The sequence below is a fragment of the Eremococcus coleocola ACS-139-V-Col8 genome (assembly GCF_000183205.1).
GTDB classification, from domain to species: Bacteria; Bacillota; Bacilli; order Lactobacillales; family Aerococcaceae; genus Eremococcus; species Eremococcus coleocola.
Window position 1 is genome coordinate 56,447 of the sequence record NZ_AENN01000016.1, and the last position, 48,060, is coordinate 104,506.

General features: G+C 39.6%; 45 protein-coding genes (1 of these 45 running past the window's edge). 4 read left to right on the forward strand and 41 right to left on the reverse strand.

Annotation, left to right across the window (positions count from 1 at the left end; all coding sequences use genetic code 11):
* The 21 genes from dnaJ to rpsB all read right to left on the reverse strand — a co-directional run.
* Positions 1-179, reverse strand: the start of a protein-coding gene (dnaJ, locus tag HMPREF9257_RS06425) for a molecular chaperone DnaJ (RefSeq protein WP_006418697.1). Its footprint begins 970 nt before the window's first position; only the first 179 of its 1,149 coding nucleotides appear in the window; it begins with the start codon at positions 177-179; its stop codon lies off the left edge, out of view.
* A 118-nt stretch (positions 180-297) separates the two neighbouring features.
* On the reverse strand, positions 298-2,139 hold the full coding sequence (gene dnaK, locus HMPREF9257_RS06430; RefSeq protein WP_006418707.1) for a molecular chaperone DnaK: 1,842 nt from the start codon (positions 2,137-2,139) through the stop codon (positions 298-300).
* A 20-nt stretch (positions 2,140-2,159) separates the two neighbouring features.
* The gene (gene grpE / locus HMPREF9257_RS06435) at positions 2,160-2,783 is read right to left on the reverse strand and encodes a nucleotide exchange factor GrpE (protein ID WP_006418694.1); all 624 of its coding nucleotides are present in this window, start codon (positions 2,781-2,783) and stop codon (positions 2,160-2,162) included.
* Positions 2,784-2,799: 16 nt separating this feature from the next.
* Positions 2,800-3,816, reverse strand: coding sequence for a heat-inducible transcriptional repressor HrcA (hrcA, locus tag HMPREF9257_RS06440; protein ID WP_006418665.1), 1,017 nt, complete (start codon positions 3,814-3,816; stop codon positions 2,800-2,802).
* A gap of 148 nt (positions 3,817-3,964) precedes the next feature.
* Positions 3,965-4,813, reverse strand: coding sequence for a YitT family protein (locus HMPREF9257_RS06445; protein WP_006418686.1), 849 nt, complete (start codon positions 4,811-4,813; stop codon positions 3,965-3,967).
* Positions 4,794-5,783, reverse strand: a complete 990-nt coding sequence (gene ribF, locus HMPREF9257_RS06450; protein ID WP_006418623.1) for a riboflavin biosynthesis protein RibF — start codon at positions 5,781-5,783, stop codon at positions 4,794-4,796. The genes HMPREF9257_RS06445 and ribF overlap by 20 nt, the downstream gene beginning before the upstream one ends.
* Positions 5,784-5,807: 24 nt before the next feature.
* Positions 5,808-6,725 carry a tRNA pseudouridine(55) synthase TruB gene (gene truB, locus HMPREF9257_RS06455; RefSeq protein WP_006418609.1) on the reverse strand — a complete coding sequence of 306 codons (918 nt, stop codon included), beginning with the start codon at positions 6,723-6,725 and terminating at the stop codon, positions 5,808-5,810.
* Positions 6,726-7,426: 701 nt separating this feature from the next.
* Positions 7,427-7,777 carry a 30S ribosome-binding factor RbfA gene (rbfA, locus tag HMPREF9257_RS06460; protein ID WP_006418638.1) on the reverse strand — a complete coding sequence of 117 codons (351 nt, stop codon included), beginning with the start codon at positions 7,775-7,777 and terminating at the stop codon, positions 7,427-7,429.
* A 19-nt stretch (positions 7,778-7,796) separates the two neighbouring features.
* Positions 7,797-10,142, reverse strand: a complete 2,346-nt coding sequence (infB, locus tag HMPREF9257_RS06465; RefSeq protein ID WP_006418676.1) for a translation initiation factor IF-2 — start codon at positions 10,140-10,142, stop codon at positions 7,797-7,799.
* Between the two features lie 26 nt (positions 10,143-10,168).
* Positions 10,169-10,489: a L7Ae/L30e/S12e/Gadd45 family ribosomal protein gene (locus tag HMPREF9257_RS06470; RefSeq protein WP_006418627.1), complete on the reverse strand. Its 321-nt coding sequence runs from the start codon at positions 10,487-10,489 to the stop codon at positions 10,169-10,171.
* Complete coding sequence (gene rnpM / locus HMPREF9257_RS06475; protein WP_006418713.1) at positions 10,486-10,785, reverse strand: RNase P modulator RnpM; 300 nt, start codon at positions 10,783-10,785, stop codon at positions 10,486-10,488. Before rnpM ends, HMPREF9257_RS06470 begins: the two co-directional genes overlap by 4 nt.
* A gap of 22 nt (positions 10,786-10,807) precedes the next feature.
* Positions 10,808-12,055 (reverse strand): transcription termination factor NusA, encoded by a 1,248-nt coding sequence (gene nusA, locus HMPREF9257_RS06480; protein ID WP_006418621.1) that lies wholly within the window; start codon positions 12,053-12,055, stop codon positions 10,808-10,810.
* Between the two features lie 18 nt (positions 12,056-12,073).
* Positions 12,074-12,547 carry a ribosome maturation factor RimP gene (gene rimP / locus HMPREF9257_RS06485; protein WP_006418632.1) on the reverse strand — a complete coding sequence of 158 codons (474 nt, stop codon included), beginning with the start codon at positions 12,545-12,547 and terminating at the stop codon, positions 12,074-12,076.
* 143 nt (positions 12,548-12,690) lie between these two features.
* Positions 12,691-16,998, reverse strand: a complete 4,308-nt coding sequence (locus HMPREF9257_RS06490; RefSeq protein WP_006418640.1) for a PolC-type DNA polymerase III — start codon at positions 16,996-16,998, stop codon at positions 12,691-12,693.
* A gap of 82 nt (positions 16,999-17,080) precedes the next feature.
* The gene (rseP, locus tag HMPREF9257_RS06495) at positions 17,081-18,379 is read right to left on the reverse strand and encodes an RIP metalloprotease RseP (protein ID WP_006418646.1); all 1,299 of its coding nucleotides are present in this window, start codon (positions 18,377-18,379) and stop codon (positions 17,081-17,083) included.
* A 100-nt stretch (positions 18,380-18,479) separates the two neighbouring features.
* Positions 18,480-19,277, reverse strand: coding sequence for a phosphatidate cytidylyltransferase (locus tag HMPREF9257_RS06500; RefSeq protein ID WP_006418620.1), 798 nt, complete (start codon positions 19,275-19,277; stop codon positions 18,480-18,482).
* An 18-nt stretch (positions 19,278-19,295) separates the two neighbouring features.
* Entirely contained in the window at positions 19,296-20,021 is a 726-nt protein-coding gene (locus HMPREF9257_RS06505) for an undecaprenyl pyrophosphate synthase (RefSeq protein WP_006418613.1), read from the reverse strand.
* A gap of 219 nt (positions 20,022-20,240) precedes the next feature.
* A complete protein-coding gene (gene frr / locus HMPREF9257_RS06510) occupies positions 20,241-20,798 on the reverse strand; it encodes a ribosome recycling factor (protein WP_006418631.1) in 558 nt (185 codons plus the stop codon).
* Positions 20,799-21,012: 214 nt separating this feature from the next.
* Positions 21,013-21,741, reverse strand: a complete 729-nt coding sequence (gene pyrH, locus HMPREF9257_RS06515) for a UMP kinase (RefSeq protein ID WP_006418645.1) — start codon at positions 21,739-21,741, stop codon at positions 21,013-21,015.
* A 239-nt stretch (positions 21,742-21,980) separates the two neighbouring features.
* Positions 21,981-22,865 carry a translation elongation factor Ts gene (tsf, locus tag HMPREF9257_RS06520; RefSeq protein ID WP_006418648.1) on the reverse strand — a complete coding sequence of 295 codons (885 nt, stop codon included), beginning with the start codon at positions 22,863-22,865 and terminating at the stop codon, positions 21,981-21,983.
* A 148-nt stretch (positions 22,866-23,013) separates the two neighbouring features.
* Entirely contained in the window at positions 23,014-23,784 is a 771-nt protein-coding gene (gene rpsB, locus HMPREF9257_RS06525) for a 30S ribosomal protein S2 (protein ID WP_006418637.1), read from the reverse strand.
* Positions 23,785-23,974: 190 nt separating this feature from the next.
* On the opposite strand from rpsB, the gene HMPREF9257_RS06530 reads away from it, so the two are divergent.
* Positions 23,975-25,171, forward strand: coding sequence for an Mbeg1-like protein (locus HMPREF9257_RS06530; protein WP_006418708.1), 1,197 nt, complete (start codon positions 23,975-23,977; stop codon positions 25,169-25,171).
* 74 nt (positions 25,172-25,245) lie between these two features.
* On the opposite strand, the gene HMPREF9257_RS06535 is transcribed toward HMPREF9257_RS06530, so the two are convergent.
* The 7 genes from HMPREF9257_RS06535 to HMPREF9257_RS06565 form a co-directional block, all read right to left on the reverse strand.
* The gene (locus HMPREF9257_RS06535; RefSeq protein WP_006418709.1) at positions 25,246-25,740 is read right to left on the reverse strand and encodes a hypothetical protein; all 495 of its coding nucleotides are present in this window, start codon (positions 25,738-25,740) and stop codon (positions 25,246-25,248) included.
* Between the two features lie 9 nt (positions 25,741-25,749).
* A complete protein-coding gene (gene floA, locus HMPREF9257_RS06540; protein ID WP_006418684.1) occupies positions 25,750-26,751 on the reverse strand; it encodes a flotillin-like protein FloA in 1,002 nt (333 codons plus the stop codon).
* On the reverse strand, positions 26,741-27,346 hold the full coding sequence (locus tag HMPREF9257_RS06545; RefSeq protein ID WP_006418655.1) for an NfeD family protein: 606 nt from the start codon (positions 27,344-27,346) through the stop codon (positions 26,741-26,743). Before HMPREF9257_RS06545 ends, floA begins: the two co-directional genes overlap by 11 nt.
* A 31-nt stretch (positions 27,347-27,377) precedes the next feature.
* Entirely contained in the window at positions 27,378-28,511 is a 1,134-nt protein-coding gene (locus HMPREF9257_RS06550; RefSeq protein WP_006418624.1) for an AI-2E family transporter, read from the reverse strand.
* A gap of 163 nt (positions 28,512-28,674) precedes the next feature.
* Positions 28,675-31,284 (reverse strand): ATP-dependent chaperone ClpB, encoded by a 2,610-nt coding sequence (gene clpB, locus HMPREF9257_RS06555; RefSeq protein WP_006418630.1) that lies wholly within the window; start codon positions 31,282-31,284, stop codon positions 28,675-28,677.
* A 125-nt stretch (positions 31,285-31,409) separates the two neighbouring features.
* Entirely contained in the window at positions 31,410-31,811 is a 402-nt protein-coding gene (locus HMPREF9257_RS06560; protein WP_006418670.1) for a hypothetical protein, read from the reverse strand.
* Between the two features lies 1 nt (position 31,812).
* On the reverse strand, positions 31,813-32,688 hold the full coding sequence (locus tag HMPREF9257_RS06565) for an alpha/beta fold hydrolase (RefSeq protein ID WP_006418679.1): 876 nt from the start codon (positions 32,686-32,688) through the stop codon (positions 31,813-31,815).
* Between the two features lie 102 nt (positions 32,689-32,790).
* Here HMPREF9257_RS06565 and HMPREF9257_RS06570 point away from each other — a divergent pair, with 102 nt between their 5' ends.
* The gene (locus HMPREF9257_RS06570; protein WP_006418681.1) at positions 32,791-33,603 is read left to right on the forward strand and encodes a Cof-type HAD-IIB family hydrolase; all 813 of its coding nucleotides are present in this window, start codon (positions 32,791-32,793) and stop codon (positions 33,601-33,603) included.
* A 300-nt stretch (positions 33,604-33,903) separates the two neighbouring features.
* Here the strand turns inward: HMPREF9257_RS06570 and HMPREF9257_RS06575 are convergent, their stop codons facing one another.
* Together HMPREF9257_RS06575 and HMPREF9257_RS06580 are read right to left on the reverse strand one after the other, a co-directional pair.
* On the reverse strand, positions 33,904-34,842 hold the full coding sequence (locus HMPREF9257_RS06575) for a YitT family protein (RefSeq protein WP_006418692.1): 939 nt from the start codon (positions 34,840-34,842) through the stop codon (positions 33,904-33,906).
* Between the two features lie 12 nt (positions 34,843-34,854).
* Positions 34,855-35,292 (reverse strand): hypothetical protein, encoded by a 438-nt coding sequence (locus HMPREF9257_RS06580; RefSeq protein ID WP_006418688.1) that lies wholly within the window; start codon positions 35,290-35,292, stop codon positions 34,855-34,857.
* Between the two features lie 130 nt (positions 35,293-35,422).
* Here HMPREF9257_RS06580 and HMPREF9257_RS06585 point away from each other — a divergent pair, with 130 nt between their 5' ends.
* A complete protein-coding gene (locus tag HMPREF9257_RS06585) occupies positions 35,423-37,279 on the forward strand; it encodes a fructose-bisphosphatase class III (protein WP_006418674.1) in 1,857 nt (618 codons plus the stop codon).
* Positions 37,280-37,385: 106 nt separating this feature from the next.
* Here HMPREF9257_RS06585 and HMPREF9257_RS06590 read toward each other — a convergent pair whose 3' ends face one another.
* The 4 genes from HMPREF9257_RS06590 to HMPREF9257_RS06605 all read right to left on the reverse strand — a co-directional run bounded on the left by HMPREF9257_RS06590 (position 37,386) and on the right by HMPREF9257_RS06605 (position 41,948).
* A complete protein-coding gene (locus tag HMPREF9257_RS06590) occupies positions 37,386-39,224 on the reverse strand; it encodes a heavy metal translocating P-type ATPase (protein ID WP_006418664.1) in 1,839 nt (612 codons plus the stop codon).
* A gap of 293 nt (positions 39,225-39,517) precedes the next feature.
* Positions 39,518-40,219: an MgtC/SapB family protein gene (locus HMPREF9257_RS08805; protein WP_006418669.1), complete on the reverse strand. Its 702-nt coding sequence runs from the start codon at positions 40,217-40,219 to the stop codon at positions 39,518-39,520.
* A 230-nt stretch (positions 40,220-40,449) separates the two neighbouring features.
* Complete coding sequence (locus HMPREF9257_RS06600; protein ID WP_006418643.1) at positions 40,450-41,199, reverse strand: class I SAM-dependent methyltransferase; 750 nt, start codon at positions 41,197-41,199, stop codon at positions 40,450-40,452.
* A gap of 263 nt (positions 41,200-41,462) precedes the next feature.
* Positions 41,463-41,948: an acyl-CoA thioesterase gene (locus tag HMPREF9257_RS06605; protein WP_006418635.1), complete on the reverse strand. Its 486-nt coding sequence runs from the start codon at positions 41,946-41,948 to the stop codon at positions 41,463-41,465.
* 159 nt (positions 41,949-42,107) lie between these two features.
* On the opposite strand from HMPREF9257_RS06605, the gene yaaA reads away from it, so the two are divergent.
* Entirely contained in the window at positions 42,108-42,833 is a 726-nt protein-coding gene (gene yaaA / locus HMPREF9257_RS06610) for a peroxide stress protein YaaA (protein ID WP_006418615.1), read from the forward strand.
* Positions 42,834-42,961: 128 nt separating this feature from the next.
* Here yaaA and ndk read toward each other — a convergent pair whose 3' ends face one another.
* The 7 genes from ndk to HMPREF9257_RS06645 form a co-directional block, all read right to left on the reverse strand.
* Positions 42,962-43,381, reverse strand: coding sequence for a nucleoside-diphosphate kinase (gene ndk / locus HMPREF9257_RS06615; RefSeq protein WP_006418695.1), 420 nt, complete (start codon positions 43,379-43,381; stop codon positions 42,962-42,964).
* An 80-nt stretch (positions 43,382-43,461) separates the two neighbouring features.
* Positions 43,462-43,647 (reverse strand): hypothetical protein, encoded by a 186-nt coding sequence (locus tag HMPREF9257_RS06620; protein ID WP_006418657.1) that lies wholly within the window; start codon positions 43,645-43,647, stop codon positions 43,462-43,464.
* Between the two features lie 247 nt (positions 43,648-43,894).
* Positions 43,895-44,740, reverse strand: coding sequence for an alpha/beta hydrolase (locus tag HMPREF9257_RS06625; RefSeq protein WP_176686287.1), 846 nt, complete (start codon positions 44,738-44,740; stop codon positions 43,895-43,897).
* A gap of 484 nt (positions 44,741-45,224) precedes the next feature.
* Entirely contained in the window at positions 45,225-45,935 is a 711-nt protein-coding gene (locus HMPREF9257_RS06635) for a DUF4097 family beta strand repeat-containing protein (protein WP_176686288.1), read from the reverse strand.
* A gap of 221 nt (positions 45,936-46,156) precedes the next feature.
* Positions 46,157-46,993, reverse strand: coding sequence for a hypothetical protein (locus HMPREF9257_RS06640; RefSeq protein ID WP_006418663.1), 837 nt, complete (start codon positions 46,991-46,993; stop codon positions 46,157-46,159).
* A 297-nt stretch (positions 46,994-47,290) separates the two neighbouring features.
* Entirely contained in the window at positions 47,291-47,392 is a 102-nt protein-coding gene (locus HMPREF9257_RS09585; RefSeq protein ID WP_342610064.1) for a TipAS antibiotic-recognition domain-containing protein, read from the reverse strand.
* 208 nt (positions 47,393-47,600) lie between these two features.
* Positions 47,601-48,060, reverse strand: a 460-nt coding sequence (locus HMPREF9257_RS06645) for a Rib/alpha-like domain-containing protein (RefSeq protein WP_006418696.1), incomplete at its 5' end; no start/stop codon positions are given.

Below are 48,060 nucleotides of genomic sequence, written 5' to 3' on the forward strand. Positions count from 1 at the left end.
CTATCTGATAAGATTTCATAAGCTTCAGAAATTTCTTTAAATTTTTCTTCGGCGCCTGCTTCTTTATTAATATCAGGATGATATTTTTTGGATAGTTTACGGTAGGCCTTTTTTATTTCTGCGTCCGACGCATCGCGGGACACGCCTAAGACTTCATAATAATCACGTTTATCAGCCATATTGACCTCCTTCTTTCTAACAATTCTAGTCTATTTTACCAAAGAGAGTGGGACAAGCAAGCTTTTGCCAGGCAAAAACCTTTGTCGTCCCACCCTTGGTAAGAGCTAAACTAAATTATTAGTTATTATCGTCCATTTCTTCAAACTCAGCATCAACGACTGTGTCATCAGAATCAGAGGCACTTGCATCTGCGTTACCACCATCTGCTTGGGCGGCTTGTTGCGCAGCAGCTGCTTGTTCATATAACTTAACAGAAAGATTTTGGACAACTTCAGATAATTTATCGCGTTTTTCTTTCATTTGTTCTAGGTCATTGGCTTCAACCGCAGCCTTCAATTCATCACGGGCTTCTTCTGCTTTCTTGACTTCATCTTCAGAAACTTTACCTTCTAACTCAGAGAGGGTCTTAGTTGTAGTGAAGATTAATTGGTCAACTTCATTTCTTAAGTCAGCTTCTTCACGACGAGCCTTGTCAGATTCAGCATTGGCTTCAGCATCTTTAACCATACGATCAATTTCTTCATCACTTAAACCGGTAGAAGATTTAATGGTGATGGATTGTTCTTTTTGGGTACCTAAGTCTTTAGCAGATACATTCACAATACCGTTCTTATCGATATCGAAGGTTACTTCGATTTGAGGAATACCACGTGGTGCGGCAGGAATATCAGTTAATTGGAAACGACCTAAGGTCTTATTATCAGCTGCCATTTCACGTTCACCTTGTAAAACGTGAACATCAACAGCTGGTTGATTATCCGCAGCAGTTGAGAAGATTTGGGACTTGCTGGTTGGGATAGTCGTGTTACGATCGATTAATTTGGTGAAGATACCACCCATCGTTTCAATACCTAAAGATAATGGAGTCACGTCAAGTAAGACGATATCTTTCACATCACCAGAGATAACCCCACCTTGGATGGCAGCACCCATGGCAACTACTTCATCTGGGTTAACTGATTTGTTAGGTTCTTTACCAGTTTCTTTACGAACGGCTTCAACCACAGCTGGGATACGGGTTGAACCTCCGACTAAGATAACTTGGTCAATTTCATTTTGGCCTAAACCTGCATCTTTAAGAGCTTGGCGAACAGGAGCCTTGGTCCGATCAACTAAATCAGCGGTTAATTCATCGAATTTAGCGCGGCTCAAGCTAGTTTCCATATGTAATGGGCCAGCATTTGAAGCTGTGATAAATGGTAAGGAAATTTGAGTTTGAGTGACACCAGATAAGTCTTTTTTAGCTTTTTCAGCGGCATCTTTCAAACGTTGCATAGCCATTTTATCAGTTGATAAGTCAATGCCGTTTTCTTTCTTAAACTCAGCCACTAAGTAATCAATAATCTTGTTATCAAAGTCGTCCCCACCTAGATGGTTATCACCAGCGGTAGAAAGGACATCGAAGACTCCATCGCCTAATTCAAGGATAGATACGTCGAAGGTACCGCCACCCAAGTCAAAGACTAAGATTTTTTCTTCTTGTTCAGTTTTATCAAGACCATAAGCCAAAGCTGCGGCAGTTGGTTCGTTGACAATCCGTTCAACTTCTAAACCAGCAATCTTACCAGCATCTTTAGTGGCTTGACGTTGTGCGTCATTGAAGTAAGCAGGTACGGTAATAACCGCTTGAGTGACTTTGTCACCTAGATAATCTTCAGCATAAGATTTTAAATATTGTAAAATCATGGCTGAGATTTCTTGAGGAGTATAAGATTTACCATTGGCTTCAACCTTGTGGTCTTCACCCATGTAACGTTTAATGGAAGAAACAGTATCCATGTTGGTTACTGCTTGACGTTTTGCTACTTCACCAACTTGGATTTCACCATTTTTGAATGCAACGACAGAAGGAGTCGTACGGTTACCTTCTGGGTTTGGAATAATTTTAGCTTCGCCACCTTCAAGGACAGCGACTGCAGAGTTTGTTGTACCTAAGTCAATACCAATAATTTTTGCCATAATATAATCTCTCCTTTTTATTATTGTGCTACGATAACCATGGCTGGACGTAATACACGTTCGTTTAATTCATAACCTTTTTGTAAAACTTGAATGACCGTTTGACTCTCCTGTCCTTCTTGTCCAGGCATCATTGAAACTGCTTGGTGGAAGTTAGGGTCAAAGGGTTGATTCAAGGGGTCAATCACATGAATATTTTCTTTATCAAAAGCTTCCAACAACTGTTTGTGGGCGATTTCCACACCCTTAATAATTTGTTGGCCTTCTTCTGACTCAGTTTCTAAAGCCAAGGCACGTTCTAGGTTATCAATACCTTCTAAGAGTGCTTGGGCTAAGTTCTGTGATCTGAACTTAGCGGCATCTTGCCGTTCTCGGACATTAATCCGTTTCATATTGGCAATTTCTGCTTGAAGTCGAAGAATCTTATCTTCTAACCCAGCTTTTTCATTTTCTAAGTCTTGGACTTGAGCTTGTAAATCAGCGACAGGATCTGAATCACTTGCTTGGTCTGCATCAGTTTCCTCTGGAGTTTCTACCCCAGGAGCCTCCGCGTCAAGTTTTGCTTCAGTTTCTTCTGCCTGTGTTATTACTTCTATTTCTTCAGTATTTTTTACAGTTTCTTTATTTTCTTCTGCTTGTGTCATGGAATCCCTCCTTTAATTAATAATTAAACAGTGCGGCCGTCATTTGTTGGAATAATTGAATAATCTTATTGTATCCCATCGTATTAGGTCCAATCAGGCCAATCGATATCTTCTGTTGATTGGTCAAGTATGTGGTTGAAATCATTGACACACTCGATAAGGTTGATGGCGAATATTCAAAGCCAAACAGAACATTTATCCCAGGGGGATAATTTTCAATTTCTTGATAGACTGGATTCGAACCATCTACTAGGGTCATTAAATCCTTGATGGATTCTTTTCCCATCAAAGGATTCAAAAAATCATAAATTAAATTGCGTCCTGAAACATTAAAGTGATGACGTTTTAGACTGGTGCGAATTTTCTCAATCAGACTAGAGAAATCCAATTGATAACCAGTGGCCCGCTGCAAAGCAAAGGGAATGGTTAATTTCATCCGTTGATAGACATCTTCTAAGTTAAATCCTTTTAGTTCTTGATTCATGATATCGACCACCCGGTCCATTTGATCACTTGACAAGTTATAGGGAGTATGAAAGACGATATTGTCTAACCGTCCCTGGTCTGTCATCAAAACAGCCATCATTCGTTCATCATCCAGTGCAAATAATTTAAATTCCTCGAAATGATAGGTCGTTAAGTCCTGGCCTAAAACAAAGACTGGATAGTTTGCTAAAGAAACCAACATATCGGCGGCTAACTTAGCCATTTCAAAGTCATTATACTTACTACCCCGTCTTAATTGGGAGAAAGGATTGGGACTCTTGCCGTCTTCCTTATGACCCTCTTTCATTGCCATCAATTGATTGACATAGAAACGATAACCATCATTGGAAGGAATCCGACCACTAGAAGAATGGGCTTTTAATAAATAGCCTTCATTTTCTAGGGCTAACATATCATTTCTGACGGTTGCCGGACTAACATTTAATTTTGAGCGATTTAGTAATGTTTTGGAACCAATTGGCTCCTCTTCTAACCCATAGTATTTAATTATGAGTGACAAAATTTGCTTTTGCCTGGGCGTTAACATAAAATCACCTCTTTTATCATTAGCACTCTAATTACCTAAGTGCTAACTGTCATTATAATACACCCTAGCCTAGCCCCTGTCAAGGACTTACCTTCAAAAAGACTAAAAAAATTAGCACTCTTTTGTATAGAGTGCTAATTTTACTTTTTTAATCTTGTTTAGGTTCAATACTTAAGGAAAAACCTTCACCATATACTTGTTGAATGGAGGACACAGTAACGAAGGCCCTGGGATCAATTCGGTTAATTATCCGTTGGGTCGGAACTAATTGCATCCGATTAATCACTACATAAAGAATCTCTTTGTCTTGTCGTGTGTAGAAACCATGGCCATGAAAAACAGTAATCCCCCGTCCAATTTTATCTTGGATGGCTTTTGCAATCTCACTATTATGGTTGGAGATGATGATTAATTGTTTCTTAGGATTCAAACCTTCTAAAATATAATTGAGGATATAGGACGTGATAAAAATTGCTGTTAAAGTGATCAACCCATTTTCCAATCCGATAATAAAAAAGAGGATGCCCACTACGATCACGTCGAAAATTAGAATCGTTGACGACACCGCAATGCCAAAGTATTTTTTAAAGATCATGGCCACAATATCCGAACCGGCTGTGGTACCATGACCAAGAATCACAAGTCCTAGGCCCACACCAATTAATATTCCGGTTAACATGGCCGACACAAAACTATTGCCTGGCATAAATTGTCCTAGATTCACATAGCGTAAGAAGAAGGACAAGAGGACCACGGATAAAATCGTATAATAAATGGTCAAACGATCTAAAAGCTTCCAGCCTAAAATCAAAATTCCTGCATTAATCAATAAGTTAGTAAGAGAAGGTGGGATAGAAAATAAATAATAGAGAATGACTGTAATCCCAGTAACGCCACCTTCCCCTAAATTATTAGGAATAATGACGGAAGAAATGGCGACTGAATAAATAAAAGATCCTAGGGTTACTAAGAAAATATTAATCAATTGTTTCTTCATGGGCTAGACTATCCTCCCTTTGATAATCTGGATGGGCTTGGAAATAAAGAATCGTATCTTCTCTATCCTGGTTCAACTGATCAATCAAACCTTGAGCTGAATCAAATTTGATTTCACCGCGTAAATAATGGTACCAACGAATATCCACTTCTTGCCCATAGATATCTTGAGCAAAATCTAGAATATAAACTTCTATTGAAAGACCCCTGTCACCCGGAAAAGTCACATTATAACCAATGGAAGCCATTGCTCGGTGCCAAATATTTTCAACCTTAATCGCCACCACATAGACACCAATCTTGGGGATAACCTGTTGGCCAAAATGTTGAATATTTGCCGTGGGAAAACCAATGGTCCGCCCTCTTTTTTCCCCATGGATCACTTTACCATGAGTCTGATAAATATAGCCTAATTCTAAATTAGCCTGGTCGAGCTGGCCTTCTTTTAAATAATCGAGAATAAAGCGACTGCCTACCTTATGGGTTTGCACTTGTAATTCAGGAACTTCTACTACTTTAAAACGGCCTTTAGCATGCATAGGCAGGGTCTGCATATTAGCCAGATGACTGGGACCATAAGTGTAATCAAAGCCAGCTACCACGATTTTTGCATGGAGTCCCACCATATAATCATCCACAAAGGCTTGCGGACTTTGACTACCAAATTCATGAGAATAGTGGACCATATAGAGATAGTCTACGCCTAATTCAGCAAACAATTCAGTCCGGCGTTGGTTGCTAGAAACATATTCCACCTCACTGGCCTTTAACTCAGAGTAGAAAATCTTAGGCTGTTGGTCAAAGGTCATCACGGCTAAAGGTAGGTCTTGAGCTTGGGCATAGGCCTGAGCCACTTTAATCACATGTTGGTGGCCTAAATGAACCCCATCAAAAAATCCTAGGGCTAAGACGATGTCTTGGTCAACAATATCGGTTGGATGATAAGGATGAGTAATTTCAATAACTTGCATAGTATTCCTTTCTTCTAGGCAAATCTACAGGTCGGGAAACATGGCAAAGGGTTTCAAGCGGCCAGCCTTGTCGGGATGAGGGCCATAGATCGCTAATAACTGATTTTGGTAATAGAGGGCGGTAGCCTGACTCAGGTCTTGGTCAAAAAAGTCTTGGTCGACTACTTGACCATGCTGGATGGAGAAAACCTGGTCTGGCTTTAATGCTAGCCATGGTAGAATCTTCTTCACATGGTCCAAAGAATAAATAGCGGCTTCAATTTGGCTAGGGCTGGCTTGATCCAACCAAGCTAGACTATAGGTCTGGTCTAAGCTGAATCCGGCTGCCATGGTTCTTTGCAACCAAGTCATGTGAGCAGGATAGCCCAGAGACTTGCCTAAGTCTACTGCCAAGGTTCGGACATAAGTTCCTTTTGAGCAGGTTACTTGGAAATTCCAACTTTGACTTTGGTCCTGCGGGTCATAAAGGGTAGCGCCCTGACGCTGGAAGTCATAGATTTGAGCCTGGCGAACCGGGCGTTCTACTCTTTGACCCGCGCGGGCATATTCATAAAGTCGTTTTCCCTTAACTTTCACCGCAGAATAATAAGGCGGAATCTGTTGGATTTCTCCGGTCATAGCAGCCATAGCCTGGTCCACTTGGGCGTCGGTCAGCGGATTTAAGACCGGTTGCGAGGCAATCACTGCTCCAGAAGCATCTTCCGTTTCGGTCGCCTGTCCTAAGAAGATGCCACCTTGATAAGCCTTGGGTGACTCCATTAGATAGTTGACCAATTTAGTTGCCTTGCCAAGACAGAGGACCAAGACCCCCTCAACATCGGGATCCAGTGTGCCAGTATGGCCAATTTTTTTCATTTTTAGTAGTTTCCGGGCTTTAAAGACCACATCATGACTGGTCATACCCTTAGGTTTATTTATGGGAAGAATTCCATGGTAAGTCATACGCACCCTCCTCTGCAAATACTCACTTATTATATCAAATGTCTAATAATAAGGCTATTGGCACTTGCCCTGAATCTGAGACTTGTTGATTTTTCCAAGTGTCGGTCGCAATGGGGTCACTTTTTATATAAGCTTCAGGATAAGTTAATCGAGCCAGCGCAAAAATTCTTCACTTAATCTCAAAGTAAGGAATCTACGGCTTATTTTTCTTTACTTTGGGATAAGTCTGGAATCCACATCTTATTTTTCTTTACTTTAAAAGAACTCAGGAATCCACCGCTTATTTTTCTTTACTTTGGGATAAGTCTGGAATCCATGGCTTATTTTTCTTTACTTTGAAAGAAGTCAGGAATCCACAGCTTATTTTTCTTTACTTTGGGATAAGTCTGGAATCCATGGCTTATTTTTCTTTACTTTAAAAAAACTCAGGAATCTACAGCTTATTTTTCTTTACTTTAAAAGAACTCAGGAATCCACCGCTTATTTTTCTTTACTTTAAAAGAACTCAGGAATCCACCGCTTATTTTTCTTTACTTTAAAAGAACTCAAGAATCCACGGCTTATTTTTCTTTACTTTAGAGCCAAGTCAAGAATTTATGCTTGTTCCCCCCAGTCTCAACTCCCTTAACTAGCAAAAGCCAGCAAAAAAGGCAAGCCGAAAATCAAAGATTTTCCTGGCCTGCCCCTATTATAAGCATATACTATTCATCTTTTTTAAGTTGATTTAGTAAGGAATCAATCTTATTACCATAATCAACTGATGCATCTCGTTCAAAACGAATTTCAGGTGTCTTATAAATCTTCAAACGTTTCCCCAATTCTGATCGGACTTTACCGGTCACAGCCTCAAGACCAGCTTGTTGTTTTTGGCGCTGACCTGCTAAGTCAGATAAGGTTGAATAATAGATAGTAGCGTGTTGTAGGTCCCCGGTCAAATCGACATCAGTAATCGTCACACCTTCAACCCGTGGATCCTTGATTTCACGTAAGAGAATTTCATTGACTTCCCGTAATATTTCTTGACGGACACGTCCGACCCGATATTTAGCCATAGCTGAGGGTCCTCCTTTATTATCGTTTTACTTCGACCATATGGAAGGCTTCAATCACATCATCCACTTTAATATCATTGTAATTTTCAATCATCAAACCACAATCAAAGCCTTTTTTCACTTCACGGACATCATCTTGATACCGTTTCAAGCTAGCAATATCGCCTTCAAAAATTACAATATTATCGCGAATTAAGCGGACTTGACCAGAACGTTCGATGTAGCCATCGGTCACAAATGCCCCAGCAATCGTACCAAGTTTAGAAACCACAAAGGTTTCACGTACCACAGCTTGTCCCGTTACTTCTTCCACGAATTCAGGGTCTAACATACCCTTCATGGCGGTTTCAATTTCTTCAATCACATTGTAAATAACTCGATATGAACGAATATCCACTTCTTCTTGATCTGCTAATTGACGCGCTTGAACTGTTGGACGAACATTGAAGCCAATCACAATGGCACCAGAAGCATTAGCTAAAGTGACATCACTTTCGTTAATCGCACCGACAGCCTTGTGGACAATATTAACTTTAACTCCTTCAACTTCAATCTTTTGTAAAGAAGCAGCAAGAGCTTCAACAGAACCTTGAACGTCCGCCTTAATAATTACATTAACAGACTTCAATTCGCCTTCTTGTAGGCTTTCAAATAAGTTATCAAGAGTGACCTTCTTAGTTGAATTCCGTTGGGCTTCTTGGGCCCGCATGGCTCTTTCTTCACCGGCTGCCCGGGCAGATTTTTCGTCTTCAAAGACAACGAATAAGTCACCCGCTTGAGGGGCATCATTTAGACCTGTGATTTCGACCGGAGTCGCCGGACCAGCTGTCTTAATGCGACGGTTTTTGTCATTGGTCATGGTACGAACGCGGCCGTATGTGTTACCCACTACAATAGGGTCCCCGACTTTAAGGGTACCTTCTTTAACTAGTAAGGTAGCTGTCGCGCCTTGTGACTTATCAAGACGAGCTTCAATTACAGATCCAATAGCCATCCGGTTAGGGTCTGCCTTTAATTCTTGGACTTCTGCCACTAAGAGAATCATTTCTAATAATTCATCTAAGTTCAAGTTCATCTTAGCGGAAATCTCAACAAAGATATTTTCGCCGCCCCAATCTTCTGGAATAATACCGTATTCGGTTAATTCTTGTTTAACTCGGTCTGGATTGGCTGTTGGTTTATCAATCTTATTAACTGCAATAATGATTGGTACATCGGCTGCTTTGGCATGGTTAATGGCTTCGACAGTTTGAGGCATAACCCCATCATCAGCCGCCACAACAATAATAGCAATATCGGTCACATCAGCACCACGCGCCCGCATGGTGGTGAAAGCCTCATGTCCTGGTGTATCTAGGAAGGTTACCGTATTACCATCGACCTCAACTTGGTAGGCTCCGATATGTTGGGTAATTCCGCCGGCTTCGTCAGCCGTTACAGAGGTATGACGTAACTGGTCAAGTAAGGTCGTTTTACCATGGTCAACGTGTCCCATGATCGTAACAACAGGTGGGCGTATTTTTTTAGCTTCTTCTGGAATTTCTTCTTCAAAGTAGAGTTCCAAATCAGACTTATCTACTTCCACTTTTTCAATCGGTTCTACCCCATATTCCATCGCGATTAATTCAATCACATCTTTGGATAAGGCTTGGTTTTGGTTAGCCATAACACCTAACATCATGAGTTTCTTAATAATCTCAGTGGCATCCCGGTGAAATACCTTAGCGATATCTTGAATATTGATCCCTTCTGAGTATTCAAAAGTTTCAGGTAAATCTTTATGTTTCCGTTGAGTAAGACCTTTAGATGGAGTTTGATTATTTTGTTGGTTACCACGACGGCGATTTCCCCGACGACGACGATTAGACCGACCAGAGCCGTTATCCTGGTTATTGTTTCGTTGATTATTATTTCGTTGGTTATTATTTCTTTGATTTGAATTATTTTTTTGAAAATCACCTTGATTGGACTTAGATTGGTCAGCTGTCGGCTTATGATCTTTAACTTGATGCGTCTTATTATCCTTAGCCGCTTCTTTGTTTGCACTGGCTTTAACTGATCCTTGACCCGCCTTAGCTTTAGCTTGTTCTGGTTTAGAAGAAGCTTTTGGCTGAGCTTGAGAGCCCTGTTTTTCTGATTTTGCCTTGTCTACTGGAGTAGCTTTAGCTTTGGAACTAGCTTTTTCTGGTGCTGGTTTGCTTGGTGCTGTTCCTTGAACTAGGTCCTGTAATTTCTTTTGGTTCTCCTCAGAAACTGAAGACATATGGCTAGCAAATTCAATCCCGTTCTTCTTTGCTAAATCTAAGACAGCCTTACTTGTTAGTTTATGTTGTTTCGCGAATTCATAGACACGCATTGACGTCATATAATCACCTTCCTATTAGTCGATTATCATATAGTTTCCTCACTTCCAGTAGTATATGATAAAAATTTCTTAGCCATTCCTCTATCTTGAATACCACAAAGACTGCGGCTTTTACCGATAGCATGACTCAATTGGATTTTATTAAAATGGGTATTTAGTGGTACTTGGTAGGCCTGGCTATACTTTTGATAGCGGTCTAGTGTTTTAACACTGACATCTGAGGCACAAATTAGGACATGAACTTTGCCTTGTTTCAGCGCTTTCTCTACTAATTCGTCTCCTGACACTAATTTGCCTGCTCTTTGGCAGAGGCCTAACATATTTAATTCTTTTTCACTTGCTTTCATAGTAATTCCTGTCTGGCCTTTTGATGGTCTACATATTCATAGAGTTGGTCATAGAAATCGTCTGCAATATTAATGCCGAACACTTTATTAAAAGACTTCTCTTTTCGGGCTTTTTCTGCATACTCAGGCACTAAAGCAATATAAGCGCCGCGACCATTTTTACGACCACTTGGATCAATAAAGACTTCATTGTCTTGTGTTTTTACAATCCGAACCAATTCTTTTTTGGGAAACATTTGACCAGAAACCACACATTTTCGCATGGGAATTTTTTTAGTTTTCTTAGTCTGGGTCATTTCATTTCGCTCCTCAATTAGCTTAGTCTAAAATTTCATCTGACTCAGTAGCTTCTTCATCTTCAATAATATCTTCGAAGTCTGGATTTTCCTCCATATTTTCGACGACTTCGAGTGATTCAGTCACTGGATCTTCTACCATACTAGCATCTGCGGCTAGGACTTCTTGACCTTCCATCATATCGACTTCCTGACTCGTTAGGTCTTGGTTGGCCATTTCTTCTTGGTAAACTTGGAAATCACTTTCTGACTTAATATCAATCTTGTAACCAGTTAAACGGGCAGCTAAACGGGCATTTTGGCCTTTTTTACCGATAGCGAGGGATAATTGATAATCAGGCACTACCACGATACAGTGGTTAGGATTTTCAGGATCATTGAAGACGACATCAATGACTTGTGAAGGGCTCATTGCATTTTTGATAAATTGAGCGGGATCATCATCATACTCAACAATATCAATATTTTCCCCATTAAGTTCGGCCACAATTGTATTAACCCGTTCTCCCCCTGCTCCGACACAGGTACCGATTGGATCGATTTGACTATCTTGAGACCGTACAGCCACCTTAGACCGGTCACCTGCTTCACGAGCAATGGACATGATTTCTACAATCCCGTTGAAAATTTCAGGCACTTCGTTTTCAAAGAGCCGACGTAAGAAGTTAGCATGTGCCCGCGATACAATAATTTGTGGCCCACGATTGGTTTTGTCGACTTTAGAAACATACACTTTCACCCGTTGATCCATGGTTAATTCTTCTGTTGGAATTTGTTCCCGCACTGGCATGACCGCTTCAATCTTGCCTAAGTTTATATAGATAAAGCGATTGTCTTGGCGTTCTACCGTGCCATTCAAAATTTCATCTTCATATTGAATATACTCATCATAAACAATATTGCGTTCTGCTTCCCGTAAGCGTTGCAAAATAACATGCTTGGCTGTTTGGGTTGCAATCCGTCCGAAATCTTTAGGGGTAATTTCAAATTTGATGGTGTCATCTAATTCATAGGCTTTATGAATATCAAGCGCATCACTGAGGGCGATTTCTTCATTAGGATCATTAACTTCTTCCACAACTTTTTTCACTTGGAAGACCTTTATCGTTCCCTTATCCGCATTAAAGACCACTTCCACATTTTGGGATTGGTCATAATTCCGTTTATAAGCTAAAACCAAGGCAGATTCTAAAGCATCTTTGATGACATCTGCAGAGATACCTTTTTCTTCTTCTAATACCTGCATGGCTTGAACTAATTCTTTACTCATTTCTATCTCCTAACCTTATTAAAATTCAATCGCTAGACGCGCTTTAGCAACCGCCTTCTTATCAATTTCAAGTTCTTTGCGACGGGTCTTGTCTTTGACTTCAATACGATAAAGTGTATCTTCCACAGCTAGCAAGTTGCCTTCATGGAATTTCTCACCATATTGGGGTACATAATAGTCAAAATGAACATATTCGCCCACTGCCGCCTCAATATCAGCCGCTGTCTTCAAAGGACGTTCAGCTCCTGGTGAAGAAACTTCTAAATAATAAGACTTAGGAAAAGGATCTGGTTTGATTAAATCGAGCGCCTCACTTAACTTCTCACTGATAAAAGCACAGTCATCTAAGTCAATCCCGCCGTCTTTATCGGCGTATACTCTAAGATACCAATTAGGACCTTCTTTAAGATATTCTAAATCAACTAACCGACAATCATTGGCTGCAACCGTCTCTTCAATAATGGGTCTTACTTTTTCTAAAACAGTACTCATTCTTCACCTCTCACCTTATAAACATAAAACAGCGAGCGGTAACCCGCTCACTGCCTCTCAGTCACTATTTACTATCATAAATATACCATACTTTATTAGAAAAGACAAGCAAAGCCGCTTGCGCAGCAGGTTAAATAAGCTAGCTAGAAAAGACTCAATTGATCTTCGTCTGGCAAGTGATTAATAATCCCTTGTTCGGTCATATAATCGATTAAGGATTTAGACACCTTACCCCGTTTACTTAAATCTTCTTTAGATAAAAAGCTAGCTTCGCTCCGGGCCTGCACAATCTGGTCGGCCACTGACGCTCCCAAACCAGGAATCGTTTTAAAAGGTGGAATCAGACTATCGCTTTCAATGACATAATTACGGGCTTGTGATTTTTCTAAATCGACCATTTTAAAATGATAACCCCGTTCTAGCATTTCGTTGGCAATATATAATTCTACAATTAATTCCTTTTCTTTATTTGAAGCGTCATTGCCTTTTTCGTTAATTTCTTTAATCCGTCGTTTGACCATTTCCTTACCTTGGTACATGGCAACAATATCCACATCTTTAGCCCGGACAGAGAAATAGGCACAATAATAATACAGAGGATGGTGTACCTTAAAATAAGCAACCCGTAAAGCCATTAGTACATAAGCCGCTGCATGGGCTTTAGGGAACATATACTTAATTTTAAGACAGGAATCAATATACCACTCAGGTACCTTGGCCTCCCGCATTTTATCTTGCCAATCATCCGGAATGCCCTTGCCCTTTCGGACATGTTCCATAATCTTAAAGGCCAAGGCTTCCTCCATGCCCCATTGAATTAAGGTCACCATAATATCATCCCGACAACCAATTACTTTAGCTAGAGGCACGACATTATTCTTAATCAATTCTTGGGCATTGCCTAACCAAACATCGGTACCATGAGACAAACCAGAAATTTGTAGTAACTCGGCAAACGTCTTAGGTTTAGTTTCTGAAACCATCCCTCGGACAAAGTTAGTCCCAAATTCAGGAATCCCTAAAGTCCCCGTATCTGAATAGATTTGTTCTGGAGTGACCCCTAAAATTTCAGTCCCAGAGAAAAGCTTCATCACATCGGCGTCATCCGTTGGAATGGTGGTTGGATCGATACCCGATAAGTCTTGGAGCATCCGAATAACGGTCGGATCATCGTGTCCGAGGATATCGAGTTTCAAGACATTGGCATCAATCGAGTGGAAATCAAAATGGGTGGTCCGCCAGTCAGCCGAAGAATCATCGGCCGGATACTGGATTGGGGTAAAGTCATAGACATCCATATAATCTGGAATTACGATAATCCCGCCCGGGTGTTGTCCGGTCGTCCGCCGCACCCCTTCAATTCCATAAGCTAGGCGTTCTTTTTCTGCTTGGGGTAATTGGTGGCCCACTGATTCTATATAACCCCGGACATAACCTAAAGCCGTTTTGGCCGCAACTGTACCAATCGTACCCGCCTTATACACATAATCTTCACCAAAGAGGACCTTGGTATAAGCATGAGCTTGTGCCTGGTAATCACCCGAGAAGTTCAAATCGATATCGGGCACCTTATCGCCATTGAAACCGAGGAAAGTCTCGAAGGGAATATCATGACCGTCTTTGGCCAATTGGGCACCACACTTAGGACATGCCTTATTCGGCAAGTCAAAGCCAGACCCATATTCTCCTTGGGTATAAAATTCTGAATACTGACAATTAGGACAATGATAATGGGGGGCTAAGGGGTTGACCTCAGTAATCCCTGTAAATGTCGCGACCAAACTTGACCCGACTGACCCACGCGAGCCAACCAGATAACCGTCTTGATTGGATTTATGTACCAATTTTTGAGCAATCAAGTACATAATCGCAAAGCCATTATTAATGATAGAATTTAATTCTTTTTCAATACGTTTTTCAACAATTTCAGGTAAGTCTTGGCCGTACAATTCATGGGCCCGTTGATAGGTTAGCTGGGTAATTTCATCCTCAGCTCCTTCAATCCGGGGAGCATACAGTTCGTCTTTGACTACTTTGATTGTTTCAATTGAATCAGCAATTGCTTGTGAGTTAGTCACTACCACTTCATAGGCAATCTCTTCGCCTAAAAAAGCAAATTCATCCAGCATTTCATCCGTGGTCCGGAAGTGAACTTGGGGTAATACCAAGTCACGTGACTGGTTAATTTTTAAAGAACGTTGGACAACCTCCCGGTAGATGGCATCTTTTTCATCTAAATAATGAACATTACCGGTTGCAACCACCGGTTTATTTAATTCCTTGCCCATCCGGTAAAGATTAGCAATGATTTCTTCTAATTCTTTTTCCGAGTGAATATTTTCATCATGTAAAAGAGGTAAATAGGCACCCTTCGGCATGATTTCAATGAAGTCATAGTATTTGGCTAATTCCTTGGCTTCATCGTATCCCTTCTGCATCATGGCAGTAAAGACTTCCCCTTCGGAACATGCCGTTCCTACTAATAAGTGCTGACGGTATTTATTCAAAATTGACCGCGGCACCCGAGGGACCCGATGATAATAGTGGATATTTGATTCTGAAACCAAACGGAATAAATCCTTAAGCCCATCTTGTTCCTTAACTAAGAGGGTGGCATGCATCGGGCGGGCTTGCTTAAAGGCATCCCCTTGCCCCAATTGATTATTTAACTGGTGATGATATTCCATCCCAAAATCAGCCAGCGCTTGATCAAGCAGTTTATACATCAAATAACCGGTAGTCTCTGAATCATAAACAGCCCGGTGGTGTTGTTCAAGATTAACCCCATAGCGTTTAGCCAGGGTATTTAAGCGGTGGGATTTCAAATGCGGATTAACCATCCGCGATAATTCTAGGGTATCAATCACGGGCAGAGGGGTATTTTCAATGCCTATTCGTTCATACCCCTTATTGAGGAAGCCGATATCAAAGGAAGCATTATGGGCTACTAAGATTGTATTTTGAGAAAAATCATAAAAATCTTTTAAGACCACATCTTCTTGGGGAGCATCCTCGACCATGGCATTGGTAATCCCAGTCAATTCCGTCGTAAAAGAGGAGAGGGGTTGGTTAGGATTGATAAAGGCCTCGAAGGTATCGATTACTTGACCTTCTTTCATCTTAACTGCCGCTAACTCAATAATCTTGTCGTAGACGGAGGATAAACCTGTCGTTTCCACGTCAAAAACTACATAGGTCGCTTCTTTTAAGGCGATTTCTTTCGGGTTATAAGCTACCGGTTCACCATCATTGACCAAGTAAGCTTCGACCCCATAAATGACTTTAATATTATTATCTTGGGCCGCATGATAGGCTTCTGGAAAAGCTTGGACAGTTGCATGGTCAGTAATAGCAACTGCCGGATGGCCCCAGGCTGCCGCTTGTTTAATAATATCCTTAGCTGAATTGGTCGCATCTAAGGTCGACATTTGGGTATGGGCATGCAACTCGACCCGTTTTTGTCCGTCAGGTGCCTTATCTTGACGTTTGGCCTTCTTAATTAGGCGAATGGAACGCGGTCTTAAGTATAATTCGGAGGAGAAGTTATCTGGGATCATATCCCCTTCCAGGCGGACCCAATCGCCCACATTATAGAGATCAAATTGTTCTACCTTAATCCGTTTCCCTGACAATAGTTTAACCTGTACAGAAGATGTATAGTCGGTAATCATCATGACACATAGCGTCGCACCTGACCGCAGGTTAATTAACTCTTTCTTAAAGATATAACCTTCAGTGACAGACCGATATTGGTGGTTTTCCAAATCGATAATTGGGATAATTTCTGCATCCTTGGGAATATCCCGACCAATATCTTGGCGGTCGGCCGCCGCTTCTTCTTGGGCCACCTGTTCCTGCCGTTTTTCTTGGGCCTCAAGCGCTGCGACTAGAGATTCCTGTTCCGCTTGTTCCTGAAGCTCCATAAAATGCTCCACTTGTTGATTCTGTAAAGCTTGATCGACAAAATACTTGATTTCTAAGTTGTCAATGGCGACCTGGTGGAGACGCTGTTTGAATAAGGCATCATACTTACCCTTCACCGTTTCTAATTGAGCTTGGCCGGGTAAGGCAATCGCTAAGACCCCCGCTTCATAAGAGAAGTTGGCATGGGCAAGGGCTGCTTTAATTATTGGCTTTTCTCTACCTAAGACAGAATAGACGGCAAACCAATAGTGTTGGAGTAAGTCATCATCCAAGTTATCTTGGGCAAAGGCCCAGTGAATTTCAATACTTGCGATACCCTGGAAGGCATCTAACATATGGGCGTGAAATATTTGATAGACTTCCGGATGAACTCTTTGGGGACTGCGCAAATAAAAATGCCAGTCACCTTGGTTGGCAATCACATCAACCCGTTCGAGTTCTACATCTTCTAGTTGTTGTAAGATATTCTCTTCCTTAATTTGAAGCTGTTGTAATAAAACTTCAAATAAATGTCGCTTATCTCTCATGTTTGCCTCCATTTGTACAGTATAAAAGGACAAATTAGATTCCCGGGGAATCGATCACTTGTCCCTTTATTATTTGTTTAGCTTAATTAAAAAATGCGCGTTGAATGTCATTCCAAGTGACCGCAATCATAAAGACAAAAAGGATAAAGACCCCTACCAGGGTAATAATGCCTTCTTTTGATTGGCTTAGCGGTTTACCTCGGACCGCCTCTACTAGGTTAAGGAGGATCTTGCCCCCATCCAAGGCTGGAATTGGTAATAGATTAAAGACGCCTAAGTTGGCAGATATATAAGCCATAAATGATAAAATCGTTGTAAAACCATAGGAGACAACCTGGTTAGTCATTTGCGCCATCGCAATTGGTCCGCCAAAATTATCAAGCTTAAAACCAGAGACTAACATAGAGCCTAGAACTCCAAAAATCCCAGTCACAACCGCCCAAGTTTGGGTAAAACCATAGGTTAAACGGGCGCCTAAAGAAGAATCATAACTTACATTAGACTTTTGCATAATCCCAATGACTAAGCGGTTTGGGTCGCCCCCATCATTGTCCGCCTTTTCAGGCGTTAATTGGACTTGGACATCCTTACCCGCCCTTTCAACCGTAAGGCTTAATTCTTTGGCACCATTGTCTTGAATAGTTTGGGTCAATTGCTCCCAAGTCTCAATGGTTTGGCCGTTAATGGCCTTAATCTCATCATCTGCTTGTAAGCCAGCCGCAGCTGCCGGTGAATTCTGTGATACTTGACCCACAACTGGTTGACTCTCTCCACTGGTAGTCCCCACTGGCACACCTGGTAATAAAAAGGCAATAAGCGTATAAATTAAAATTGAAAGAATAAAGTTGTTTAAAGGGCCCGCCATATTTGTTAGAAACTTATGCCACACTGAAGCAGACTCATAACGCATGCTCCGAGGAGCTAGAGGAATCTTGGTGCCATCTTCTTCAACGAGCAGGGCTTGGTCAGACACGGAATAAGTTTGCATTACATCTTGGCCCACCGGAATCGCTTCGATCGTTAAGTCATCCAAGAGGTCAAAATCATTGATCCGGACGGGTAATTCATCTTGACCACTCTTTTTGGACTTATTAATCAAAGTCACTTGATTTTGGTCATTAAAAGCTAGAGAAACTTCCATCCCCGCTTGTAGGTCTTCCTCTTCATTTAATCCCGCTAGCCGGACATAGCCCCCTAAAGGTAACATCCGAATAGTATAAGCTGTATGGTCTTTACCTTGGTGGGCAAATAATTTTGGACCCATTCCAATTGAAAACTCACGGACACGAATTCCTGCCCGTCGCGCAAAATAAAAATGGCCAAATTCATGGATTACAACAATAATTGAAAAGATTAATAAAAATACTAATAGTGTTTTCATGGACACACACTTTCTAATCACTTGAGCCATTTTCGCTCAGACTTTAATTAATTACAGAATATATTTTACACTAGTTGGTTTTTGAACCAAGTTAGCTAGACTAGTGCATTAAATTCATCCACACCATCATCAAAATTGATGCAAATAGGGTTGAATCAAACCGGTCTAAAAAACCTCCATGACCTGGTAGAATTTTACCAGAATCTTTGACATTATAATGACGTTTGTAGGCTGATTCCACTAAATCTCCTAATTGACCAAAAATCGAAATCAGGATGATTAAAATAGGAATATACTGCATTTGACTATGGTTTACTGGGAAAATCCATAGAAATAAGAGTGACACCAATAAAGAGGTTGCAGTTCCTCCCACCATACCCTCAACGGTTTTCTTGGGTGAGATTTCAGGCGCTAATAAGTGTTTTCCAAATTTACGCCCGACTAAGTATGCACCAATATCCGTTGACCAAATCACGACAAACACGAAAGCTAAGGTAGCTAGGCCCATATCACGTATAATGATTAAATAACGGAAGCCAGACCCAATGTAAAGTGCCCCTAATATCAAAATAGCCGCTTGAGTAAAATTAAAGGTGCGATGTTTGAAGACACTTAAGACTAACAACAACAAACAACATAAATAGAAAAATAAAGAAGTGTCTAATCGGTGACTTAGTAAAACCTTTGTGTAATATTGGGGTAAAAGCATGGAAAGTAATGCAATTGAAGATATTACACCAATCAAAGATAAGTATTGTATTTGAGCCATTCGGGCTAATTCATAAAGTGATACTAAACCAATCACAGCAATAGCAAAGGCAAAATAACCCTGCCCTAAAATAATAAAGGGTAAGAAAATAGCCAAGCCAAGCAAAGCTGAACGAACTCTGACTTTCATATAACTCCCCCTTATCTTTTAAAGTACTTTACCATAACGACGTTGCCTTTGACCATATTCTTGAATTGCCAAATCTAAAGCCTCGGCATCAAAATCCGGCCAAAGAGTATTGGTAAAATAAAATTCGCTATAAGCCACTTGCCATAAGAGAAAATTAGATAACCGTTCCTCACCACTCGTCCGAATCATTAAATCTGGTTGGGCATAAGCTCCTAACTTAGCTGACATTAGGTGTTGCTCGATATAAGTTTCATCCACCTGGTCTGCTTGGATTCGTCCAGCTTGAATTTCTTGACCAATGGCTTGCATTGCTTTAGTAATTTCTTGACGTCCGCCATAATTGATAAGAAAATTCAAGATCAAACCCGTATTATGCTTGGTTTGGTCTAAGGCAGTTTCAATAATTTCTCTAGTTGCACTTGGCAAGGTAGATAAATCACCCATAACTTCTAATTTAACCCCCTCTTCCATCAACTCAGGAAGATAGGTTTTAAAAAACTCCTTGGGTAAATCCATTAAGAACTTAACTTCTTTTTCAGGACGACCCCAATTTTCAGTTGAAAAAGCATACAGTGAAAGAACCTTAATTCCTAATTGATTGGCACGTTTCGCCACTTTCTTAATCGTCTGAGCTCCTTGATGGTGGCCAGCAACCCGCGGCAGCAAACGTTTCTTTGCCCAACGCCCATTGCCATCCATGATAATGGCCACATGGTTGGGAATTGCTTTAAATTTATTATCCATAAGACTCTCCTTCTTACTACACTTAGAATCTATTATACTTAAAGCATATTGTTTTTTCTAGCCATTTTACATTTTCTTAAAGAAGACTATGAGCTGGGCCATCTAACCATTAGCAAAAGATCTAATTAGACAAAAAAACAAACAAGATAAACCATGACTTTCTGCTCAATATAAGCGTAATCTGAATGGTATCCTGTTTGTCGCTTAGGAAGTAAATTCCTAATTATTCATAATTTCATCTTCTTTAGCCTTAGCTAAAGCATCTAATTCTTTAACCTTTTCATCAGTGATCGCTTGGATTTGTTTTTCATAATCTTTCACATCATCTTCAGTTAATTCATTATTCTTTTCTAATTTTTTAGCCGCATCAATTTGATCACGACGAATATTACGGATTGAGATTTTAGCAGTTTCGTTTTCTTTACCGACAACTTTCACCAATTCTTCCCGTCGCTCTTTAGTCAAGGCTGGAATAACTAGGCGAATCACATCTCCATCTGAGGTCGGGTTAATCCCTACATCAGATTGTAAAATGGCTTTTTCAATCTCGGTGGTTGACGATTTATCATAAGGTGTCACCAAAAGCATCCGTGCTTCTGGCACAGTAATACTAGCTAATTGATTTAATGGTGTTGGTACTCCATAATAAGTGACTTGAATCCGATCTAAGATACTTGCATTGGCAACACCTGCACGGATAGAAGCTAATTCTCGTGAGAAAGCTTCGACAGATTTGGCCATGCGGTCTTTCGTTTCTTTTAAAATTGTATCTGCCATAATGACATCCTCCTGCTTTATTTATCAATTAATTATAACATAAAAAATCTGTTAAGACAAAATGATGTTCTAGCAATCGCCGACGAATTTTTCAGATTGTTTTGATTGAATCTCATTTCCTGGCTAACTATTCTTTTTGTCTCACTTAACAGCTTAGCTTGTAAAAAAAGAGTTGAGCCAAGGCCCAACTCTAAAATACTATTCTGTTTTGTACTTAGTGGCCACGGACAATCGTTCCAATATTTTCACCTTTAACGACCCGTACAATATTACCGGGTTCATTAAGATTAAAGACAATTAAAGGAATATCATTATCCATTGATAATGAGGATGCAGTTGAATCCATAACTTTTAAGCCTTTAGCAATTACATCTAAGTGAGTCAAGTTATCATATTTAGTGGCGTTTGCATCAACATTAGGATCGGCATTGTAAACACCATCCACATTATTCTTAGCCATCAAAATTACATCGGCATCAATTTCAGCAGCACGTAGAGCTGCTGTGGTATCAGTCGTGAAGTATGGGTTACCTGTTCCGCCTGCGAAAATAACCACCCGGCCTTTTTCTAAGTGGCGGGTTGCCTTACGCCGAATATAAGGTTCAGCAATTTGGCGCATTTCAATTGAAGTTTGAACTCGAGTTGGCACACCTGCATTTTCAAGCACATCTTGCAAGGCTAAGGCATTCATAACAGTCGCTAACATACCCATATAATCAGCTTGAGCGCGTTCCATACCCATTTCTTGGCCAATATTGCCCCGCCAGATATTACCGCCACCCACAACGATACAAATTTCCGTACCTAATTCATATACTTTTTTTAATTCAGCTACCATCGTCTTAATTGTAGCAGGGTCAATCCCAAAACCTTTTTCTCCAGCAATGGCTTCGCCACTCAGTTTTAAGACGATGCGTTTATATTTAATCGCTTCGTTTGTCATAAGTTTTCCTTTCTTAAGGTCATGCTTTTATAAAAGAAGACTGTGCAAAAAGCATCGGTTGCTACAGTTATTTATAAAAACATCTACTTAAACGCAGTAGCCGATTGGATGAAACTTCGGTGCTCTGCTCTTGTTTCGTCCTAATCGGCTGTGCGGGGGCGGGCAGACAAATTGAAAATCTGATAATTTCAACTTTGGCCCGCTCCCAAAAAGGCCCCCGTAGGGGCCAAAGTTAAAAATTATTTTTTCATTTGAGCTGCAACTTCATCTGCGAAGTTGTCTTGACGTTTTTCAATACCTTCGCCCACTTGGAAACGAACGAATGAATCAATTTGACCGCCACCATTAGCTGTTACATATTTAGAAACAGATAAGTCTGGTTCTTTAATGAAATCTTGTTCAGTTAATGAGATTTCGGCTAAGAATTTATGCATCCGACCTTGAACCATTTTTTCAACGATATTGGCTGGTTTCCCTTCAGCTAAAGATTTTTCAGTTTGAACTTGTTTTTCATGTTCATATACTTCAGCATCTACTTGATCAGGATTTACATAACGAGGGTTGATGGCAGCCACGTGCATTGCGACATCTTTAGCAACCGCTTCATTGCTAGCGCCAGTGATTTTAACGATAGCAGAAATTGAACCACCCGCATGAACGTATTCACCAAAAACATCAGCATCTTCTTTAGTTAAAACTGCGAAACGACGGAAGTCTAATTTTTCACCGATAACTGTCGTAGCTTCAGTCACAATGGTATCAATGGTTTTACCATCAATTTCAATTGCTTTAGCTGCTTCAATGTCAGCAGGTTTATTTTCAGCGACTGCTTTAACAATGGTAGCTACTAGGTCTTGGAATTTTTCATTCTTAGATACGAAGTCTGTTTCTGAGTTAACTTCAACGATTGCAGCAGTATTGCCGTCAACATAAGTAGCAGTTAAACCTTCAGCTGCAATACGGTCAGCTTTCTTTGCAGCTTTAGCTAGACCTTTAGTCCGTAGGAAATCTACGGCTGCATCCATATCGCCATCAGTTTCAACTAAGGCATTCTTAGCATCCATCATACCTACACCGGTCATATCACGTAATTCTTTAACTTGTTTTGCAGAAATTTTTGACATTAAAATACTTCCTCCTTATATCCTTCTGTAGCATATTATAACAAAGACAATAGTCAGTGACCATTCTTTTAAAATAAAAAAGCTATCTTAACACAGGCGTAGGCAGAACCCGTGATCAACCCTGTATTAAGATAGTTTGATTAATTAATTATTCAGCATCTGCTGTTTCTTCTTTTTCGAATAAGTTGTCGAAGAATTCTTTATCAGAAGCTTCTTCTTCAGTACTTTCTTCAGCTTGACCTTGGTTAGATTCGATTACGGCTTCAGCCATAGTGTTAGCAATCAATTTGATTGCGCGGATTGCGTCATCGTTTGATGGGATAACAGCATCGATTTCATCTGGATCACAGTTAGTATCAACCATAGCTACCACTGGGATATTTAAGGTATGAGCTTCTTTAACTGCAATTTGTTCTTTACGAGGGTCAACCACAAAGATTACATCTGGAATCCGTGGCATATCTTTGATACCACCTAAGTTTTGTTCAAGACGAGCTAATTCTTTACGTAATTGAAGCACTTCTTTCTTAGGAAGTAAATCAAACGTGCCATCTTCTTCCATCTTTTCGATTGATTTAAGACGACGAATTGATTGTTGGATAGTTTCCCAGTTAGTTAATAAACCACCTAACCAACGATGGTTAATGTAGTATTGACCTGAGCGTTCAGCGGCTTCTTGGATAGCTTGTTGAGCTTGTTTCTTAGTCCCAACAAAAAGTACGACACCACCATCAGCTGAGTTGTCACGCATAAAGTTATATGCTTGATCCACTAACTTCACTGTTTTTTGTAAGTCAATGATATAGATACCGTTACGTTCAGTAAAGATATACTTTTTCATTTTAGGGTTCCAACGACGTGTTTGATGTCCAAAGTGAACACCAGCTTCAAGCAATTGTTTCATAGAAATTACTGCCATTTTTTCATTCCTCCATTTGGTTTTTTTCCTCCGCTTATCGCATAAAAGACCTAGACTCCCGTGAGAAGCACCCTAGAACTTAACCATAAGCGTGTGTATTGGCCATAAGACCGCTTTTTATTGTACAATAGTCCTAACCAGATATCAAGTCTTTCACCCGATTTATTATTTTACCTCAAAGGAGTTGCTTATGGACATCATTAATCATTATCTCAAAGACTGGGGTACAGATACCTTCTGGCAAAGACCCTTGAATGACCTGGATATCGTTGCACTCAATGAATTAGTCTATCTCCCCTTCAATCTCTACTTCCAACAAAAAGATCGTTGGACCCTAATCGATCTTTGCCATGCCTTCAATCTAAACGAAAGTGTCCATATTGTAGATAATCCTTTCTTAACCACGCCGGACCGGCTCAAGCTGTTTTATACACTAGCTAATAGCCCTCGCTTTTCCAACATAATTTGTCAAAATTTCACCGAAGTCATTGACCCAGACAGAGAAATGCAGTTTTGTGCCATGACCTTCCAATTAAAAGAAGATTTAAGTCTCATTTCCTACCGTGGCACTGACGATACCCTGATTGGTTGGAAAGAAGATTTAAAAATGGCCTACCAGGAAACTGTCCCAGCGCAACTGGCGGCCCGGGATTATTTTGAAAATTTTGCCCAAAGCCACAGTCATGGAAAATATATCTTAGTTGGCCACTCAAAAGGTGGCAATCTTGCCCTCTTTGCAGCGGTCTTCTCCAAACAATATTATCAAGACCGTATCCAATCCATTTATTGTTTAGATAGTCCCGGTTTACAAGCTATTATTTTAAAGAGCCAAGCTTATAAGCGGGTACGCCGCAAAATCAAACGCATTGTCCCAGAAGACTCCTTAGTTGGTTATATGCTTTTTCATGACTGTCATCCCACCATTATAAAAAGTCATCAACGAGGGTTTTCCCAACACGATTGTAAACTTTGGCGGGTTCAAGACCAAGCCTTTATCCCTTGTCCAAAAAATTCACGGTTAAGTCAGATAATGGACCAAGCCTTAAAAATTTGGGTTGATCAAGTTCCGAATGAAGATCTAGATTTTTTTGTTGAACACCTCTTCCAACTACTCGACCAAATGAAATATACCACCCTCAATGATCTGGAAAAAGAAAAGTCTATCCGTGATTTTCTCCATAAATTAAGAGGAGTGTTTGGTAAATCTGACCCAGAAACCCGCCGCAAATTAGAAGGTATCACGGGGCAACTCCTCAAAGCTTGGCACCAAAGTAGTCACCAATGGAATCTTGCTGCCTACCAAACCTGGAAAAGTAATCTAGCTTGGGACTTGTCAAAATCTAATTTAGAAGAGTTCTTTGCCCAATTTAATTTTCTGCAAAAATAAGCCAAACAGAAAAGGACTGAACTTTTTTCGTTCAGTCCTTTCCTGTTTGATTTGGCTTTTTATATTTAATCCACTTAAAACCGTTTAGACCGCTTTGCAAGCGGTGGATTTAAAATTTCAGACCAAATCACTGCCTGTTGGATATTAGCAACCTGTTTTTTCCGTTTAACCGCCACCGGCTTAACCGGACTTTTTGCACTCAGCTGTGGCTTTTTTTCCAACTGCTTAAGCTCACGCTTGGCCTTATGAACCTTTTGTGACACCTTTATCTTGAGGTCTTGGTCTAGGAGGTCATCCACTTGAGCCATTAAATCCTTGGATTCCGCTAAATCCAAATCTAATAACTGATCAACCTCTTTAAAAAGTGCATCCCGATGTTTTGCCTTAATATCATTTAAAGCAGGGGCTAGATTTGTTTTGGCTTTTTTTTGACTAAGATTAATTAACTCTTGTCTTAACGTCTGTTTGGGTGAACGTGACGCAGCCACTTGGCGTTTATACTCCTCTTGTAAAGCATCTAACTGGACATTTGCTTGATCGATCAAGTCTTTAAATCTGTCAAAAAGCATTCCTCTCACCTACTCTTGGATTTGTTGGGTACTGTCAGAATCAGTATCCGTTCCATTTTCAGCAATTGCTTCCCGCATCTTTGTATCAGATTGAATATTCTTAAGGTTATAATAATCCATCACACCTAAGTTTCCTGCCCGGAAAGCCTCTGCTAAGGCAAGCGGCACTTCAGATTCGGCTTCAACGACCCTAGCCCGCATCCGTTGGACTTCGGCAATCATTTCTTGTTCTTCAGCCACTGCAAAAGCCCGACGTTCTTCTGCTTTAGCTTGAGCTACATTCTTATCAGCCACCGCTTGGTCTGCTTGTAATTTAGCCCCAATATTCCGGCCGACATCAACATCCGCAATATCGATGGATAGGATTTCAAAGGCTGTACCAGAGTCTAAGCCTTTACGCAAGATAGTTTGGGAAATTGAATCGGGATTTTCTAAAACAACCGAATGAGTTTCGGCCGAACCAACCGTGGTAACAATACCTTCACCAACCCGGGCAATAATTGTTTCTTCACCTGCCCCACCGACTAATCGTTCGATGTTAGCACGAACCGTTACTTTAGCCTTGGCCTTTACTTCGATCCCATTACGAGCCACCCCAGCAATAATTGGGGTTTCAATCACCTTAGGGTTTACCGATACTTGGACGGCCTCAAAAACATTCCGTCCTGCCAAATCAATGGCTGCTGCTTGTTCAAATTCTAGGTCAATATTTGCACGTTGCGCCGCAATTAATGAATCGACAACTTGGTTAATGTTCCCACCGGCTAGGTAATGAGCTTCTAACTGGTTGGTATTTAGACTCAAGCCTGCCTTGGTGGCTTTAATCAAGGGTTGAACAATTATGGCTGGTGAAACACGCCGGATCCGCATCCCAATCAAATCACCAATTCCTATCTTTACACCAGAGAAAAAGGCGGTAATCCACAAGCCTACAGGCACAAAGTGGAAAAATAAAATCAATAAAAATAAGATAAGGACTAAAACGACAGCTAACCCAATATTAATATCCATCTTCTACTTCCTTCCTTACATAAATCTGCGCACCAGAAACTTTGACCACTCGAACCCACTCGCCTGCGCGAATTAAATCTTCTTGACTAATGGCCTGACGAAAATCCCCAGAGAAATCTACCCGCCCGACGGGACGAAGATCATTAAGAACCCGACCACGAGCTCCTATCAAATTACTTAAATCATCGTGACTGGAATAACCAGATTTTTGGTTCAAGCTCAGGTTTAAAACTAAGCTGCCCGCCATGACTGGTTCCTTACCACCCCTTAAGTAAGCGTAGATAAGAAAACCAGCAAAGATTAAAGCAAGCACCATTAGGGTCAAAAAGTATTCAAGGGTCAACAGCGATTGGTATAATCCAAAGCCAGCTAAAATTAAGCCTGCAAAGCCGAGGAGGCCGGCTGTAGGTGTGAATAATTCTAAGACAAGGACAAAAATCCCAGCGACAAAAAATAAATAATCACTCCAGCCATTCTGCCAAACTTCAAAAAATACGGCAAAACTAACTAGGGATAAAATACCAAAAAGCCATGAGGGGCGAATAAAAATTGCGGTTACCACAAGTAATATTCCGAGAAAGAAAAAAAATAACATAGGTCTCTCCTCTCAAGTACTTTTAGACAATTTATTTTATCGGTTGCATTTGCGCTTCACGATAAGCCACATCATTTTTAATCAAGGTATACAAGGTAGAAGTAATTGGTACGGCGAAAAGCATTCCCACAATTCCAAATAAACCACCGCCAACTGTGACAGCCACTAATATCCATAAGGCAGGTAGACCTAGTTTACCGCCAACTACTTTTGGATAAATAATATTACCCTCGATTTGTTGTAACACTATAATGAAAACCAGAAAGGCTAAGCCCTGTAAAGGAGACTGAACTGAGATTAAGAGAAAACCAACTATCCCAGAAATATAGGCACCTAGAACAGGAATCACCGCTGTCACACCCGTTAAGGCTCCAATCATACTTGGATAGGGAAAACGGAAAATCATCATCCCAATTGATACTAGCGACCCAATAATGAGGGCTTCAATTAATTGTCCTCCGATAAAACCTGTAAAAGACCGGTTGGCTACGTCTAAGACATAATGGAGACGACGACACCAGGTTGCTGGTAGGTAAGCTTGGCCTAAGCGCTTAAATTGTTCAGCCAACTTCTCTTTAGAAAGGAGAATATAAATAGCTAACATAAGAGCTAAGATTCCATTCACGATTCCACTTAAAGTCGTAGTAATCGTCGCTAAAGTCCCGCCAATGAGATTTTGTGAAAGATTATTTAAGAATCCTACCAAACGGCCCGTAATATTTTGAATGTCAAAATTTTCGGCGGCTTGTGCCAAGGGTGGGAAGAAATCCTCATGGTCGACAATAAAACTTTGAACTTGGTTGACCAACTTAGGAATCGCATTGACGATTTCTAAGACGACCGACACTAATTGCGGAATCACCAGATTTAGGACAAAAACCAAAACAAGCAGCACGGTAATAATCGCCAAGAATAAGGAGACCGGACGCCGGGTCTTTTTAACCCATTTTGCATCCGATTCTGTAAAATAAATTTTCTCAATTTGCTTCATAATAATATTTAAAATAAAGGCCAGGACCCCACCAATAAAAATTGGTTTGAGGACACTCAAAGCAGTACGGAAAAAAGCAAGAATTACTTGATGGTTAAGTAAAATTAAGATAATAAAAGCAATAAAAATAATATATTTAATTAATAGTCGGTCGAGCCGATCATCTTTTTTCATAAGGCAACTCCCTTCAAAAATATTATAACATCAAAGTTATCATAAGCTCCAGCAAGAACATCAATTTTTCATTTATTTTCCCTTTAAACAAAAAGCAGAGCCCAGCTTCTAGTTTTTCTTAGAGAAAAAACTAGGCTTAGCTCTGCTAATTCAATTAGACCGATTAAAGGGTCGGATTTAATACTTGGGTGTCAAAGGTCAAGTGATCATCCACATAGTCAACCTGAATGGTTGAGTTCGGCATCACTTTACCAGCAATAATTTCTTTGGCCAAAGGCGTTTCCAACTGTTTGGTGATAAAGCGTTGGAGTGGCCGTGCACCATACAAAGGATCGTAACCAGAATCCGCCAACCATTCAACTGCTTGGTCAGTCAAATCTAAGTGAATATCTTGTGCTTGAAGACGGCTTTGGAGTAAAGCCACCATTTTCAAGACAATCTTAGACATATTAGCCCGGGTTAATGGTGAGAACATAACAATGTCGTCAATCCGGTTCAAGAATTCTGGCTTAAATTGTTGTCGTAAGACTTGTTTTACTTGTTGGGTAGTTTGGTCTTCGATATGACCTTGGTCATCCACCCCTTCTAAGAGGAGATGAGACCCAACATTAGACGTCATAATCACGACGGTATTCTTGAAATCAACTGTCCGCCCCATTGAATCGGTCAAACGACCATCATCCAAGACTTGCAAGAGAATATTGAAGACATCTGGATGGGCTTTTTCAATTTCATCTAACAAAACAATGGTATATGGATTACGACGGACCGCTTCAGTTAATTGGCCGCCCTCTTCGTGACCAATGTATCCTGGAGGGGCTCCGACTAAACGAGACACGGTATGTTTTTCCATGTATTCGGACATATCAATCCGAATCATATGGTCTTCAGAGTCAAAGAGTTGTTGGGCTAAGGCTTTAGCCAATTCAGTTTTACCGACTCCAGTTGGACCTAAGAATAGGAAGGAACCAATTGGTTTAGAAGGATCCTGGATACCAGCCCTTGACCGTAAGACAGCTTCAGTGACCCGTTCGATGGCTTGGTCTTGGCCAATCACGCGTTGAGCTAACACCTTATCTAAGTTCAATAACTTAGTCCGTTCACCTTCGACTAATTTAGAAACCGGAATACCCGTCAAACGACCGACCACTTTAGCAATTTCTTCATCAGTCACAGATTCTTGGGTTAGCTTATGGTCATTTTCTTGTTCTGCTTCATTTAAGGCTTTAAGTTCTTTTTCCAATTGCGGAATCATACCATGCCGGAGTTGAGCTGCTTTTTCTAAATCGTAATTTGATTCAGCTTCTTCTAAATCATGGCGAGCTTGGTCTAATTCTTGACGTTTATTGCGGAGAGCATTGATGGATTCCTTTTCAGTTTCCCAACGCATCTTCAATTGATTGGCTTGTTCTCTTAAGTCAGCTAATTCTTCTTGGAGAATTTCCAAACGCCGTTTTGAAGCATCATCCTCTTCTTTTTTGAGGGCTGCTTCTTCAATTTCTAAGGTCATCAAGCGTCGATTAACTTGGTCCATTTCCAAAGGTACAGAATTTAATTCCATCCGGATAGTAGCACATGCTTCATCAACCAAGTCAATAGCCTTATCAGGTAAAAACCGGTCGGTAATATAACGATTAGACAAAGTTGCGGCTGCCACTAGAGCCCCATCATGGATATTTACCCCATGGTGGATTTCAAACCGTTCTTTTAAGCCCCGCAAAATCGTAATGGTCGCTTCCACATCTGGTTCTTTAACCAAAACTTTTTGGAAACGACGTTCCAAGGCTTTGTCTTTTTCAAAGTTTTGCCGATATTCATCCAAGGTCGTCGCCCCAATACAGTGGAGTTCACCCCGGGCAAGCATTGGTTTTAATAAGTTGCCCGCATCCATAGATCCTTCCGTTTTACCTGCCCCGACAATGGTATGGATTTCATCAATAAAGAGCAAGATTTGGCCTTCTGATTTTTGGACTTCTTTAAGAACTGCTTTCAAACGTTCTTCAAATTCACCCCGGTATTTAGCCCCGGCAATCAAGGCCCCCATATCTAGGGAGTAAATTTCTTTATCTTTTAAGTTATCAGGGACATCCTTACGGACAATCCGTTGGGCTAGACCTTCAACAATGGCCGTTTTACCCACCCCAGGTTCCCCGATGAGGACTGGGTTATTTTTGGTTTTACGGGTTAAAATCCGGATGACATCACGAATTTCTTCCTCGCGCCCAATGATTGGGTCCATTTTATTATTTTTTACCGCTTCATTAAGATTTACGGCATATTGTGACAAAGCTTCATAAGTTTCTTCAGCATTTTGTTGAGTCACGTGATCGCCTCCTCTAATTTCATCAATCTTAGCCTTTAAGTCAGCTTCCTTTAAGTCTTGTTGGGTCAAAAACTCAGTGAGCGGATTATGCTTTTGTTTCATTAAAGCTAAGAGGACCATTTCTGTGGCAATAAACTTATCCCCATTGTCCTCAGCTAATTGACCCGCATCCGCGATTAATTGATTCATCCGTGGACTAATGGCTTGGCCATAATTCACATTGGATCCGGAAACTTCCGCAATTTTATCAATTTCATTCTCAACCAGACGCTTAAAGGCCTCGGTATCAATATTTAATTCATCATATAAGTGTTTCGCAAAATGGTCTGCCTGTAAGAAAACCAACCATAAATGCGGTAAATCAATTTCTTGGTGATGACGACGCATCGCAATTTGTTGGGCTTCGCCAATGGCTTGTTGCATGGTCGTAGTCATTTTATCAATCATCATGTCACAACCTTTCTCGTAACTTTGATATTGGTCAAATAAAGTCAAACTTTTTCTTCTAAAAAAATTGCTAAAAGCTTATTTATAACTTTTAACAATTCTTAGTATATACCTTTAGTCAAAAAAGGTCAAATGTTTTTATGGTTTTGGTCAAACTTTTCTCCATCAGTTAATTGAGAGGCCTGGTCATCATATAAGTCTAAGAAGAAATCAAAGGATAAGGATTGTAATTTAATTCCTTCTAGCTGATTAACAAAGCTAGGTAACTCTTGTTTTATTTCTTCTATAAAGCTTAAGAGACTGGATAAATCTATCTTTATCTGTGACGTACGAGTTAAATAGATATCTTCTACATACTCTAGGAGTCGGCGACGATCTGCTAACATCAGTTGGGGAAAGCCAGTTCGAATATCCGTCGCAATATGACTTTGGGCTACTTCGATAAGTAAAAGTAATTGGCAATGCCCGACTGGCGCCGGGCTCAGATGGTTTAAATTAATGGTATGGGTTAGTAATTGAGCGCGAGACACCTCACCCCTCCTCACTTTGAAAATCTATAAATTGATAACGTTGGCGAATTAAGTCAACCGTGTGGGTCCAAATTTCTTTTTTATCATCTTTATAAAGGTAAGCCTGACCTAAAAAGATTGCTGCTTTATATACTTCTTTATAGTCTACTTGATGGGCCTTGCCAACTTGAGGGTCAAAATATAAGTAATTTGCAAAAGGTTTTTTGACATTCATTTTAATGAATTCCTCGGTTAGATTATATTCAACAAAATGATCCTTGCAGCCGTGCCAGAAATAAAGTGGCATATCTTTTAGATTGTCTTTATGCAATGACAAGTCTAAGGCAAAAAATTCTTGGTAAAGACCCAAGGCTTTCAAGAGTCTATTTTCGTCGTGTAATAAGGTTTCGGCATTCAACTGACTATCATCTTGATTCATCCGGATTAAATGACGGGCTAATTTTAAGAGTTGGGGTGAACCCATTAAGACTGCAGCCGATTTTATTCCAAAATTTTGGCTAAGGAGCATACAAGAAGTAATCCCTCCCATTGAAATCCCTGCAACCGCCACATAGTCATCCTTAATTAAGTTCTGGTCACGGTAGGCTGCGACTAATAACGGAAATTCTTTGACATTCGCCAAAATGGTTTCAATAAATTCTTGGTTATCAAAGGGAAGGTCTTCTTGACGGCGCAGGCCATGATGAAGACAATCTGGTATTAGCACCCGGTAGCCTTGTTTGGCTAACTCAAAACCAGCAGCCGCACACTCTTCACGGCAGGAAGTCCAACCATGATAGAAGACCACTAAGGGTCGCGCTTGGTCTATCCCCTCTTGGGCAACAAACTCTAAGAGGGGTATCGATGCAACTTTTTTTTCAATAATTTCAACTGACATGGTCGACTTCTCCCTATTCACAGATTTACTTTAATATAGTAAAAAAATTTTACAAAGTCCAACAATTCGCTATAATAAAGTGTAGTAGAAAGGGGTAGCTGCATGCAACAACACCTAATTGCCATCGATTTAGATGGCACCACCTTAAACGACCAATCCCAATTAAGTGAAAAAACGATTGAAACCCTACGCAAATTAGACCAATTAGGTCATTTAGTTTGTATTGTAACCGGTCGACCTTACCGGAATAGTCGTGATATATACCGCCAAATCGGCTTAGATAATCCCATTGTAAATTTTAACGGTGCTTATTGCCATTATCCTAGTCGACCAGCTTGGCTAGGCGGATATCATTATGAATTGGATAAAGAAATTGCCTTTGATTTGCTAACCAAACAGGATGAGTTAGGAATTGACATGATCTTGGCTGAAGGAAAAGAACAACTTTATTCTTCCAACCTAAATATTCCAGACAGTCCCTTTTTCCCAAAGGATTCCAATCTTATTGCTAGCCTGAACCGTAAATCCCTTTTAGATAATCCGACTGCCCTTACTATTCTTTGTGCTGAAAGTAATATGAAGGTCATTGAAGACAGAATTATTGCTCATTATGGGGATAGTGTTTCCGTTAGAACTTGGGGTGGAGTTTTACCTTTACTAGAAGTCATTCATGCAGGAATCTATAAGAACCGCGGCGTCCAAGCCATTGCCGATTTTTATCATATTCCTCTCCAAAATATCTTGGCTTTTGGAGACGAAAATAATGATTTAGAAATGCTCCAATATGCCGGTTTAGGGGTAGCCATGAAGAATGCTGTGCCAGAAGTTTTAGCTGTGGCAGATGCCGTGACCGATTATACCAATGACCAAGATGGCTTAGCCTTATTCTTGGAAGAATATTTTAATCTGAAATAATCATTTAATAAAAAATAATTAAAGCTTGGCTAATTGTAGGCCAAGCTTTTTTATTATCGACTTATAAAAATCGTCTCAAAGATGAAGGAAATTTGAGCGGAAGGTTAAGAATATTCTATGGTTTTCGCTAGAATGGGTGGATTGTATTCGGTGAATCCAGCGATGGACTTGAGATCATGCGTTCACCGATTTTGCCAGAAACTCTAGATTATTCCCACCCCAAAAACTAAATATATCAAAAAGCACGAATAAAAAATGAAGGGAGCTGGGCTTTTTGCCCGCTCCCCGAATTGTTATAAATTAGGATTCGTAAAATTTCCGGCTGTCTGTCATACCGGCTTTCATTTTATCCATTCTTTCTTGTTGCTGCCGGGTTAAGAAATGACCATTAACCCGGATTGATTTAATAATATTGACGAAGGCCTTGGGATCGACTTCTTCCACGGCCATTTCTAAGTCGAAGAGTTCATACCGGTTAATCACAACCATTAAAACCTTTCGTGTCGAATTAGAATAACCCCCGTAGGCATCCAAAATAGTAATTCCCCGATGAAGATTGGCATAAATTGACTGAACCACTGGATTAACCTCACTGGTAACGATAAAAACAGTTAAACGTTCTTCATTCGTATGGATGATATTAATCATATAAGAAGTAACGAACATAGAAATTAGAGTAAATAGGGCTAACTCTAGCGAATAAATGGCCGCTGAAAAGCCAATAATAATCATATTCATCATAAAGTTCAAAGAGCCCACATTCATCCCAGTCTTACGGTGAATAACCATTGAAACAATATCTAGACCACCTGAGGACATCCCATAACGAATTAAGGGTCCAATCCCCACACCGGCAATCACCCCGCCGACAATGGCATTCAACAAGGGTTCGGATGAAATTTGAGTAATCGGGATTATATTTGACGCTAAAGATGATACGGCAACCACAACTAGGGTTAGGAGGGTGAATTTACGCCCTAATTGCACCCAGGATAAGATGATAACTGGAATATTCATTAAGAAGTAAATTGTACCAGTTTGCACCATGATAGGTTGGGGGAGAAGATTTTCCAAGGCATAGGTTACTAACTGGGCGAAACCAATTAAACCACCAGAATAAATATGACCCGGAATTAAGAATAAATTCAAGGACACCCCAAAACAAAGGGATGAAAATAAAATCAAAAGAACCGTAAAAACATAATTTAAGGCTGGATATTTTACTAGTAAACGATTCATCACAAGAACTACCTACGCTTTTTTGCCATCGAGGCTGGTCTCAAATTCTTTAACTAAGTTTCGAGCAATGCCAGATCCCATAATCATGGTTTGATAAAGAGGTTCTGGATCTTGACCCACCCGCATCAAGGTCCTTAAAAAGATTTCGCCATCGCCAGCTAAAAATAGATTATAATAACCGGTCCGCATTTCATTAAGCTGGTTAATTAATTCTAAAGCTTGACCTTCTTGCGCCCGATCTTTCATATTATAGATATTACGATAGATTACTTGGGCATCAGCATAGTCATCTTGACCACCCTGAATAATTACTTCAATGGCTGAGGCACGATTTTTTTGAATTTGGAAATTCATACGATGTAACATATGTCCATTTTCAATTTCTTGGCTTTTAAGTGGCACCTTTTTACTATTTAAAAGTTGAACAAAATTATCATTAATCACAGACATTCTATCACTCCATTTCAGCTTATATAAGTCAGTATAACATATCAGGCTTAAAGTCACAGAAAATATATCCTAAATAAAATTTTTCTGTTATAATCTGTTTAAACAAATAAAAAGGAGTTGGATCCTATCTATGACAAGTTGTAAAAATTCGGCTGATTTAACAGAAATTATTAACCTTAAAGCCATTCAAGCCTTACCTAAAGCAACAGAACACTTTATTTCTGATATTCATGGTGAATTTGAAGCCTTTGACCATCTTAAACGATCATGTTCGGGTATCATTTCTATCAAAATAGCTGAATTATTCTCGGGAGAATTAACCCAGAAAGAACAAAATATTCTCTGTTTTACTATTTATTATCCCGAAGAATTTATTGAGAATAAAACGTATTCTTCAGACCAATGGAAGGTCTTACTGAACCGACTGGTTAAGGTCACCCGCCATGTTTCAAGTAAATATACCCGGTCCAAGGTACGTAAAGCCTTACCAGAAGAATATGCCTACATTATGGAAGAACTCCTTTATCAATACGACCAAGATTCAAATAAACAAGCCTATTATGACGCTATCTTCCAATCGATCATTGATTTGGACCTAGCCTCCCACTTTGCGGTCAGTCTAGCTCGGGTTATTCAGCAATTTGTAGTAGATCACCTGCATATCTTAGGTGATATCTACGACCGGGGGTCTCATCCAGATTCCATTATTGATGCCCTGATGGAAGTGCCTAGCATGGACTTACAATTAGGTAACCATGATATCATCTGGATTGGAGCTTATTCCGGTTCCCTCGCTCTTTTAGCTATCGCCTTACGGATTTCCTTACGCTATGGTCATATTCGTTTGTTAGAAGAAGGTTATGGTATTGATTTATCGCGTCTTGCTAAATTTGCGGATAAATACTATGAAGATAACCCCGCCTTCCATCCAAGAGGCATTGATAAAAATTCGATTCGTCCCGATAAATTCCTATCGATTACCAAAATGCACCAGGCTATCTCAATCATCCAATTTAAACTAGAAGGTCAAATCATCGATCGCCGTCCCGACTTTAAGATGGATGACCGCAAACAATTACATATTATGAATGAAGACTATAGTCAGATTACAATTGATGGTCAAACCTACCCCATTGAAAATGGGTGTTTCCAATTAGTAGATCCAGAAAAACCGTACGAATTAACCCTAGGTGAAGAACTATTAATTTTGGACCTTGCCAATCAACTCCAACACTCTAAACGGTTCAAAAAACATATTGACTTCTTAATGAGTCTGGGCCAACTTTATACTTTGAATAATGGGAACCTACTTTTCCACGGTTGCATGCCTTGTCTACCGAATGGCGATTTTATGCCAGTGACATTCCAAGGCAAATCCTATAGAGGTCGATCTTTAATGGATTTCTATGATCAAGCCATTCATGAAGCTTATAACCACCCTGAAATTACCGACGATCATGCCACCGATCTGGTATGGTATATCTGGTGTGGTGAAGGGTCAACTCTTTTTGGCAAGAAAACGATGAAAACCTTTGAACGATACTTCATTCCAGATAAGACTACCCATAAAGAACCCCAAAATCCTTATTATGAATTCCGTAATCATGAAGACTTCTGTGTTAAACTCTTGCAAGAATTTGGTTTAGATGAATCAGGTTACATTGTTAATGGTCATACCCCCGTTAAAGCCTTAAAAGGTGAGCGTCCAATTAAAGCCCATGGCAAGTGTTTAGTTATCGATGGGGGCTTATCCCGGGCCTACCAAAAAGAGACTGGCTTAGCTGGCTACACCCTGATTGATAACTCAAATGAAGTCTATTTAGTGGCTCACCACCCATTTACAAGCCGGGCAAACGCAATCAAAAATCTCCAAGAAGAACTTCCACAACAAGAAATTGTTTTTAAACGGGCAACCCGGAAAATGGTGGGCCAAACAGATATTGGCCACCAACTCAGTCAACAAATCAATGACCTCTTAGAAAAATAAGCGGGACTCGATTTTTACCTTGCTCCATTTAAAAAATCCTCAAAGTAATGGAAACTGGACCCTTTGACCCAGTCTCCTACTTTGAGGACTTTTTATTTTAACTTTACTATTTCTTTCCTTGAGGTTTGCCTGCTAATAAGCGAAGGCCATTTAAAATAACTAAAATCGTTGACCCTTCATGACAAGCTACCGCTAAAGGTAGAGGTAAAACGCCAAATAGATTTAAGCTAATTAAAAGGATGATAACCCCCACCGCAAAAATCATATTTTGATTAATAATATGATTTAAATGGTGACTCACTTGATAAGCATAGAGCAATTCTTGCAAGTTGTTCTTAGCAATTATCACATCGGATGATTCTAAAGCAACGGCTGAACCGGCCCCCATACCAATACCAATATCTGCAGCAGCTAGGGCCGGCGCATCATTGATGCCATCCCCAATCATACCTACAATCGCTTGCGTCTTTTGAAGATCAAGAACTTGATTGTATTTATCTTCCGGCATCATCCCAGCTTCAACATGGTCAATCCCAACTTCATGAGCAACAGCTTGAGCTACTTGAAGATTGTCGCCTGTTAACAAATGAACATCCACCCCGGCCGCTTTAAAGTCATTCACTGCTGCTTTAGCTTGGGGACGTATTTGGTCAGATAAGGCAAAGTAACCGACAATTTGATCCTTATCAGTAACTAAAACGACTGAATGGTTGGCTTGATAAGCTTGGCGGTAATTGTGGGGGTCAGCAAATTCAGTAAAATTGGCCGGTTTACCAATCATTAGGTCCCCCATTTTAAGTCCTTTACCCGCAACTTCTTCAACCTTAGCTGATTTACTTAAAGGGTGAATATCCATTTTGTCCAAATAAGTGACTAAAGCTTTAGCAATCGGATGGTTAGATTCTTGTTCCATGGTTATCACTTGAGCTAAATAAGCAGGATCAGCCATTTGAGAATCTACCACGGCAAAGTCCCCCACCGTTAAAGTCCCAGTCTTATCACTTAATAAAACAGACATTGAAGCTAAAGCTTCTAGGGCAGCACCCCCCTTGAAAAGAATGCCATGACGAGCCCCATTAGAGATAGCAGACAGGGTCGCCGGCGTCACAGAAGCCACCAAGGCACATGGACTGGCCACCGTTAGGAAGACCATCCCCCGGTAAAAGGCCTCTCTAAATGGTAGGCCTTGCCATTGCATCAATAGAAAAATGAAAAATGGCACTAATAATAAAACAGCGGTCACATAATAAGGTTCTATCTTATCAATACGTTTAGAGACCCGGGAAGGACGTTCTTGGGCTGTTTTAACCATTCGGATAATATTAGAGAAGATGGTCTGGTCGGCCGCTTTAGAAACTTCCAGATTAAAGGCATTTCCTTCATTGACTGTTCCGGCAAAAACTTCAGCTCCCGCTTCCTTGGCTACCGGCACAGATTCACCCGTCAAGGCTGCTTCATTTACTTGGACCACTTGGTCTGCATAACCATCAATCGGAACTTGGTCGCCTTTAGAGACTAAAACGCGGTCGCCTACTTGGAGGCTCTCCGTTTCAACCTCTAAAATTTCACCAGAAGCTTGGATTTTCTTAGCTTTTTGAGGCACTTGATTCATCAAGGCTTTAATTTCCTTGGTAGATTTTTGGTTGGCATAGTGTTCTAAGTTTTCGGCTAAGTTAAAAATAAAGAGTAACATGGCCCCTTCCATTTCATAATGGATCAAAGCCGCTCCGACCGCAGCTAGGACCATCAATAAATCAACATTCGGTTTTCTTTTTTCAAAGGTATCGATGACAGCGTGATGAGTCGATTCATAACCTAAAAAGATCATTGCAAGATATGTGACATAGGCTTGTAGGGGTTGGGGCAAGAAATAAGCGACAATAAACAAAAGTGTTCCAGCGACGAGTAAACGACCAGATTGCGTTGATAAAAAGTACTTTACCATAGTAATCCCTCCTAAATAATCTTTTACCCTTAATAAAAAATATCGCAAAAATAAGACATAGTAATACGTCTCACAATTGCGCTCTTGGGCGAACTGCTATGATTGGCGACTAGCCAATCATCCGGCTGCATGGGTTTCCACCGCTTGTTCGTTTATTAAGTTGTTTTTCTATACTTGTATTATAGGTTAATTCTTATTCAAATACAAGTCTTAATTGTAAAGATTCTAAATAGTAATTACTACAGATTAACCTTGACCGCCACGTTATCTTGCGACCTTAGCTTGGACACACTTTATTCCATTTGGCTACTAATCAAAGTAATTTCAATGCCGGTTTCTGATTTAAATTCTTCCAAAAACTTAGCTCTACCTGACCCATTCAAACTAGCCGATAAATAATATAAAGACTTAGCCTGCCCCTGTAATTCATGGGGGTGGAGACTGGAAATATGAATATCTTTTTGATGACAGAAATTGAATAAATTCATGAGGGCATTCTCGCCTGATAAGTCCACAAGCGCTTCAATATAATCTGACCGACTTTGAATCCGGTCTTTAATAGGACTAAAAGAAACCAAAATGATGACGATAGCAATTGTCACAACAATAGCCGCTTCATAGAAGCCAATACCAATCGTCAAACCTATACAAGCAGCCGACCAAAGTGAAGCAGCCGTGGTAAGGCCCCTAATTTGATTCCCTCGGGTGACCAAAATCGTCCCCGCCCCTAAAAAACCGATTCCAGAAATGACCTGGGCTGCCATCCAGGTCACGGACGAGGCTTCATAAAAATCATAAGCATAAACATTGGTCATCATCACCGTACATGCCGTCAAACAAACCAAGGTATGGGTCCGCAAACCCGCTGACCGGTTCGACTTTTCCCGTTCATAACCAAGAATGGCACCTACGACTATCGCCATAAGCACTCTGACTGAAATGGTAATAAAATTAAGCGCTTGAAAATCTAAATCAACTAATTCTTGAAAATTCATAATCTCCCTCCTTTTCCTCACTTAAATAGTTAATTATTAATATAAATCATTGAATTGGCTCACCTTTGTTACTAAATAACTATAGCTATATTTTATCATTTCTTCAGAAATAAGCTATTAATATAGGCAAGGAAAAAGCAGGTTAGTGATAGAAAATTGTGAATTTTCCATTACTAACCTGCTTCTAATTGGACAATTAATCAAATTTTTTAATCCATAATTATCATATATTAAATTGATTTACTTAAAATTAAAGCATAGGACATACACTCATCAATATTGGCTTCTGAATAGTACTGCATGGTCTTGTAATCCATTTTACCATTTGGAAAGACTGCATCTACCTTTAAATTTGCCTGACTAGCCAAAGCGCTCATTCGGTCCGGCTTGTAACACCTTAATTTTTGGACAAATGATTGCTTGCTTGATATTTGAGTCCAAGTATCTACCATGGCCTGGTCTTTCTCATCAAAAGCATAGACTCGCTTAAAATCAGAACCCAGAGCCATCTGCTGACCCGCTGCTTTTCGCCAGTAGTCAGGCTGGTAAACCTCAATATACGCTCTACCCTCAGGTTTCAACCAAGTATGAATCTGTTTTAAGAGCTTCAATTGATCGTCATCACTGCCTAGGCCAAAACCATCTAAATAATATACTAAATCAAACTTTTTAGATGGTTGAAATTGATAAAAATCAGCCTGGATAAACTCTACCTGACTGCCATACTTTTCTTGATTGACTTGAGCAATTTGATGAACCGTCTCATCAAAATCGAGCGCCGTTACAGTAGCTCCACGTAGATTTAAGTCAATAGCTGCTAATCCTACACCAGCCCCCAATTCTAGGGAAGTATAGGGGATTTTTCCTAATCTTTTAATCATCAAATCTGTTTGTTCTTGATAGTTTTCTAAGGTCATTTGACTGTAGAAGTCTTTCAAAGCAGCTTGGGTACCTTTATAAAATGTCTCATTTGTGTTCATTAATCCACCACCATAAATTTAAAGAAACAATTATAGAGGCGACGGCACCGCCTAAACTTGCTAAACCGGCAATTGGAACACACATGGCATTATTAACGTCGATTTGCTCATAAACCTCCTGTAGTGTTGACTATTTCTCTCCAAAACTGTCAGTGGTTCAGAATGCATTAATCCATTCATTTTATTTGGTTTGCTATCATTAAGTTCGTCGATTACTTTTTCCCTATAACTATTATTTAAAATTTTATATTTAACAAATTTTATTACATATCATCCTTAACGCCAACGGCTACCATTCGAGCTTTGGCACGGATTACTCCTTCGGCTTCCATTTCCATATTGACGATTATCTTGCGTTCACCAATCTCTTCTGGCCGTGCCGTAACGGTAATCAGGGCATCAATTGGGATAGGCTTCTTAAAGTCCACTTCGAGTCTTGCTGTGATATAACGACCAATCACGGTATCTTCTGTTAATTCCAAGCCCTTTTGATGGTGGTTAAACCATGCGGCTGATGCAGTCCCATGACAGTCAAAAATCATAGCAATCATACCACCGTATAGGTTTGCTGGAACACCACCGGTATATTGTGGATCAGATTTAATTTGGCAAATAGTCGTTTCACCATCCTCGCTTGGATAGGTATGGAGATGTAAGCCGTCTGGATTTTTAGGGCCACAACCCCAACAATGTTGGAAACGTTCACCGTAGGTATCTTGAATGGCAATTTTATGGGCATGTTCAGTCATTTTTCTAAGCTCCTTTTTAATCAAAATTTATATATTAATTTTATCATTACCCTATCATTAAAGCAATGGGAGCGTTTTATTTTTCCTTAAATGTTATAAAAAATATCAAATTCCGTTATATTCCTGTATAATAAGTTAAACACCCTAAGGAGGTCTTGTATGCAAATTATCATCTCCCCTGCCAAAGAAATGAACTTAGTTCACCCACTTGCTCAAGACTGGCAGCTAAGTGCTGAAAGCCAAGAAATTGTGACTCACTTAAAGAATTTAAGTCCCAGTGAATTAAAAAAGGCGTTCAAAATCAATGATTCGCTTTTGACTGAAAATTTAGCCTTTATCCGGGCCTTTGATCAAACCATAACATATAAGGCTATCGATATGTACCATGGTTTGGCCTACCGCTGGATGGACCTTGACGCTTTGGATCAGACCGCCCTAACCTATCTTGATGACCATTTAACCATCCTATCTGCCCTTTATGGCCCAGTTCCCGCTAATCAGGCCATAAAGCCCTACCGTTTAGATTTCACTACTTCGCTAAAGCTAGGTAAAAAAAGTTTAAAGGCTTATTGGAAACCGGTCTATAATAAAACTTTTACAAAAGGAGAGACTATCCTAAACCTAGCCTCTGATGAGTTTTCTAGCCTATTCAAGCAAACAGATTACCAGTGGATTGATTTTGAATTTCAAGAATTAAAAGAGGGTAAGGTCAAAAAGCACTCAACCATTTCCAAAAAAGGACGCGGTCGCATGGTTAAATTTCTCGCCCAGCATCAAATTGTTGATCTAGCAAAAATTAAAGACTTTAGCGAAGACGGCTACTACTATAAGGCTGACCTATCCAAACCGGACCTATTTGTCTTTGAACGTCTGGCTGACAATTGATTTTTGCCAATGAGAGTAAATAAAAAATAACCCGAATAATATTAAATAGTCCCCCTTAAAGTTGGACCTAAAACTTCCACTTAGGGGGACCATATTAGCAAGGTTATTTTAATTTTCTAAGGATAAATTTATCCTTCACCAAACCAAATATTAATTTCACGTTCAGCGGATTCAACTGAGTCGGAACCATGAACCACATTCCGCATATCTCCATTTTCATCAGGGCCCATGGCAAAATCTGCCCGAATAGTTCCCATATCAGCTTCGGCGGGATTTGTAACCCCCATAGTCTTGCGCCAAGTTTTCACCGCATCCGGACCATAGAAAGTTCCAACGACTAGTGGCCCTTCCATCATATATCTTTCAATTTGATGGTAAAAAGGCTTCTCTAGTAAATCTTCATAATGGCGAGCTAAAATTGCTTTGTCAGCCTGACGCATTTCTAGCCGCGTTAATTTAAAGCCTCGTCGTTCAATTCGCCGTAATACCTCACCGACAAGTCCACGCTTAACTCCATCTGGTTTCACAATAAATAATGTTTCTTGCATAAGCATCCCTCACTATTTTTTATTTTATTGTAGCATAAATATGTCAATGGAATAAAGCGTTATCATAGCTTTTATTACTCTTAGTATTGATTAATCATTTGACATTCTGCTTCTTGACGACTAATTTCCCCAGCATTACACCATGCCATTAATTGGACATCATGATTATTTAATTTATAAAATCGTAAAATAATCAAGGATATTACCAGGCCGATCGCAGACACAAAGCAGGATGCTGCCCACAATTTATCGGCACAACCAGCCATTTGTTGGGCATTTTCTCCTGATAGAAAACTACTGATTGATAGTGTAATCGCACCTAAGTACTTTATCTAATTTAACCATCATCTAATAAATTTCAGCTTACATCCGACCAAAGAATTAAGTTTTTTTGAATGTTTAATATAAATAAAGAAGTATGCAAAATGAATCATTGACTATAAAACTTCAATAAAATATAGCCCCCTTAAAATTGAATAAAAACTCAATTTTAGGGGGCTAATAAATATGTTTTTAACTTTTATCCTCTAAAAACTTAAAGATTTGATTATTAATTTCATCTAAGACATCCTCATAGTCTTTGCTATTGATATTCCCATCAATTAAGTTGGTTAAGAATGGTGAGGAAACTCTTAGATCAGTTAAACCTAAGTGGCCCACATCCGTTACATGATAATTAATAAATTTATCCTGATTGGCGTCGAGTAACTTCACATTCGTATGATACTCACTATCCCCTAGCTCTGGTAGTTTATCCCAAAGGGCATCGGAATAAATTTGCAAGACTGGCAAGGGATACTCTTCCTCAATGAAATTAAATTGATTTTCATCCGCACTGATAATATCCCCAAAGAAAGGAGCTTCTAACGATACAATTCCCTTAAATAATTGAGGCTCTTGGCGTCCAATTTCTAAAGCCGCCGCCCCACCTAAGGAATGTCCGGCTAAGAAAATTGTATCCTTATCAATGGGTTGATTAATCATTGATTCGAGTTGATTATCTTCTAACTGGTCAACTAGATATGCCATGTCTTCTACCTGTAAACCCACCCATTTTCTAAAATTATCTAAGCGTTCTTGATAATTTAGCCCTTGGTTTTGAGCCAGAACTTCTTGCATATAAGCCGTATCCACATTGATAATTTTGCCATCGGATAGGGTCGTAAAGAAGCTGTGGTAAGGATGAGATAAAGACATGACTAGATAACCCTTAGCAGCTAATTGTTGGAAAAGAATTTCATTAGACTGGTCAATCCCGAAAGACCCATGGGAGAAAATTAAGACTGGTAAATTTTTTTGAATTATTCTTAGGACACCAAACTCGTACGGGAATTTCCCGCTGACCTTTTTCCGTTTCATATTCCTTATAGGCCGTTTCATGCTTAAGATAAATTATCTGACTCTCAACCTCATCAGCCACGCCAGAATCAATTTGTCCAAAGGGTGGAAATACAAAAAAGAACAAAGCCACAAATACCATAATTAAAGAGCCCAAAAGCCCCAATAATTTCTTCCAAAGAGGTCTAATCTTACGAAAGAGAAAGACAAAGAAGCCGATCAGCGCTAGGATAGCTAAGAGCAAGAATAAATAATACATCAACAAATCTTCCAATAATTTATTAATCATATTAATAATACAAAGTTTAAGAAGCTAAAGTCAACCTAATTCCTATTATAATAATAAACTAATAAAATTGTTATAGTTGCTCTCAGTTTCATTTTGCTATATATAATCATCTAACTTTTCATTCCAAAATTTTAAGATTGCAAATCAAAGGATAAATGCAGCCACTTATATAAAAAAAGTCCAAACTGTCATTAGTCTGGACTCCCTATTATTTAATTATTGAATATCCACGTTACCCATTGAGGCCTTAATATCAATCACAGCATCATATTCTTGACTAGAGTTGCCATCGTTATTGACAGAGATATCTCCCATATCTGCATCAGTTAAATACTTATAATTACCATCATACATCTCAAGATCAACTAATCCCATGGATACTTTCATTTTAACAGTACCCTTACTAGCCTTCATCGAACCATCGAAACTCCCCATATCTAAATCTAAGTCAGAATCTCCAGCAAGTTCGACCTCATCAAATGCAATTGATCCCATATTTAAGTCTGCGGTTAAAGCACCTAAATTAGCATACTCTGCAGTTAAAGACCCCATTTGAAGGTCAAGAGCAGTCTGTCGAGATTTAACCTCTGATACAGATAGTGACCCCATATCCAGTTTAAAGGTCATTTGATCTAGGATATAATCCTTGGGGATTCGCACCGTAGTTAGAGCGAGAGAGTTATGGAAGAAGGGAAAGTCTACATGTGCAAATTTTTTACCACTATCTGTTATTCGAAGGGTATCGCCTTCTTGGTTGACCTTTATTTGCACTGCTTGATTGGAATACACTGGATACTCCACTTCAATCATAGGTTCATCACTGGGCTCAATCATAACTTCGTTCAAATTCAAGTCAATATCTAACGCTTTGATATCTTTATAATTATCAAAGTTTTGGGTATCCATCTCTTTTACACTTGATCCCAAAACAAAGCGACCTCCTGTTAAATAGAAAATACAAATACCAGCAAGGATAAATAGTAATAGCGCTTTCAAGGTTTTTATGATGACTCCCATGATTTTACCACCTTTCTTTGAGTACTGCTTGACTGTCTTTATTATATGAACTTGTCTTGATTTATTAATTAGACCTAAGTCGGATAGTTACTTTTTTACATTCTATTTGTCAAAAACCACTGATAATTCTCCTAGAAATTCACCTGAGAAAACATATAATAAATTGCAGAAACAAGCCCATGGGCCACCATAGCCGATAGAATATCTCGTTTTCGTTGGAGAAAGGCAAAAATGAAATAAAAAACAAGTGAAAGAATCAAGCTAGAAATCACACCTGCAACCAGGCCCTCACTCATAAATACGTTTGTTTGCCTATCGATAGCAAAAGGTAAGATCATGCCAATCCAAGTTAAGTAATTGGCATATTTATTCGTCAAATTTCCTTTAAAAAGATGGAGAGCTAAGGTATAAAAACTTGTTCGTAACGCAATTTCTTCAAAAATTGCACTATCTAAAGAAAGTATCAAAGCATGGATGGACCAATTAGGGGTTGGGGCTAGATACTTGATTTTTATAATAAAGTTTATCCCAGCTCCAAGTAGACCACAGAGGATCCCAATCAATACACTGATTAACCAAGCCTTATTTTTTCCATGAGAAATAAAAACGAGGTCAGACTCAGGATAAACCTCTTTTAAACGGAAAAAATTAAGACTTGCCAGAAAGGTTAATAAAATGGGCATAAGCGACCACCAATTAAACCGATAGAATTCCCAAATCAGGTGCCGATCTATTTCAGTTAAAGCCATTAAATAGGTCAATAACATAGCATTACCTATGGCTTTTTTATTGGGCAACTTATAGTCAAATAAAAGTAAAAGGTTAATTCCTAAAATATACAAATGGAATAAGTTCCCCGTAAGAAAGGTAGCATCCAAGGGAAAGTAGATACACACGAGTGAAAAACCTAATAAGAAAATTAATAGGAAACCTATATAATACAAACTGGGGGTATTATTTTTCGACATGTAATGCCCTCACTTTCTATGATTGATTCAATATAAAATCATATAATAGGATGTCAAATAATCAAAGCACACATCATAACTTCAATTATAAAAAAGTGACTGTAACAAGCCACTCCCTTGGTAAAAGGTTTGAATCAATCAGTTTAATCCAATCACAATTGCCCCTAAAAAGATCAAATGATTTTTCTCATAATTTAATGATAATATATCACAAATCATTAAATAAATGTATATCTAAAGCCTTGTGATGTTAACAAAAATCAAAGTACCCCAGGTGGCTTAACCTGGGGCATATTCTTATTTATTCACTCTGCAATATTCACTCATCGCATCCGAAGCATATTGAGCGGTTCCTTGATCGAATTGATCAATATTCTCTTTAAAGCGGTCATCCTTCACCTAACCTTGTCCAATTTTATCAAAGACCTCTAAGCTACAATCAAAGGCATATTTACAAGTGCAACTATTACTATTTACCAGCATTACTTGACATAGAGTCTTAATATTTCATGTTTTCTCAAATTGAAAAATCAAAAAAGCTAAGCAACATCGTTGCTTAGCTTTTTTGTGTATCCCGAATAACTCGTTAATACTTGCTCAATTACTCTTACTCTTCTTCTTTGCGACCTTTAGTAGCAACTAGTCCTAATCCTGATAGGATTGAAAGTGCTGCAGCACCAAAGATATGAGCTGACATTTCTTCACCTGTTTCAGGTAGCATACCAGCTTTATCCGCTTGAGTTGCTGAATCAGCGTTTGAAGTGTTTGAGTTTTCTGTTGAGTTATTTGAACCTGGTTGATCAGCACCTGGTTTAGTTGGATCTTTTGGATCTTCCTCACCTGGGGTTTCTGGATCTTTTGGATCTTCTGTTCCTGGATTTTCTGGATCCTTAGGATCTTCTGTTCCTGGATTTTCTGGATCTTTTGGATCTTCTTCACCTGGGTTTTCTGGATCTTTTGGATCTTCCCCACCTGGGGTTGTATCCTTAACTGTGACTGGTACGTCTACGATTTCACTTGATCCATCTGGATAAGTTACTTCAACTTTTCCTGTGTAATCTCCTGGG

What these genes read in the sequence shown, in the direction of transcription:
- dnaK (WP_006418707.1), bottom strand. Translation starts at nt 2,139, where the DNA reads ATGGCAAAAATTATTGGTATTGACTTAGGTACAACAAACTCTGCAGTC.
- grpE (WP_006418694.1), bottom strand. Translation starts at nt 2,783, where the DNA reads ATGACACAAGCAGAAGAAAATAAAGAAACTGTAAAAAATACTGAAGAA.
- hrcA (WP_006418665.1), bottom strand. Translation starts at nt 3,816, where the DNA reads ATGTTAACGCCCAGGCAAAAGCAAATTTTGTCACTCATAATTAAATAC.
- HMPREF9257_RS06445 (WP_006418686.1), bottom strand. Translation starts at nt 4,813, where the DNA reads ATGAAGAAACAATTGATTAATATTTTCTTAGTAACCCTAGGATCTTTT.
- ribF (WP_006418623.1), bottom strand. Translation starts at nt 5,783, where the DNA reads ATGCAAGTTATTGAAATTACTCATCCTTATCATCCAACCGATATTGTT.
- truB (WP_006418609.1), bottom strand. Translation starts at nt 6,725, where the DNA reads ATGACTTACCATGGAATTCTTCCCATAAATAAACCTAAGGGTATGACC.
- rbfA (WP_006418638.1), bottom strand. Translation starts at nt 7,777, where the DNA reads ATGGCTAAATATCGGGTCGGACGTGTCCGTCAAGAAATATTACGGGAA.
- infB (WP_006418676.1), bottom strand. Translation starts at nt 10,142, where the DNA reads ATGACGTCAATGCGTGTCTATGAATTCGCGAAACAACATAAACTAACA.
- HMPREF9257_RS06470 (WP_006418627.1), bottom strand. Translation starts at nt 10,489, where the DNA reads ATGAAAGCAAGTGAAAAAGAATTAAATATGTTAGGCCTCTGCCAAAGA.
- rnpM (WP_006418713.1), bottom strand. Translation starts at nt 10,785, where the DNA reads ATGACCCAGACTAAGAAAACTAAAAAAATTCCCATGCGAAAATGTGTG.
- nusA (WP_006418621.1), bottom strand. Translation starts at nt 12,055, where the DNA reads ATGAGTAAAGAATTAGTTCAAGCCATGCAGGTATTAGAAGAAGAAAAA.
- rimP (WP_006418632.1), bottom strand. Translation starts at nt 12,547, where the DNA reads ATGAGTACTGTTTTAGAAAAAGTAAGACCCATTATTGAAGAGACGGTT.
- HMPREF9257_RS06490 (WP_006418640.1), bottom strand. Translation starts at nt 16,998, where the DNA reads ATGAGAGATAAGCGACATTTATTTGAAGTTTTATTACAACAGCTTCAA.
- rseP (WP_006418646.1), bottom strand. Translation starts at nt 18,379, where the DNA reads ATGAAAACACTATTAGTATTTTTATTAATCTTTTCAATTATTGTTGTA.
- HMPREF9257_RS06500 (WP_006418620.1), bottom strand. Translation starts at nt 19,277, where the DNA reads ATGAAAGTCAGAGTTCGTTCAGCTTTGCTTGGCTTGGCTATTTTCTTA.
- HMPREF9257_RS06505 (WP_006418613.1), bottom strand. Translation starts at nt 20,021, where the DNA reads ATGGATAATAAATTTAAAGCAATTCCCAACCATGTGGCCATTATCATG.
- frr (WP_006418631.1), bottom strand. Translation starts at nt 20,798, where the DNA reads ATGGCAGATACAATTTTAAAAGAAACGAAAGACCGCATGGCCAAATCT.
- pyrH (WP_006418645.1), bottom strand. Translation starts at nt 21,741, where the DNA reads ATGACAAACGAAGCGATTAAATATAAACGCATCGTCTTAAAACTGAGT.
- tsf (WP_006418648.1), bottom strand. Translation starts at nt 22,865, where the DNA reads ATGTCAAAAATTTCTGCAAAACAAGTTAAAGAATTACGTGATATGACC.
- rpsB (WP_006418637.1), bottom strand. Translation starts at nt 23,784, where the DNA reads ATGGCAGTAATTTCTATGAAACAATTGCTTGAAGCTGGTGTTCACTTT.
- HMPREF9257_RS06530 (WP_006418708.1), top strand. Translation starts at nt 23,975, where the DNA reads ATGGACATCATTAATCATTATCTCAAAGACTGGGGTACAGATACCTTC.
- HMPREF9257_RS06535 (WP_006418709.1), bottom strand. Translation starts at nt 25,740, where the DNA reads ATGCTTTTTGACAGATTTAAAGACTTGATCGATCAAGCAAATGTCCAG.
- floA (WP_006418684.1), bottom strand. Translation starts at nt 26,751, where the DNA reads ATGGATATTAATATTGGGTTAGCTGTCGTTTTAGTCCTTATCTTATTT.
- HMPREF9257_RS06545 (WP_006418655.1), bottom strand. Translation starts at nt 27,346, where the DNA reads ATGTTATTTTTTTTCTTTCTCGGAATATTACTTGTGGTAACCGCAATT.
- HMPREF9257_RS06550 (WP_006418624.1), bottom strand. Translation starts at nt 28,511, where the DNA reads ATGAAAAAAGATGATCGGCTCGACCGACTATTAATTAAATATATTATT.
- clpB (WP_006418630.1), bottom strand. Translation starts at nt 31,284, where the DNA reads ATGATGATTGATAAAATGACTACGACCATGCAACAAGCCATTGGCGAA.
- HMPREF9257_RS06565 (WP_006418679.1), bottom strand. Translation starts at nt 32,688, where the DNA reads ATGTCAGTTGAAATTATTGAAAAAAAAGTTGCATCGATACCCCTCTTA.
- HMPREF9257_RS06570 (WP_006418681.1), top strand. Translation starts at nt 32,791, where the DNA reads ATGCAACAACACCTAATTGCCATCGATTTAGATGGCACCACCTTAAAC.
- HMPREF9257_RS06575 (WP_006418692.1), bottom strand. Translation starts at nt 34,842, where the DNA reads ATGAATCGTTTACTAGTAAAATATCCAGCCTTAAATTATGTTTTTACG.
- HMPREF9257_RS06580 (WP_006418688.1), bottom strand. Translation starts at nt 35,292, where the DNA reads ATGTCTGTGATTAATGATAATTTTGTTCAACTTTTAAATAGTAAAAAG.
- HMPREF9257_RS06585 (WP_006418674.1), top strand. Translation starts at nt 35,423, where the DNA reads ATGACAAGTTGTAAAAATTCGGCTGATTTAACAGAAATTATTAACCTT.
- HMPREF9257_RS06590 (WP_006418664.1), bottom strand. Translation starts at nt 39,224, where the DNA reads ATGGTAAAGTACTTTTTATCAACGCAATCTGGTCGTTTACTCGTCGCT.
- HMPREF9257_RS08805 (WP_006418669.1), bottom strand. Translation starts at nt 40,219, where the DNA reads ATGAATTTTCAAGAATTAGTTGATTTAGATTTTCAAGCGCTTAATTTT.
- HMPREF9257_RS06600 (WP_006418643.1), bottom strand. Translation starts at nt 41,199, where the DNA reads ATGAACACAAATGAGACATTTTATAAAGGTACCCAAGCTGCTTTGAAA.
- HMPREF9257_RS06605 (WP_006418635.1), bottom strand. Translation starts at nt 41,948, where the DNA reads ATGACTGAACATGCCCATAAAATTGCCATTCAAGATACCTACGGTGAA.
- yaaA (WP_006418615.1), top strand. Translation starts at nt 42,108, where the DNA reads ATGCAAATTATCATCTCCCCTGCCAAAGAAATGAACTTAGTTCACCCA.
- ndk (WP_006418695.1), bottom strand. Translation starts at nt 43,381, where the DNA reads ATGCAAGAAACATTATTTATTGTGAAACCAGATGGAGTTAAGCGTGGA.
- HMPREF9257_RS06620 (WP_006418657.1), bottom strand. Translation starts at nt 43,647, where the DNA reads ATGGCTGGTTGTGCCGATAAATTGTGGGCAGCATCCTGCTTTGTGTCT.
- HMPREF9257_RS06625 (WP_176686287.1), bottom strand. Translation starts at nt 44,740, where the DNA reads ATGAAACGGAAAAAGGTCAGCGGGAAATTCCCGTACGAGTTTGGTGTC.
- HMPREF9257_RS06640 (WP_006418663.1), bottom strand. Translation starts at nt 46,993, where the DNA reads ATGTCGAAAAATAATACCCCCAGTTTGTATTATATAGGTTTCCTATTA.